Here is a 57671-nt window from a genome sequence, read left to right as displayed (position 1 = left end):
TGGAGATGATCGTCAGTCCGTGCTTGCGGGCGAAGGGGACCAGCTCGGGCAGGCGGAGCATGACGCCGTCCTCGCCGGCGATCTCCACGATGGCGCCCGCGGGGCGCAGTCCCGCGAGCCGGGCGAGATCGACCGCGGCCTCGGTGTGTCCGTTGCGGACCAGGACTCCGCCCGGCTTGGCGCGGAGCGGGAAGACATGGCCGGGGCGGACGAGGTCGGCGGGGGCGGCCTCGCCGCTCGCCAGCAGCCGCAGGGTGGTCGCGCGGTCGGCGGCGGAGATGCCGGTGGTGACGCCGTGGGCGGGGGCGGCGTCGACGGAGACGGTGAAGGCCGTCTGCATCGACTCGGTGTTGCGCTCGACCATCTGCGGGAGTTCGAGCCGGTTCAGCTCGTCGCTCTCCATGGGCGCGCAGATCAGTCCCCGGCACTCGCTCATCATGAAGGCGACGACCTCGGGGGTGGCCATCTCGGCGGCGATGACGAGATCGCCCTCGTTCTCCCGGTTCTCGTCGTCCACGACCACCACGGGGCGGCCCTCTTTGATGTCGCGAATGGCCTGCTCGACCGGGTCGAGGGCGAAGTCCTCACGATTGTCGGTGGAGTACCAGGTGGGGGCCGGCTCCGCGGTGCGCGGCGGACGGCCGGCGGGCGGGGCGGATTCCAGCGGGACGGAGGTCATGCCGGGGCTCCTTTCAGAACCGGGGTACGGGAGCGCAGCCACCAGTCGCGCAGGCCCCACAGGACGAGCGCGAAGTAGATCACGTAGACCAGACCGGAGAAGGCGAGGCCGCTGCTGAAGGCCAGGGGCACGCCGACGATGTCGACCAGCAGCCAGGCGAACCAGAACTCGACCAGTCCGCGCGCCTGGGCGACCATGGCGACGATGGTGCCGACGAAGATGTACGCGTCGGCCCACGGGCTCCACGACAGCGACGGGTAGAGGGTGAAGAGCCAGCCGACGGCGAGGGTGCCGGCGACGGCTCCGGCGGCGAGCAGCCCGCGCTCCTTCCAGGTGGCGAAGCGGACGGCGACGGAGCCGTCCTGGGCCTGCCGGCTGCCCCGGGTCCAGAGCCGCCAGCCCCAGAGCGCGACGAGGATGACGAGGAGCTGTTTGCCGACGCCGCCGCTGAGCTGGGCGGAGGCGTAGGCCCCGATCAGGACCACGCCGGAGAGCAGCTGGGCGGGCCAGGTCCACACCGAGCGCCGCCAGCCGAGCGCCAGGGCGATCAGACCGATCGTGTTGCCGATCATGTCGGACCATTTGATGTCCTGGCCGAAGGCGGTGAAGGCCACGGAGTTCAGCGTGGACAGGGCGCTCATGGCGCGATCTCCTGGGTTCGGGACCCGAGCAGCCGCTCGACGTACTTGGCGATGATGTCGACCTCGATGTTGACCGGGTCGCCGGTCCGCTTGAGGCCGAGGGTGGTCAGCGCGAGGGTGGTCGGGATGAGGCTCACGGTGAAGTGGTCGTCGCCCGCCTCCACGACGGTGAGGCTGACCCCGTCGACCGTGATCGAGCCCTTCTCCACCACATGGCGGGAGAGGGCGGCGGGGAGGGAGACCGTGACGATCTCCCAGTTCTCCGAGGGGGCGCGGTCGACGATGGTGCCGGTGGCGTCGACATGCCCCTGGACGATGTGTCCGCCGAGACGTCCGCCGACCGGTGTGGGCCGCTCCAGATTGACCCGGGAGCCGGGGGCGAGCGCGCCGAGGCTGGAGCGGGTGAGGGTCTCCGCCATCACATCGGCGGTGAACTGACCGTCGGCGGCCTCGACCACGGTCAGGCAGACGCCGTTGACCGCGATGGAGTCTCCGTGGCGCGCGCCGTCCGTGACCAGGGGGCCGCGCAGCCGGAAGCGGGAGGAGTCCCCCAGGTTCTCGACGGCGGTGACCTCGCCCAGCTCTTCGACGATTCCGGTGAACACTCAGCGCTCCTTGGGTGCGGTGACGGGGACGGCGGTGATCCGGAGATCGGGGCCGATGCGGACGGTGTCGGTCGTCTCGAGCCGGAACGCTTCGCCGATGGTGGAGATTCCGGCGTCGCCGAGGGCGGCGGGTCCGGCGCCGAGGAGTACGGGGGCGAGATAGGCCACGACCTGGTCGACGGCCCCGGCGGCGACGAAGGCTCCGGCGAGGGTGGGGCCGCCTTCGAGGAGGACGGAGCGGACGCCCCGTCCGTGCAGCTCGTCCAGCAGGGCGTGGACGGAGAGACCGCGCTCGCCGGCCGGGAGCCGGACGGTCTCGACGCCCGGCAGCCGGGCGGTGTCGGCGTGCTCGCCGACGGCGATCAGGGTGGGCGCGGCGTCGTCGAGGACGCGGGCGTCCGGCCGGATCACGGCGTGGGTGTCGAGGACCACGCGCAGGGGCTGGCTCGCGCCGTCGACGCCGCGCACGGCGAGGTGGGGATCGTCGGCGGCGAGGGTGCCGGAGCCGACCACGACCGCGTCGGCCTCGGCGCGCAGCCGGTGGACGTCGGCGCGGGCCTCGGGCGAGGTGATCCAGCGGCTGGTGCGGTCCCGGGCGGCGATCCGGCCGTCGAGGGTGGCGGCGTACTTCCAGCGGACGTGGGGGCGGCGCAGCCGTACGGAGGTGAGCCAGGCGATGTTGCCCGCCTCGGCCTCGGCGGCGAGCAGCCCGGACTCGACGCGGACGCCCGCGGCGCGCAGGGTGTCCGCGCCTCCGGACGCCTGCGGGGTGGGATCGGCGACGGCGTGGACGACGCGCTCCACCCCGGCCTCGATCAGCGCCCGGGAGCAGGGGCCGGTGCGTCCGGTGTGGTCGCAGGGTTCGAGGGTGACGTACGCGGTGCCGCCCCGGGCGCTCGCGCCCGCCTCGCGCAGGGCGTGCACCTCGGCGTGGGGTCCGCCGGCGCGCTGGTGCCAGCCGGTGCCGGCGATCTGTCCGAAGGCGTCGGTGACGACGCATCCCACGACCGGGTTGGGGCTGGTGAAGCCGAGTCCGCGGGCGGCGAGCGCGATCGCTCGGCGCATGGCGGCGGTGTCGGCTGCGGTGGCCACCGGGTCCTCCTGCCTCTTCGGGCACGGACTCCGGGGCCTGTCGATGACGACAGAGAGCGGGACGCCACGGCACATGGCCGCGCCGGGCCGAAGGGGCGCACCGATCGCCACAGAGGGCGATCAGCCGCCGCCGAGGGCCGGCATGCCGTGTGAAGGGCCGCCCGCCGCGCACTGCCTACCATCCGGACTTTAACCGTCGGTCCAGGAATTTCACCTGGTCAACCGGCCGCTGGCTGCGGACGGGTCGCGGACTGTAACCGCCGGTTCGGACTTTCACCGACCCCGGAGTGCGCTGCTGCTGATACAGGGCCAGTTTGCCACGGGTGGCTGTGGGCCATGCGGGTGATGGGTGTGGTCTGACTCACAAGGGGGGGCGGGCCGGGGGCCCGCGGGGGGCGTGGCGGGGGCTCACGGGGTCCCGTGCCGGGGGCTGCGGGGCGGGGGGGCGGGGCCGCCCGGGCGGCCGTGTCTCAGGCTCGGCCGGGGGCCAGGGGCCAGGGGCCAGGGCTTTCGCGCAGGCAGCCGGCCCCGGGGCGACGGAGGGCCGGGGCGGGCGCGCGGCGGGCGGCGGGCGGCGGGTCCCGCGGATCCGCGGGAGTTCGGTACCGGGTCGGGCCTCCGGGAGGCCGGGCTCGGGCACGGGAAGCCGGGAGGCCGGGCTCGGGCACGGGTACGGGAGGCCGGGCTCGGGCACGGGAGGCCGGGCCCCGGGCCCGCGGGAGACCCGGCACGGGGCCGAGGACAGCCGGGCCCGGAGGCTCAGGGAAGGGCTCTCATGAAGGATCGGGCGGCGCGGACGGCGCACGGAAGGTGTGGCTCAGACACACGGGAGGTCGATCCCCAGGTCTGCGGTGGCCCGGGGCCCGGGCTCACGGGAGCGACGGGGCGGGTGCCGGACGCGGGGGCGGACGCGGGGGCGGCGCGGGGCTGCGGACAGGGCGGGTCCGGGGGCGGACGCGGGGGCGGCGCGGGGCTGCGGACAGGGCGGGTGCCGGGCGCGGACGCGGGGGCGGCGCGGGGCTGCGGACAGGGCGGGCCCGGGGGCAGGCGCGGGGCTTGCGGGCAGGGCGGGCCCCGGCTGCGGGGCCGGGGGGCGTCCACCCCTTGACCCGTCTGGTCTAGTCCTTTTACGCTCGGCTGACCTCCGCACGCGCGCGGGGTGGCGGACGCCCGGCGGCGGAGTCCCGGCCCTTGCCGTCGTCGGGCTTCCCTCCGCCCGCGCCGGGAGCCCCGAGGCCCGACCTCACGCCCCCGGGCCGAAAAGCTCCTCCTGCGCCGCGTCCCGCGCCGTGAGCAGCGCCCCCCGCAGCACCGCCGCGCCGCCCAGCTCCCCCGCGCGCACCAGCGTGGGCAGCGGGGTCAGCGCCGCCAGCGCGGATTCCACCCGGGCCGCCAGCTCCGCGCCGCCCGCCAGCCCCACCTCGCCGCCGAGGACCACACACCCCGGGTCGAGGACGGAGACCACCGCCGCCGCGCCGACGGCCAGCCGCCCGGCGAGCGCGTCCAGAAAGGCGTCCTCGCCGGCCGCCACCGCCTCGGACACGAGCGCGGCCGCCGCCGGACCCGGCGCGTCCGGGGCCTTGACGCCGTGCTCCTCGGCGAGGACGGAGACGGCGCCCGAACCGGCCAGCGAGTGGAAGCCGCCGTCGCAGCCGTGGGCGGTCGGCAGCCCCCCGGTGCCCGGCACCGGAAGGAATCCGATCTCGCCCGCGCCGCCCGACGCGCCCCGGCGCAGCCGGCCGTCGAGGAAGAGCGCCGCGCCCACCCCGTGGCCGAGCCAGAGGAAGGCGAAGGTGTCACGGCCCCGGGCCGCGCCGGCCCGCTGCTCAGCGACGGCGGCCAGATTGGTCTCGTTCTCCGGCACCACCCGCGCGGGGAGTCGTTTCTGCAGCTCGGCGACGAGCAGCCGGTGCCAGGCGGGCAGGCCCGTGGCGTCGCGCAGCTCCCCGGTGGCCGGGTCGATCAGACCGGGCACGCCGATGCCGACGCTGTGCAGCCGGGCCGCGCCCGCGTCCCGCGCGGTCCGCTCCAGCAGCGCCACCGCCCGCTCCACCGCGGGCTCGGGTCGGGTGTCGCCGTCGATGGGCAGATACGCCTCGGCCAGGGTGTCGCCGAGAAGGTCGGCGACGACGAGCGAGACGCCCTGGGTGCGGACGTCGAGGGCCGCGAGATGGGCCCGGTCGGCGACGATTCCGTACACCCGGGCGTTGGGGCCGCGACGGCGGGCGCCCGTCTCCCCGACGACGCGGATGAGCCCCGACTCCTGGAGCCGCTCGACCAGATCGGCGACCGTGGGCCGGGAGAGTCCGGTCATGGATTTCAGCTGTCCGGCCGTCAACGGGCCCTCGCTCTGAAGCAGTTCGAGCGCGAGCCGATCGTTGATGGCCCGGGCGGTGCTCGGGGATGCGGGCATGCCGGAATCCTTTCAGATCGACTTCCCCCGTCGTGACCATTATCTATCAGGCAGGGTTCCTGATAGTTTACTCCTCACCAACGGACAGGGGAGGAACGCCGACATGGCGCACGAAGCGGTCGCGGAGCGGCAACGATGGAAACGGGCGCGGTTCGCCGTGGCGGCGGTGTTCTGCGTGCACGGGGCGGTGACCGGAAGCTTCGCCACCCGTATCCCGTGGATCCAGGACCACGCCGGCGTCAGCGCCGGACAGCTCGGGCTCGCGCTCGCCTTCCCCGCCATCGGCGCGTCGCTGACGATGCCGCTGGCCGGTGCGGTGAGCCACCGCTTCGGCGCGCGCAACGCCCTGCGCGGACTGCTCGCGCTGTGGACCCTGGCGCTGGTGCTCCCCGCCCTCGCCCCGAATCTGCTCGCCCTGTGCGGGGCGCTGTTCCTGTACGGGGCCGCCGCCGGGCTGTCGGACGTGGCGATGAACGCGCTCGGCGTGGAGACGGAGAACCGGCTCGGCCGCTCGATCATGTCCAGCCTGCACGGCATGTGGAGCGTGGGCACGCTGATCGGCTCGGCGGGCGGCACCCTCGCCGCGCATCTGGGCACCGACGCCCGGCTGCACCACGCGCTGGCGGCCGCGGTGCTGACGGTGCTCGGGCTGATCGCCTGCCAGGGAGTGCTGGACCTGCGGAGCACCCCCGACGAGGAGGCCCCGCCGAGGTTCGCGCTGCCGCCCAAGTCCGCGGTGATCATCGGCGCGGTCGGATTCTGCGCGGTCTTCGCGGAGGGCGCGAGCCTGGACTGGTCGGCGGTCTACCTCCGCGACGAGCTGGGGACCTCGGCCGGTCTCGCGGCCGCCTCCACCACGGCGTTCGCGCTCACGATGGCGGTGGCCCGGCTGGTCGGCGACCGGGTGGTGGACCGGTTCGGCGCGGTGCGCACGGTCCGGTGGGGCGGCGTCCTGGCGACCGGCGGCGGTCTGCTGGTCGTGCTGGCCCCCCATCCGGCCCTGGCGCTGGCCGGCTTCGGACTCATCGGCCTCGGCGTGGCCGTGGTCGTCCCGATCGCCTTCGCCGCGGCCGCCCGGAGCGGGCCGCGCCCCTCCCAGGCCATCGCGGGCGTCGCGACGATCACCTACACCTCGGGGCTGATCGCCCCGTCGGCGATCGGCGCGGTGGCGGACGCGACCAGCCTGATCGTCTCCTTCGGACTGGTGACGGCGCTGGCCTTCGGACTGATCCTGGGCGCGGGCGTGCTCCGCTCGGCCCGCGCGGAACAGCCGGCCGGCGCCTCGGGGGACCGCTCCGCGTCGGAGTCGACGGTCTGAGACCCGGGCCCGGAGCCCGGTCGGCGCCGGGTACGGACCCGGCGCGGTGCGGTGCGGCGGGGCCCGACTCCCCGCGCCCCGGGCCGCCGTTACCCACCTGGCCGCCCCCTCCCCCGCCCATCCGTGAGGGGAGGCGTTCCGGCCAACCGCCCGTCCCTCGGGCCGGGCCCGCGAGCCCGGCCCGGACGGAGACGCGCGGAAGGCGCCCGCCCGCCGTGTACCCCCGGCCAGGCCCCGGCGGCTCCGGGGGCCGGAACGCGGGCCCGGGCGGACCCGGCCAGGTCCGGCCCCGGCGTACGGCTCCGGCGTCTCGCGTACGGCTCCGGCCTCCGCCCCCTGCCCCGGCCGGGCCCGGCCCCAGGCCCCCGGGTGGTCCTCCCCCGCACGGCCGCGGCCGAGGGAACCCCTGGCCGAAACTCGCACTACCATTGCGCCGATCCTCGAACACCCCCCAAGGACACAGAAGGAGCGGCCCGTGAACCTCGGCGTGCGCTGGACCCTGCACGGCGACGGGCGGAACCCCGCTCCGGGAGCCGTCGTACGCCCCGACGAACGGCTCTCCTGGCCGCGGACGGCGGGCCTCGGCGCCCAGCACGTCGTGGCCATGTTCGGCGCGTCGTTCGTCGCGCCGGTGCTCATGGGGCTCGACCCCAACCTCGCGATCATGATGTCCGGCGTCGCGACGATGATCTTCCTGCTGGCCACCCGGGGCCGGGTGCCCAGCTATCTCGGCTGTTCGCTCTCCTTCGTCGGAGTGGCCGCCGCCATCCGGGCGGGCGGCGGCGACAGCGCGACCGTCACGGGCGCGGTCCTCGTCGTCGGCGCGGCGCTCTTCCTCGCCGGGCTGGCCGTCCAGCGCTTCGGCGCGCGGATCATCCACGCCGCGATGCCGCCGATCGTGACCGGCGCGGTCGTCATGCTGATCGGCTTCAATCTGGCCCCGGTCACCGCCAGCACCTACTGGCCGCAGGACCAGTGGACCGCGCTGCTGACGATGCTCTTCACCGGGCTCGCCGTGGTCTGTCTGCGCGGCTTCCTCTCCCGTATCGCGATCTTCCTCGGGCTGGTCTTCGGCTATCTGCTCTCCTGGGTCCTGGACCGGGTCTTCGGCAAGATCCACTCGCCGCTGGGCGGCGGCGAGGCCGTCGACCACTGGCGGCTCGACTTCTCCGCGGTGGGCCGGGCCGACTGGATCGGACTGCCCTCCTTCCACGGCCCCAGCTTCGAGTGGTCGGCGATCCTGGTCGCGCTCCCCGTGGTCATCGCGCTGATCGCGGAGAACGCCGGACACGTCAAGGCCGTCGGCGAGATGACCGGCGACCCTCTCGACGACAAGCTCGGCACCGCGATCGCCGCCGACGGCGCGGCGTCGGTGCTCTCCACCGCCGTGGGCGGCCCGCCCAACACCACGTACTCCGAGAACATCGGCGTGATGGCCGCCACCCGCGTCTACTCCACCGCCGCCTACTGGGCCGCCGCCGGATTCGCCCTGCTCTTCGGGCTCTGCCCGAAGTTCGGCGCGGTGGTGGCGGCCATCCCCGGCGGAGTCCTCGGCGGGATCACCGTGATCCTCTACGGGATGATCGGCCTGCTCGGCGCGCAGATCTGGATCAACGCCAAGGTCGATCTGAGCAATCCGCTGAATCTGGTCCCGGCCGCCGCGGGCATCGTCATCGGCGTCGGCGGCGTCAGCCTGAAGATCACCGACAGCTTCGAGCTGGGCGGCATCGCGCTCGGCACGATCGTGGTCATCACCGGCTACCACGTCCTGCGCGCCTTCGCCCCGGCGCATCTGAAGGAGCAGCGTCCGCTCCTGGACGAGGGCACCTCGGCGTACGACTCCGGCAGCGCGGGCTCCGGCCCCGCGACCCGCGGCGGCGGCAAGAGCGGCGGCGAGCGCTAGCCGTACGTCCCCCGTTCCGGGGAAGTCCGGGCCGCGCGCCCCGGGAACGGCGCGCCGGCTGGGACGCTGCACCCATGGCGTACAGGGAACGGACCACGACGGAGACGGCCGGCATGGCGGACGTCGTGGCGCGGATGCGGGATCTCGGCTCCCGTCGGCCGGCGGCCGACGGGGTGAGCGTCTTCAACCGGGTCTGTCTCGCGGTGAACGAGGAGATCGGCCGGCGGGTCGACGCGGGCGAGTTCGGCGACCGCCGGGCGGCGACCTCGCTGAGCGTGCTCTTCGCCGGGCGCTATCTCTCGGCGGTGGCGGCGGCGGAGCGCGGGGCCCGGCCGCCCGCCTGCTGGCGGCCGCTGTTCCAGTACCGCCACCACCCCGGGATCCGCGCGGTGCAGTTCGCCCTGGCCGGGATCAACGCGCACATCGGGCACGATCTGGCGCTCGCCGTGGTCGACTCCTGCCGGGCGCTGGGCTGCGAGCCCGCGGATCTGGAGAAGGACTTCGACCGCGTCGGCGACGTCCTCGCCCTCGTGGAGGAGCGGGTCCGCGAGGATCTGATGCCCGGCCCCGATGTGCTGGAGCTGGCCGATCCGCTCACCCATCTGGCGGGGGCCTGGAGCCTGGACCGGGCCCGCGACGGGGCCTGGTCGGCGGCCCGGCTGCTGTGGCGGATCCGGGATCTGCCCCAGCTCGCCGAGGAGTTCGCCGAGCGGCTGGACGCGGGGGCGGGGCTGGTGGGCCGCTGTCTGCTGACGCCGTGTCCCTGACCCGGACCGCCGGACGGGGCCGCCGTGCCCCTCCGGCCGGACCGTCACGCCGACAGCCCTGACCCGGCCCCGGCCCGGACCACGGGTCCGGCCGGTCCGGGCCCGGACCGTCAGTCCTCCGGCAGCTCCACCGGCGCGATCTCGTCGTACACATCGCCCGGACCGGGGTTCCCCGGGTCCGTCGCGCCGCCGAAGTGCGTCATCACGCCCCAGACCGCGTTCAGCGCGGTCTGGACGGCTCCCTCGGCCCAGCCCGCCGTCCAGGAGATGTCGTCGCCCGCCAGGAAGATGCCCCGCTTGTCCTCGGGCAGCCGGTCCTGCATGAAGTGGGTGAACAGCCGCCGCTGGTAGCGGTAGTGACCGGGCAGATTGGCCTTGAACGCGCCCATGAAGTACGGCTCGTTCTCCCAGGAGACCGTCACGGGGTCGCCGATGACGTGCCGCCGGATGTCGACCTTCGGATAGATCTCGCCCAGCGACTTCAGCATGACCTCCATCCGCTCGTGCGCCGAGAGCGGCAGCCACTTGAGGCTGTCGTCGCACCAGGTGTACGAGAGGCAGATGACGGCGGGCGCGTCGGGCCCGTTGTCCAGCAGATACGTGCCGCGGGTCATCCGGTCGGTGAGCGTCATCGACATCGCGTCCCGCCCGGTCTCCTCGTCCTTGTCCAGCCAGAACGGCCGGTCGACGGGGACGAAGAGCTTGGACGACTCCATGTAGTGGGTGCGCTCGATCGCCGTCCAGTGGTCGATCGGGAAGAGCGAGTCGTCACAGGCGATCTTGGACAGCAGCATCCAGGACTGCGCGGTGAAGACGGCCGCCTCATAGGTGCGGATGGAGCCCGAGGCGTCGGTGACCGTGATCCGGTTGCCCGCGGTGCGGTTCAGCCGGGTCACGGCGGGCTTCGGGTCGCCGCCGTGCAGGGAGGCGAGCGAGGTGCCGAGCGGCCAGTGGACGATCTTCGACGGCTCGCGGTCCCACAGCCGCAGCGGAAGCTGCTGGCTGCCCTCCACGATGCCCCGGTGGTGGTCGTCCGCCTCGGAGTACACCACCCGGAGGATCTCCAGGATCGAGTTGGGGAAGTCGGTGTCCCAGCCTCCGGTGCCGAAGCCGACCTGGCCGAAGATCTCGCGGTGGCGGAAGGAGGCGAACGACTCGGAGTCGCAGAGGAAGCCGTAGAAGGTCTGGTTGTCCAGCTTCTCCACCAGCCGCGCCCAGATCTCCCGGATCCGCGGCACGTCGCGCTCGCGCATCGCGCGGTTCATGTCCGAGAAGTCCGCGCCCTCCTCCAGACAGGCGTTCCAGGCGTCCATCACATCGCGGTAGACCTGCGGCAGGTCGTCGATGGTCTCGGCGTAGTGGGTCTCGCCCTTGAGATCGACCACGGTGGAGGGGGTGCCCGGGGCGAGCGGGTTCGGGAACGGGGTGGTGGTCAGCCCGACCAGGTCGATGTAGTGCTGGAGCGCCGTGGAGGACGGCGGGAAGCGCATCGCGCCCATCTCGGCGCTGAGCGAGGGATCGCAGCCCTCGAAACCGACCGTGCGCAGCCGTCCGCCGATCCGGTCCGCCTCGTAGACGACCGGCTTGAGCCCCATCTTCATCAGCTCGTACGCGGTGATCAGCCCGGAGAGACCGCCGCCGATCACCGCGACCTCGGTGCCGTGCTCGGTCGCGGGGATCTGGCCGAGCCCGGCGGGGTGGGCGAGGAAGTCGTCGTACGCGTACGGGAAGTCCGGGCCGAACATGGTGATCGGCGGCTGCGCGTCGGTGCGCTGGACGGCGGTGGGCACCGTGGACGTCATGGGGTACGGACTCCTTGCACGGGAAAAACGGAAGAGCGGGGGAAGCGGAGGGACCGCGGGGCGGGCGCGTCGCGGGAGGGTCAGGCCGGCGGCGCGTACAGATCGGGGCGGCGGTCGCGGAGATAGGGATTGGCCGCCCGGGAGGCGCGGAGGAGATCCGGGTCGACCTCGCCGAACACCAGCTCCTCGCCCCGCCCGGCCCGGGTCCTGGCCACTCCGTCCGGTCCGGCCAGACAGCTCAGACCGACGAACTCGAACGCGCCCTCGGAGCCGGTCCGGTTGACGTACGCGATGTACAGCTGGCTCTCGAAGGCCCGTACCGGAATCATCGACTCGGCGACGAACTGGAAGGGGTGCATCTGCGCCGTGGGCACCACCAGCAGATCCGTGCCCGCCAGCGCGTGCGCCCGGACGTTCTCCGGGAACTCCACGTCGTAGCAGATCAGCATCCCGATCCGGACGCCGTCCAGCTCCGCCTGGACGACCGGCCGGTCGCCGGGGGTGAACCAGCGCTGTTCGAAGGGGCCGAAGAGATGCGTCTTGCGGTAGCCCGCCAGCCGCTCGCCCGAGGAGTCGATGAGCTGTACGGAGTTGAAGATCCGCTCCCCGTCGCGCTCGGGGTATCCGTAGGCGATCGCGAGGCCGTGGCGGGCGGCGATCTCGGCGACGGTCCCGGCGGCGGGGCCGTCGGCGGTCTCGGCCAGCGCGGGCACCCGGTCGCGGATCGCGTACCCGGTCAGGAACATCTCCGAGGTGATCAGCAGCCGCGCCCCGCCCTCGGCGGCACGGGCCGCCGCGGCGTCGAGCGCCGTCAGATTCTCACCGGGCGAGCCCGGCCGTCCGGAGCTCTGGAGCAGTGCGGTGCGCAGCGGCGGCATGGCTGACCTCGGGCGATGTACGGGGTGGGAAGCACCGGGGAGTCCCGGGGCACAGAGAACCTTCAAAACCGTACGGTCCGGGCTCGGGTGCGGGCAAGGCGCGAGCGTTGCGCTCCGACAGGCGATTCGTTGCGCGATGCGAACCGCCGGCGGCGATTCATTGCGCGGAGTGCGGCTCCGGCGGCCGTATACGGCTCCGCCGCGCGGCCGGGGCCCCTCCGCCGGTGGTACGGGACGCCGCCCGCCGCGCGGCGGAGACGGGGGCGTCCTCGGGGACGATGCGCCGGGGGCGCGGCGGCGGAAGAGTGGGGCCTGCCCGGTTCGTCCGACGCCGCTGATCGAGAGGGCCGCCATGAGGTGCTCCGTACCGTCCCGTGAGAGACGTCACCGCCGTGAGAGACGCCGGGTGATCGCGTCGGTGAGGACCGGCGCGGGTGGGGCGCACGCGCCACCGAGGCGACCGAGGCGGGTGCGGCGCCGTGGCGGGCGGGGTTCCGCGGCGGGTCCGGCGGGCCGGGTGCGGCGGGGCGTCAGGCGGGCGAACCGGAGGAGTAGCGGCGCAGCAGCGGCGAGAGCACCAGCACGGACTTGGTGCGCTCGACGAAGGGCTCGCCCGCGATCCGCTCCAGGACGCGTTCGAAGTGGCGCATGTCGGAGGCGAAGACCTGGACGATGGCGTCGGCCTCCCCGGTGACGGTGGAGGCGGAGGCGACTTCCGGGTAGCGCTTCAGACCGCGTTCGATGGCCTCGGGGGAGGTGTTGCTGCGGCAGTACAGCTCGATGTACCCCTCGGTCTCCCAGCCCAGCGCGGCCGGGTCGACCCGTACGGTGAAACCGGTGATCGCGCCCACCGCGCGCAGCCGGTCCACCCGCCGCTTCACCGCGGGGGCCGAGAGTCCCACCATCGCGCCGATGTCGGCGTAGGAGCGGCGGGCGTCCTCCGCGAGGGCGTGGACGATGCGTGCGTCGAGGTCGTTGAGGAGCACTGCGGGCGGATCACTTCTCTGCCGGGCCGGTGGGTGGGGTGCGGCGCGAGGCCGTCACCGCAGTAGAACACGGCCGCGCGTCTGATCCGGAACGACGCCCGGCCGGGGCGGCGCCGCCGGCGGAGCGGGTACGCCCAGGCCCACGGGGGTGGACTGGGCGGGGCGGCGGCCCGGCGGGAGCGCCGGGGCGGGGGCCGGTCGCCGGGCGGCGCGCTCGTGTCGGGCGGTGGGCCGGCCCTGCGGGCCTCGGCCGGGTGTGCCGGGAACGAGCGCGCGCCCCGGCCGTGGGACGAGCCGGAGAGTTCCGGTTCGTCCCACGGCCGGGGCGCGCGTGCCCGGGGCCCGGGGGGGTGAGGCCGCCGCGGGCTACTCGGTCGCCAGCAGCCCCTCGCGGAGTCGCGTGGTGATCCGGGTCAGCAGCCGTGACACATGCATCTGCGAGACGCCCAGCTCCGCGCCGATCTCCGACTGGGTCAGCTCGTCGCCGAACCGCATCCGGAGGATCCTGCGGTCGCGCTCGTCCAGCTCCTCGATCAGCGGCTTGAGCGCCTGGACGTTCTCGGCGATCTCCAGATCGGCGTCGGGAGCGCCGAGCCGGTCGGAGAGCGGGGTCGAGGTGTGGTCGGAGGAGTCCTCCATGGGCATGTCGATCGAGCCCGCCGTGTAGCCGTTGCTCGCGACGACGCCCTCGATGACCTCGTTCTGGTCGATCCCGAGGTGCTCCGCCAGCTCGGCGGTGGTCGGGGACCGGTCCAGCCGCTGGGACAGCTCGTCGGTCGCCTTGGCGAGGTCGATCCGCAGCTCCTGGAGCCTGCGCGGCACATGGACGGCCCAGCTGGTGTCCCGGAAGAACCGCTTGATCTCACCGACGATGTAAGGGACGGCGAAGGTGGCGAATTCGACCTCACGGCTCAGCTCGAACCGGTCGATCGCCTTGATCAGGCCGATGGTGCCGACCTGGACGATGTCCTCCATCTGTTCGGCCCGGTTGCGGAACCGGCCGGCTGCGTACTTCACCAGCGCGAGGTTCAGCTCGATGAGCGTGTTCCGCACGTACTGGTGGTCGCGGGTGCCCTCCTCCAGCTCCGCGAGGCGCACGAAGAAGATCCGGGAGATCTCACGCGCGTCCTTGGGGGCCACAGCCCCGGGGTCGGGCACTTCCGGAAGGTGCAGCTCCGTGCTCGGCCCCCGTGTACCCGGCTGTGTGAGTTCGGTCGTGACCTGGCTCGCCGTGAACACTTAGTCCTCCCCTGCTCCGTGGTCAGTGCAAAGGCGCGCCTACCCCGGCGCACACCTTCCATGCCAAAAAACTTTCGGCGGTGTGCGGAAACCGCGGATCCGGCCCCCGAAGACCTCCCGGGGACCGGATCCGGAGCGTACGGCGATCAGCTCCAGCTGGCGTGCAGCGGCTTGCCCTCGGCGTATCCGGCGGCGCTCTGCACACCGACGACGGCCCGCTCGGCGAACTCCTCCAGGGAGCCCGCGCCGGCGTAGGTGCAGGAGGAGCGGACGCCCGCGACGATGGAGTCGATCAGGTCCTCCACACCGGGGCGCTCCGGGTCGAGGAACATCCGCGAGGTGGAGATGCCCTCCTCGAAGAGCGCCTTGCGGGCGCGGTCGTAGGCCGACTCCTCGCTGGTGCGGTTCCGCACGGCCCGCGCGGAGGCCATGCCGAAGGACTCCTTGTAGAGCCGTCCGTCGGCGCTCTGCTGGAGGTCGCCGGGCGACTCGTAGGTGCCGGCGAACCAGGAGCCGACCATGACGTTGGAGGCTCCGGCGGCGAGCGCCATGGCGACGTCGCGCGGGTGGCGCACCCCGCCGTCGGCCCAGACGTGCTTGCCGTACTTCTTCGCCTCGGCGGCGCACTCCAGGACGGCGGAGAACTGCGGCCGGCCGACGCCGGTCATCATGCGCGTGGTGCACATCGCGCCGGGTCCTACGCCGACCTTGATGATGTCCGCGCCGGCCTCGATCAGATCGCGGACGCCCTCGGCGGCGACGATGTTGCCCGCGACGATCGGGACGCGCGGGTCGAGTCCGCGGACCGCCTTGATCGCGGAGATCATCGACTCCTGGTGGCCGTGGGCGGTGTCCACCACGAGGGTGTCGACGCCCGCGTCCAGAAGCTGCTTGGCCTTGCCCGCCACATCGCCGTTGATGCCGACGGCGGCGGCGATGCGCAGCTTCCCGGCCTCGTCGACGGCGGGGGTGTAGAGGGTCGCCCGCAGGGCTCCCTTGCGGGTGAGGATGCCGGCCAGCCTGCCGTCGCCGTCCACCGCGGGGGCGTAGCGCCGGTTGGCGTGGTCGAGGCGGTGGAAGGCCTCGCGGGGGTCTATGTCCGCGTCCAGGAGCAGCAGGTCCGTGGACATGACCTCGCTGAGCTGGGTGAAGCGGTCCACTCCGGCGAGGTCCGCGTCGGTGACGACGCCGACCGGGCGGTGGTCGCCGTCCACGACGACGCCCGCGTCGTGCGCCCGCTTGGGCAGCAGGGAGAGCGCGTCGGCGACGGTCTGGTGGGGGGCGAGGACGATGGGGGTGTCGAGGACCAGATGACGGGTCTTGACCCAGGAGACGACGTCGGTGACGACCTCGATCGGAATGTCCTGGGGGATGACGACGAGGCCGCCCCTGCGGGCCAGCGTCTCGGCCATCCGGCGGCCCGCGATGGCGGTCATGTTGGCGACGACCAGCGGGATGGTGGTGCCGGTGCCGTCGGGCGACGAGAGGTCCACGGCCTGGCGGGAACCGACCGCCGAGCGGCGCGGGACCATGAACACGTCGTCATACGTGAGGTCGTACGGCGGCTTCAGATCATTGAGGAAACGCACGTGCTGAACATCCCAGTCGATCGGAGTTGGCCCCCGGGCAGATGAGCGGGGGAAAACGCACGTACTTCATTGTCCCACGGGGTGGGGCCCGGACCCCGTGGGAGGAAGCTCCAGCGCGCGGGGCCGGGGTCAAGCGGATCCTCCAAAGGGGGGTACGGGCAGGTCAGGGCGTCGCGCCCGGGTTCCCGGGGTCAGCCCTCGCGGGCGAGGGCCCGGCGGACGACGGCCCGGGCGAGGGCGCGCAGGGGGGCGGGCCGCCGTCCGATGCCGAGGATCCGCATCGACGGGTCCATCAGGCATTCGGCGATCAGCGGGCCGAGGGGGGCGAGCGGGCCGGGCAGCCGCTGCTCGAAGACGCTCCGCGCGGAGCGCCACAGGGCCCGGCCCTCGGGTGTGGGGCGGAAGGAGCGGGCCTCGTAGGCGTCCACGAACTCCGCCAGCCGGTCGTGGTCGGCGGGCACTCCGGTCAGACCGAGACGGCGGCCGAGTTCGGCGTGGAAGGCGTGGGAGGCGGCCCGCTCGGCGGCGGTGGGCGGCCGGGGTCCGTACAGCGCCATGAAGCGCAGCGGATGGACGCAGAACAGGCCGAGGACGTAGACGAACGCGTCGTCGTCGGCGGGCAGCCCGTGGTGCGCGGCGCGCAGACGGCGGACGGCGAGCCGGGCCTCCGGTGAGTCGAAGCCGGATTCGAGGAGCTGGAAGAGAGGGAGGCCGGTGGCCTTGGCCCGGGTGAGGGGCTGCCGGAGGATGCCGCCGGAGGCGGCCAGCGCGGTGGCGATCCCGGGGACCGCGAAACAGCGGTAGAAGGCCAGGTTGAGGCCGGTCTTCAGGGCCTTGGGGCTGGTCCGCGCGAGCCGCTGGTAGGCGGCCCAGTCCGGCTCGGCGGGGGCGTACGGATCGGGGGCGGGGGCCTCCGTCCGGGCGGGGGCGTACGGCTCGGAGGCGGCGGCGCCCGGCTCGGCGAGGGAGCCCGCCTCGGCGGCGGTGTCCGCCTCGGCTCGGACGTACGGCTGGGCTCGGACGTACGGCTGGGCGAAGGGGGCCTCCGGATCGGCGGCGGGCTCCGGTCGGGGCGGCGGCGGCCCGGGGGCGGCCGTCACGCCGACGCTCCGGCGGCCTCGCGGACGGCGGGGTGGCCGAGCAGCCGGGCGACGCGCACCAGCTGTTCGCGCTCGACGCGGGCGTCCGCGTCGGTGGCGAGCCGGCCCGGTCCCGCGGGGGCGGGCCGGACGTCGCGGTCCGCGCCCGCCGCGGCCCGGCGGACGGCGCCGAGGAGTCCGGCGGCCTCCTCGGCGGCCCGCAGCTCGGGCCCGCTGAGCCCGTGCTCCCCCGCCCGCCCCCGGATCGCCTCGGCGGGGCCGCCGGTGCGGTAGGGGTGCAGGGAGCGCTGGGCGTCGGTGATCTCGATGATCCGGCGGGTCAGCAGGAATCCGGTGCTGCCCAGGGAGAACCGCCCCAGCAGCGGGGCAGCCGAGGAGAGGACGTGGCGCGGGGCGTGGTCCCGTACCACCGCCTCCCACAGCGGGGCGAGCAGCCGGTAGTCCCGGCGGTCGGCGAGCCATTTGCACAGGACGGGGTAGGAGAAGCCGGTGACGATCAGCGCGGCGCCCAGGGCGGAGGCCATCGGGCCGACGACATTGCTGAGCACGTCGACGCGGTAGGCGCCGGAGGCCGCCCCGGCGATCGCGATGACCTTGGCGATGCCGTAGGCCCCGCAGACGAGGGTGCCGGCGGTGACCGCGAGCAGACCGCGCCGGAGCCGGGGCTCGTCGCGGCCGACCAGCCGGAGATGGCGGCGGCCGATGGCGGCGATGTAGAGGCAGGCGGCGAACCAGCCGGCCTGGTAGAGCAGGAGGAAGACCAGCAGCACCGGGTCGCCCGCCTGGTCGACGTCGAAGGTGAGCGGGGTCTCCGGGCCGGTGGGGGCGGCGCTGAGGAAGAGCACGGCGAGGAGCGCGGCCAGCGCGGTGTAGAGCGCGATCTGACGGCGGATCCGGGGGCGTGCGCCGGTGGTGTCGGAGCGCTCGGTCGGGGTCCACATCAGCGCCATGGCCTGGGCGAGCCCGCCGTAGACGATGACCGAGCCGTACACGAGCAGCGTGGCGAGCTGGGGGACCCCGGTGGTCTCCCCCACCGCGCGGTAGACGGTCGGCGCGGCGAAGAGGAAGGCGGTCGCGCCCCAGAAGAGGGCCGCGGTGGTGATCAGCAGGGGGCCCGAGGGCGCGACCCGCAGCCGCAGCAGTCTCAGCAGGAACATGGTGTACGCGGCACAGCTGACCGTTAGGTAGACGGCGTCGTAGGCGCTCTCAGACACCCGTGCTCCCGATCTCGAAGGAGGCGGTCAGGGCGGGATTGGACTGCCGGGACAGATCGATGCACTGGAGCAGGACGGTGCCGATGACCTCGGCCTCCAGTTCGGCGTCCTCGTCGTAGGCGTCCCGGCCCAGGACCAGTCGTACGACGTCGGGGCTGACCGTGTCGAAGAGGGCCCGGGCCACGTCGTCGTCGATCGCCCCGTGGTCGGCCGGCTCATGGCCGAGGTGGAGGTGGACGAGTTCGTGGCAGACGACCTGGTACTGGAGCAGCGGTCCGGCGTTGGCGTCCACATAGATGTAGTCGGCCTCGTCGGACTGGGCGCAGTAGCCGGAGACGCGCAGCTCCAGGGGTTCGACGAGCAGTCTGATCGGGCGGCCCCGCCGGGCCGCGACGGCGTCGATGACCTCCTGGAGGGAGGGGGCGTCGGGGAGGGCGAGTTCGGTACGGATCCGGCGTGCCCAGCGCCATCGCATCCACCACAGCGACAGGGCGCCCATGTCGTCACCTTCCGGTATGTGCCATCGGCACAGTGCGGGCCGCGAGGAGCACAGGGGCGCCGGCGGGCTCATCCGCCGCCTCCGGGGGGCGCTCCGCCCCAGGAGGTCCCGACCGGTCTCCCTCCCGGAGAACCGCCCGCGGTGTCGCCCGGGGCGCCGACGCCCGGCGAGTCGCCCGGCGCGTCGTGGTCCGGGGCGTCGTCGTCCGGGCTCTCCCCGGAGGCCGCCTCGTACCGGTCGACCAGCCGTCCGACCACATGACGGACGCGTTTGTCGGCCATGGCGCGCAGCAGCCGCAGATTGGCGGTGGCGTGGACGACATAGGGATCGTCGTCGTGGCGGACGAGGAAGTCCCTGGAGTGTCCGAAGCAGGCGGCGACGGCGCTGAGCGGGGCGGCGCTGAAGTAGCCGACGTCGACGTTGAAGTAGTCGGCGTACTTCTGGGCGAGCACGATCGAGGGATTGTTCTTTCCCGCGCGGAGATTGCCGACGTGCTGTTTGTTGCTCTTGAGCGCCTCGGCGACCTCGGTCTGGGTGACCCGTTTGCCCGTCCGGGGCGAGAGCCGGGTGCGGAAGAGGCATTCGAGGCGCTGGGCGAAGAGCCGTTCCCGCTGCTTCTCGCCGATCCCGGGGTCGATCTCGTCCGGGGAGAGGGTCGCGGCGCGCAGCCCGTCGACGTACGCGGTGTCGACTCCGGCGCGGTCGGCGACCTCCGCGCTGCTCCAGGGGCGTTGGAGCGCTGCGGGCTGGATCACGTCGAAGAGGAGGTTCAGCCGTGCGGCCACCCGCCGGGGCAGCTCCGCCGCACCGGACTCATCCGTCATGCGTTGGGGACCTCCCTGGTCACGCGTCCGCGGAGCGATTCACGGCACGAGTAGGCGCGGGGCACACGGGACGGTCAAGGAAAGTTGACTGACCGTCTGGCTCCGCTGATTGTACGGCTGTTGGGGAGGGTTGGAACCACCGCCGAGCGCCCCGGCCGGCCGTGAACGCCCTCTCGGGGCGCGCCTCCTCGCCGTGGGGCCTGTGCGATCCGGGCCGCACCGCGTAGGGTAAAGAATTATTGACCACACGGGCCGGTGCGACGGTCCGCGCCCGGTCGGGGCGGAGTCCGTCCGGCGGCCGTTCCACGGCCCGACACCGGCCGCGGCGGGGCCGTTCCGCCCGGGAGACGCCTGCCGCGCCGCCGCTCGCTCATGCTTCTCCGCGTTGTGAGGTCGCTGACGATGTTATTCCACCGGGCAGCCGTACTCGGATCGGATCCCGACGCCCGCCGGATCGCGAACGAGTTCTGCGCGGCGGGGGTGTCCGCGGCCTCCTGGATCCTGCCCGGCGGCTGCTCCGTCCGGGCGGCCGCCGCGTTCGCCGAGCTGATCGCCTCCCAGGGGGACTGGGTCCGGGGGCTCGCCCGGACGGAGATCACCGTCACGGTCTTCCGCGATCCGCGGATCCTGGACCAGGCGGTCGTCCCGCATGTGCTGCCCCATCTGCCCATCGGATCGGTGTGGCTCCAGCTGGGCCGGGCCGCCGACGACGAGACGCGCGGTCTGGCGCGGGCGGCGGCCGATCACGAGATCAGTTTTCTCTGCCCCGGCCGGACCCCGGGCCCGGACGCCGGGGGCCGTCCCTCCGCCGCCGCCGTGTCCGCCGCCGTACGGCAGCACCTCAGAGCGCTCTCGGGGTTCGGGGCGATCGACTCCGGGCCGCACGGACGAACGTCCCGTACCGCCGCGCTCACCACGGCGGGCGAGCGCCGCCGGCCGTGCCCCTGGGAGCCGGGACGGCCGGCTGCCCGCTGAAGCACGACCCCGACGGGCCGACCGCCCACAGCGCGACCCGGACGGGCGGCTCGTCCCTGAACACACGACCCGTACGGGTGGCTCGGAGCACGACCCGCGCGGCCCGCCCGCTGACACACGGCCCCGACCGGCCGCGAGAGCCGGGCCCGAGCCGCCGGGGCGGCGGAGATCGCGGGCGTCGACGGCGGAAGAGGAGCAGGGGGAGGAGCAGGAGGGCGTACGCCGGTCAGTCGTCGGGGTCGGCGCGCTCCAGGGCGGGCCTCGGCCCCGCGGGGACCGACAGCAGATGATCGGCGGCCGCGGTGTCCGTGACCAGGCTGGTGACCAGACCGGAGCGGAGCACCGCCGCGATCGCCTCCGCCTTGCGCGCCCCGCCGGCGATCGCCACCACCTCGGGGATTCCGCGCAGCCGGTCGGCCTCCACCGTGATGCACCGCTCGCCCAGATCGCGGCCGACCCGGCGGCCGTCGCGGTCGAAGAGATGCGCGGACATCTCGGCGGCGACCCCGTACGAGGCGTACCGCGCGCGCTCCTCGTCGCTGAGCATGTCGTACACCGTCGAGATGCCGGGCTCCCAGGAGCCGATGGAGACGGCCGCGACGGTGACCTTGTCGAAGTAGTCGAAGGCGCGGGCGATGCCCGTCTGGTTCCGCAGCGCGGCGGCGGTCGCCGCGTCGGGCAGCAGCATCGGCGCGTAGATGGGGTGGGCGTCGCCGCCGGAGACCTGGGCCGCGCGTCTGACGGCCTCCACCGAGCCGCGCTCGGCGGTCCCCGCGTCGTACACGCCCGTGAGCTGGACGACCGTGCACGGCGGCAGCCGGTCGAGCGCCGCGGCCATATGGATGGTGGAGCGGCCCCAGGCCAGCCCCAGCACATCGCCCTCGTCCACCAGCTCGCCGAGGAGATCGGCGGCCACCTCGCCCAGATTCTCCGGGTCCGGCGACTCCTCGGCCTCCGCCGGGGACTCCACGACCACCGCGTGCCGCAGCCCGAAGTGCGCCCGCAGCGCGTCCGAGCGCTCGGCGTCCAGTTCGGCGGGAACGCGGATCTCGATCCGTACGAGATCACGCTCCAGCGCCGTCTCCAGGACCCGCGCGACCTTGAAGCGGCTGACGCCGAACTCCTCCGCGATCTGGATCTTGGATTTGCCCTCTAGATAGAAGCGGCGGGCCATGGCCGCCGCCTGCACCAGCTCCGCGGGTCCCATCCGCGCAGCTGACCGGCCCGTCGACACCGCGATCTCCTCACTGCCGTTCACACTCCGGATCCGTCATCCTGTCAGATCCGATGGATGTTGATCAGCCCCGATGGGCCGAGTTCGTTCGTTGTGGCTCGGGGGCCGCGCGGGCCGTGGCGCCGTGTGCGCCCGCGCGAATCCCTCCGTGACGATCACCGGCCGATCGGCCGGTGATCGCTGCAGCGGTCGGTCAGTGGCGGCACGCCCGGCCCGCGCCGGCGCCGTCGGCCTTCGCCCGCAGGGCGCGCACCGCCTCGGCCGGGTCGCTCGCCCCGTAGACGGCGGACCCGGCGACGAAGACGTCCGCGCCGGCCTCGGCGCACCGCTCGATCGTGGCGTCCGAGACCCCGCCGTCGACCTGGAGCCACAGCTCCAGGCCGTGCTTGTCGATGAGCTGCCGGGTGCGGCGGATCTTCGGCAGCATGATGTCCAGGAAGGCCTGTCCGCCGAATCCGGGCTCCACGGTCATGATCAGGAGCATGTCCAGCTCGGGCAGGAGATCCTCGTACGGCTCGATCGGGGTGGCGGGCTTCAGCGCCATCGAGGCGCGGGCGCCCTTGGCCCGGATCTCCCGCGCCAGCCGCACCGGGGCCGCGGCCGCCTCCACGTGGAAGGTGACGGAACCGGCCCCCGCCTCGACGTACTGGGGAGCCCAGCGATCGGGGTCGGCGATCATCAGATGGCAGTCCAGCGGTGTCTCCGTCGCCCGGCTGAGGGACTCCACGACCGGCACGCCCAGGGTCAGATTGGGCACGAAGTGGTTGTCCATCACATCGACATGGAGCCAGTCCGCGCCCTCGACGGCTCTGGCCTCTTCCGCCAGGCGGGAGAAGTCGGCGGAGAGGATGCTCGGATTGATCTGTACGGCCATGGCCCAAGACTGCCATGCTCCGGGACGCTTCCCCGCCCCGGCCGGTGATCCGGTACAGACCAATCCGGCCGGGGAGCCGTCGAGTCCGCCCAAAACTCGCATTTCGGGCCGCGACCGGGGCTCTGGGGAGCGTTTCGGCGGGGACGCGGTCAGGCGGTGCGCCTCAGCAGGGCCAGATACATCGCGTCCGTCCCGTGCAGATGGGGCCAGAGCTGGACGTCCGGACCCTCGCCGAGCGCGGGCACGCCCGGCATCAGCGGTCTGGCGTCCACCCACTCGGCCTCGACGGGGGCGTTCCCGCCGCGGCCGCGCAGCACGTCCTCCACGACCACCCGGGTCTCGGCGAGATGCGGGGAGCAGGTGGCGTACCCGACCACTCCCCCGACCCGTACGGCCTTCAGGGCCTCCCGCAGCAGGGAGCGCTGGAGCGGCGCGAATCCGTCGAGATCCTCCGGACGGCGGCGCCAGCGGGCCTCGGGGCGGCGGCGCAGCGCGCCCAGACCCGAGCAGGGGACGTCCACGAGGACCCGGTCGAAGACGCCGGGCAGCCACGGCGGACGGGTGCCGTCGGCGGCGATGACCTGGTACGGACCCGGATTGCCGGTGAGCGACCGCTCCACCAGCCGGGCGCGGTGCGGCTGCTTCTCGGAGGCGAGCAGCGCGGCGCCGCGCTGGGCCGCGAGCGCCGCCAGCAGGGCGGCCTTGCCGCCGGGGCCCGCGCAGCCGTCGAGCCAGCGGGTGTCGGGGCCGTCGAGCGGGGCGTTGGCGAGGGCGGCGGCGACGAGCTGACTGCCCTCGTCCTGGACCCCGGCCCGGCCCTCGCGGACCGCTTCCACGGCGCCGGGCTCGCCGCCCTCGACCAGCCGTACGGCATAGGGCGACCAGCGGCCGGGCAGTCCGGCCTCCTCGTCGAGCGAGCCGAGCAGCTCGTCGGCGGTGGAGCGGCCGGGGCGGGCGACGAGGGTGACCTCGGGCCGTTCGTTGTCCGCCTCCAGCAGGTCCTCGATCCCGGCGCGGCCGCCGCCGAGCGCGTCCCAGAGCGCGGAGACGATCCAGCGCGGATGCGAGTGGACCACCGAGAGATGCTCCTCGGCGTCCGTGTCGTACGGCGGCGCGACCCGCTCCACCCAGGTGTCGAGGTCGTCCCGCGCGATCTTGCGCAGTACGGCGTTGACGAACTTGGCGCGGCCGTCGCCGAGCACCACCCGGGCCAGCTCCACGCTGGCGGAGACGGCGGCGTGGCTGGGGATGCGCGTGCCCAGCAGCTGATGGGCGCCGAGCGACAGCACGTCGAGCACCGGCGGGTCGACCTCGCGCAGCGGGCGGTCGACGCAGGAGGCGACGATCGCGTCGTAGGTGCCCTGGCGGCGCAGGGTGCCGTACACCAGCTCGGTGGCGAGCGCCGCGTCCCGCGCGTCGAAGTCGCCCTGCTCACGGGCCTTCTTCAGCAGCGGGGGCAGGACGAGGTTCGCGTACGCGTCGCGCTCGTCGACCGCCCGCAGCGCCTCGAAGGCGAGGATCCGCACGGGGTCCTTCTTCGGGCGGCGGTAGGGCTTGTGGGGTCGGCGAGGGCCGTGGGCGCGTGCCTGGTCGTTCAAAGGTGCTCCGCTGTGACAAGGGTCCGAACCCTGTAAGGGTAGTCCCCCGGCGCGGGGGGCGGCTCCGCGTGGTGAGCGGGGGCGTGCCGCGCCCGTAGTGGGGGGCGGCTCCGCGTCGCGAGCGAGGGCGTCCCGCGCCCGCAGTGGGGGGGCGGCTCCGCGTCGCGAGCGAGGGCGTCCCGCGCCCGTCCGGGGGGTGTGCGCGGGCGTGTGCGCCGGGGCCTGCCCGGACCCGGTTCACGACGGGCGCGCCCCGGGCTCCGGGATCCGCGCCGGGCCGCGCGCCGGTGCCCCGCGCCTCTACGCCGGGGCCCCGCCCAGGCACTCCCCGGGGGCGATACGGACGCCGCGCGCCCAGTCGGCCGCGCGCATCGGCTTCTTCCCCTGGGGCTGGACCCAGAGCAGTTCGACGGCGTGCGACCCGGTGCCGACGTGCACGTCGTTCTTGCCCGCGGCCAGCTCCCCGGGGGCGAGGCCGGCCCGGTCGGCGACCAGACCCACGGAGACCAGCTTCAGCCGTTCGCCGCGGAACTCGGTCCACGCGCCGGGGGCGGGCGTGCAGCCGCGGACGACGCGGTCGACGCGCAGGGCCGGGGCCCGCCAGTCCACCCGGGCGTCGTCGACGGTGAGCTTGGGCGCGAGCGACACTCCCTCGGCGGGCTGCGGCACCGCCGTGAGGGCGCCGTCCTCGATGCCGTCCATGGTGGCGGCGAGCAGTCCCGCGCCCGCGAAGGCGAGCCGGGTGAGCAGATCGCCGCTGGTGTCGGTGGGCCGGACCCGCTCGGTGATCACTCCGTAGACCGGGCCGGAGTCGAGCCCCTCCTCGATCAGGAAGGTCGCGGCCCCGGTCATCTCGTCCCCGGCGAGCACGGCGTGCTGCACGGGCGCCGCGCCGCGCCAGGCGGGCAGCAGCGAGAAGTGGAGATTGACCCAGCCCCGGGCGGGCACGTCGAGCGCGACCCTGGGCAGCAGCGCTCCGTAGGCGACCACCGGGCAGCAGTCCGGCGCGATCTCGCGCAGCCGGGCGAGGAAGTCCTCGTCACGGGGGCGGGCGGGCTTGAGCACCTCGATCCCGGCCTCCTCCGCGCGCTGGGCGACGGGGCTGGCGACCAGCTTGCGCCCCCGCCCGGCGGGTGCGTCCGGACGGGTGACGACGGCGGCCACCTCGTGCCGGTCGGAGGCGATCAGGGCGTCCAGTGCGGGGACGGCGACCTCGGGGGTGCCTGCGAAGACGAGCTTCATCGGTGCTGACTGCCTCTCAGGCGGACGGATGCGGTGAGCCGGTGACATGCGGGAACGGACCGGCGGCGGGTACGAGGACGAGCGGCGCACCAGTCTAGGGGGGATCACCGCAGGGGGCGTACGGACGCCCGCGCGCCCTGCGCGTACGCGCTTACGCCCCCGCACCGTGACCACATCGCCCGGTGGCGCGTTGGTCAAGAGAGATTGACCGAAGCGGGCCGCCCGTCGATGCGGTCCGACCCCCTTTCACCGCCGGTTCGAGAGGCTTCCCAATGGCCGACCACGCAACCCACGACGCCCAAGCCCGGGCAAGTCTGCACCTGTTGGTGCGGGACATCGAGCGGGTCCGCCGACAGGTGGACGCTCTGCGCACGCTCACCGCCCAGCTGGGCAATGTCTACCGCCCCCGCCGCTCCGGCCCGTCCGCCGGATTCGTCGTCTACGGCAGGGCCCCGGCCCCGACGGTGCGGCTCGCGCAGGAGCTGCGGGACAGCGTCGAGACGCTGGTCACGGCGGCCGTGGACTTCGACCGCTCGCTGGGCTTCTCGTGGGACGCGGTGGGCTCGGCGCTCGGGGTCACCAAGCAGGCGGTCCACCGCCGGTACGGCGCCCGCCGGGCCGGCCAGCCGTCGGTGACCGGGGAGGACCGGGCCATCGAGCCCGCCGCCACCCGGACCCTGCCGCCACCCGGCCTTCCGGCGACGGTGCCGGCCGCCCGCGCCATGCCGCCCCAGCACACGGCCGCCGCGCAGCCGCTCCACGACCCGGCCCGCCCGGGGGCCTTCCCCGGCCCGCGCAACGGCTGACCACCGCCCGCCCCCGGCCCCGCAACGGCTGACCACCGCCCGCCCCGGGCCCCGCGACGGCGGACCGCCGCCCCTCGCGGGGCGGCGGTCCGCTCAGCCGATGTCCAGGGGATCGACCCTGATCCGGACCTGGTCCGTGCCGCCGCGGGCGAGACGCGACGCCTGCGCCGACTTCAGGGCGGCGGCGAGCGCCGCCCCGCTGCCCGGGGGCACCCGCAGCAGAACCCGCTCCCACACCTCTCCCGGCGGCGGCTCCCCCGGCCGCCGGGGACGGCCGGGGGGCGCCGGTGGCAGCGGCACCGGCCCGAGGACCTCCACCTCGCCCGGCAGCTCCGCCGCGGTCATGAACGCCGCGACCACATCGGCGCGGCCGGTCACCGCCGCCATCCGGGAGACCGGGGGGAAGCCCAGCTCGGCCCGGTCCGCCAGCTCCCGCCGGGCGTGGCCGGTCGGATCCCAGCGGACCAGGGCCTGCACGGGCCGCAGGGTCGGCTCGGCGACGATCACCACCGTGCCCCCCTCGCCCTGGCCCCGGACCAGGGCCGCCGCGTCGATCCAGCGGCGCAGCGCGTCCTCGCCCGCCCGCAGATCGGGCCGGGTGAGCATCGCCCAGCCGTCCAGCAGCAGCGCCGCCGCATAGCCCCCCTCGGCGACGGGCTCCGCGCCGGGGGTGCTCACCACCAGCGCCGGCCGGGCGGGGACCGCGTCCAGCACATGATCACGCCCGGAGGTGCGGACGGGGACGGCGGGGAACGCCCGGCCCAGCTCCTCCGCCGTACGCCGCGCGCCCACGATCCGGGCCCGCAGCCGGGTGCTCCCGCACTCGGCGCAGTGCCAGTCCACCGCGCCGCGACCGCACCAGCGGCAGGTGAGATCCCGCTCGTCGGGGGCCTCCAGCGGTCCCGAGCAGTGCCGGCAGCGCGCGGGGGTGCGGCAGCGCTCGCAGGCCAGACGCGGCACATAGCCGCGCCGGGGCACCTGGACCAGCACCGGACCGGTGGTGAGCCCGTCCCGCACTACCTGCCAGGCGATGCTGGGGAGCCGGGCGGCGCGGGCCGCCTCGTCACGGGCGAGGTCGCCGTCGCCGACGGTGCGCACCAGGGGGGCGGCGCGGCGCACCTGCTCGCGGTCGGCGGTCAGGGGGCGGGCCCAGCCGCTCTCCACCAGCTGGGCCGCCTCCACCGTGCAACTGGCCGAGCCGAGCAGGAAAGCGCACCGCTCATGCGTCGCGCGCAGCTCCAGCACCTCGCGGACATGGGGGAAGGGCGCGTTCTCGTCGCTGTGGCTGGAGTCGCCGTCGTCCCAGACGGCGACCAGCCCGAGATCCCGTACGGGGGCGAACATCGCCGAGCGGGTGCCGACGACGGCCCGGACCGAGCCCCGGCTCACCGCGAGCCACTGCCGGTAGCGCTTCTCGGGGCCGGAGTCCGCCGTCAGCAGGGCGTGGCGGCCCGCGCCGAGGAGATCGGTCAGCGCGGCGTCGACCCGCACGGCCCGCCGGCCGTCGGGCACCACGACCAGCGCGCCGCGCCCCGACGCGAGCGTGGCGGCGACCGCGCGCGCCAGTTCGCCGGGCCACTCCGGGCCGGGCAGCGCGGTCCACACGGCCCTGGGCGCTCCCCCGGCCGCCAGGGCCTCCAGGAACGCCGCTCCCCGCCCGTACCGCTCCCAGCTCCCGGGCCCGGGCGGATCGGGCGGCGGCAGCGGCTCGGGCGACGGCCTGGACTCGGCGCGTCCGTTCCTCGGGGGGATGGCGAGCTGAAGGACGTCGGCGAGCGAGCCCGCGTACCGGTCGGCGACGGCGCGGGCGAGCGCCAGCATCTCCGGGCCGAGGACCGGCTCGGGCGAGACGACATAGGCGAGGGCGGCGAGGGCTCCCCCGTAGTCCGAATCGGCGCGGCGCTCGACGATGAAGCCGTCGATCAGACCGCCGCCCTCCCGCCGCCCCTCCCGCACCCGGTGCGCCCCGGCCCCGAACCGCACCCGCACCCGCACCCCGGGGCGCGCGTCGGCGTCCAGCTCCTCCGGCACCGCGTAGTCGAAGTACTGGTCGAGATGGAGCACCCCCTTGTTCACCACCACCCGCGCCACCGGCGACTCCTTCGCCAGCGCGGCCCCCCGCCACGTCCTCGGCTTCGCCTTCGGCACCTTCGCCCTGCGCACCGTCTCCCTGATCAGCGCAAGCTGCTCCGGCCCACCGGCGGTGGGCTCCTCAGACCGCTCATCCTCGCTGCTCACAGCCAAATTCCTACCAGACCCCACTGACAACGCCACCGGCCCGGGGGCCGCCGGGCACGGCCGAGGCCCCGGCGCCCCCCTCTGCGGGGGCGCCGGGGCCTCGTTCGTACGTCAGGGCTGAGGGCTAGAGGCCCACGGCCGTGCGGAGGGCGTCGACGCGGTCGGTGCGCTCCCAGGTGAAGTCGGGCAGTTCGCGGCCGAAGTGGCCGTAGGCGGCGGTCTGGGCGTAGATGGGGCGAAGGAGGTCGAGGTCGCGGATGATGGCCGCGGGGCGGAGGTCGAAGACCTCGGCGATGGCCTGTTCGATGCGCTCGGTGTCGACCGTGGCGGTGCCGAAGGTCTCGACGAAGAGGCCGACGGGCTCGGCCTTGCCGATGGCGTAGGCGACCTGGACCTCGCAGCGGGCCGCGAGGCCGGCGGCGACGACGTTCTTCGCGACCCAGCGCATGGCGTAGGCGGCGGAGCGGTCGACCTTGGACGGGTCCTTGCCGGAGAAGGCGCCGCCGCCGTGGCGGGCCATGCCGCCGTAGGTGTCGATGATGATCTTGCGGCCGGTGAGGCCGGCGTCGCCCATCGGGCCGCCGATCTCGAAGCGGCCGGTCGGGTTCACCAGGAGGCGGTAGCCCTCGGTGTCGAGCTTGATGCCGTCCTCGATCAGCTGGGCGAGGACGTGCTCGACGACGAACTCGCGGATGTCGGGAGCGAGCAGCGAGTCCAGGTCGATGTCCGAGGCGTGCTGCGAGGAGACCACGACCGTGTCGAGGCGGACGGCCTTGTCGCCGTCGTACTCGATGGTGACCTGGGTCTTTCCGTCGGGACGCAGATACGGGATGGTGCCGTTCTTGCGGACCTCGGAGAGCCGGCGGGAGAGCCGGTGGGCGAGGTGGATCGGCAGCGGCATCAGCTCGGGCGTCTCGTCGCAGGCGTAGCCGAACATCAGGCCCTGGTCGCCCGCGCCCTGCTTGTCCAGCTCGTCGCCCTCGTCGCCGGAGGCGGCGCCCGCGACGCGCTTCTCGTACGCCGTGTCCACGCCCTGGGCGATGTCGGGGGACTGCGCGCCGATGGAGACCGAGACGCCGCAGGAGGCGCCGTCGAATCCCTTCTTCGACGAGTCGTACCCGATGTCCAGGACCTTGTTGCGCACGAGGGTGGGGATGTCGGCGTAGGCCTTGGTGGTCACCTCGCCGGCCACATGGACCAGGCCGGTGGTGATCAAGGTCTCCACGGCGACCCGGGAGGTCGGGTCCTCCCGAAGGAGTGCGTCGAGGATGGTGTCGCTGATCTGGTCGGCGATCTTGTCGGGGTGACCCTCGGTCACGGACTCCGAAGTGAAGAGACGGCGGGACACATCGCTCCCTGGGGTTGCAGCGGCTGCTGGCTGATCATTGGCGGACCGGCAGGGGGCTGCGCCCCGCGACGTTCCATGACCAGTTTATCCGCCACCCCCCGGCTCCGAACCACCCGTCTCGCTTCGTGGAGGCGAATGGCCGTCGAGCGACGGTTGTAGCGAGAACCGGCCAGGACCCTCGCGGCCTGCGATCACGGGGCGTGGGGCCGGGCGACCGTCCGAAAACCCATGGGTGTGATGCCGCTCTCATCACTTTCGTCCGGATCGCCCGCCGACACACAGAATTCACGTGAGACGCGGCAGCACCAGGTCCCACACCGTGTCGGCGAGGGCCTCCTTGGGGCCGTACGGCACCGGGGTCTCCGCTCCGTCGGCGGCGAGCACGACCGCTTCGTTCTCCTCCGAGCCGAAGGTCTTGCGCTCCCCCACCTCATTGACCACCAGCAGGTCACAGCCCTTGCCGCGGAGTTTGCGGCGGCCGTTGGCGAGGACGTCGTCGGTCTCGGCGGCGAAGCCCACGATCACCTGACCGGCCCGGAGCCGTTCGGCGGACACCTCGGCGAGGATGTCGGGATTGCGGACCAGGGCGATGGGCGCCGGCTCCTCGCCGTCCTTCTTCTTGATCTTCCCGGTGGCGTATTCGAGAGGTCGGAAATCGGCCACGGCGGCGGCCATCACCACGGCGTCGGCCTCGGCGGCGGCCTTGATGACCGCCTCGCGCAGCTGGACCGCCGTGCCGACATGGATCACATCGACGCCGGCCGGGTCGGGCAGCTGGGTGTTGGCCTCGATCAGGGTGACCCTGGCGCCCCGGGCCGCCGCCGTGCGGGCGAGGGCGTACCCCTGCTTGCCGGAGGAGCGGTTGCCCAGATAGCGGACCGGGTCCAGCGGCTCGCGGGTGCCGCCCGCGCTGACCACGACATGGCGTCCGGCCAGGTCGGGGGCGAGATCGCCGCGGGCCAGCACCCGGCGGCAGACCTCGAAGATCTCGCCCGGGTCGGGCAGCCGCCCCTTGCCGGTGTCGACACCGGTGAGCCGGCCGACGGCGGGCTCGACGACGATCGCGCCGCGGCGGCGCAGCGTCGCCACATTCTCCTGGGTGGCGGGGTGCTCCCACATCTCGGTGTGCATGGCGGGGGCGAAGACGACCGGACAGCGGGCGGTCAGCAGCGTATTGGTGAGCAGATCGTCGGCGAGGCCGTGGGCCGCCTTGGCCAGCAGGTCGGCGGTGGCGGGGGCGACGACGACCAGATCCGCGCCCTGGCCGATCCGGACATGGGGCACCTCATGGACACCGGACCAGACCTCGGTGGCGGCGGGATGGCCGGATAGTGCCGCCCAGGTCGCCGCTCCGACGAAGTTCAGTGACGATTCGGTCGGTACGACCCGCACATCATGGCCGGATTCCGTCAGTCTGCGCAGCAGCTCGCACGCCTTGTAGGCGGCGATACCCCCGCTGACCCCCAGAACGATCTTCGGCTTGTCCACTGTGCCTCCCCGCACTCGCCCGGTCATGTCCCCATGAGACACCACAGGCCCGGCGGACATTCCGCCGGGCCTGTGGTCATTGAGCCGTACCGCGTACTTACTGGGCCGGGCCCTCGATGGCCTCGGAGGTCAGCAGACCCGCGTTGATCTCACGCAGGGCGATCGACAGCGGCTTCTCGTGGACATGGGTGTCGACGAGCGGACCGACGTACTCCAACAGGCCCTCGCCGAGCTGCGAGTAGTACGCGTTGATCTGACGCGCGCGCTTGGCCGCGTAGATCACGAGGCTGTACTTCGAGTCCGTGGCCTCGAGCAGCTCGTCGATCGGCGGGTTGATGATGCCCTCGGGCGCGGTGATGGAAGAGGACACGCTCTACCTTCCGAAGAATGGGAAAAGACCGAACGGTGTGAGGATCCTGGGGTCACTCCCCAGAAGACCCGGGAACGTCACTCCCCGGAAGACACCGTCATCAAGGCTAGCAGCTCACGCGCCACGTCCTCGACGGAGGTGTTGACCAGGGTGGTGTCGAATTCCGACTCGGCCGCCAGCTCCACCTTCGCGACGGTCAGCCGGCGCTCGATGACCTCGGGCGACTCGGTGCCCCGGCCGGTGAGCCGGCGCACCAGCTCGTCCCAGCTCGGCGGGGCGAGGAAGACCAGTCGCGAGTCCGGCATCGCCTGCTTGACCTGGCGGGCCCCCTGGAGGTCGATCTCCAGCAGTACGGGCTCACCCGACTCCAGGCGCTCCAGGACGGCGCGGCGCGGTGTGCCGTACCGATTGCCCGCGAACTCGGCCCACTCCAGCAGCTCGCCGTTAGCGATCAGCTTGTCGAATTCATCGTCGGAGACGAAGAAATACTGGACACCGTCGCGCTCGCCGGGGCGCGGCTTTCTCGTGGTGGCCGACACCGAGAGCCAGACCTCGGGGTGGACCTTGCGCATATGCGCGACGACCGTGCTCTTGCCGACCCCGGAGGGGCCGGAGAGCACGGTCAGCCGCGGACGTACCTCTACTGCCATGCAGCAGATTATCCAGGTTCCCGGGGGTGCCCGAGAACGTCAGGCGGGACCACCGCCGAACTCGCGCTCCAAGGACGCGATCTGATTGGAGCCGAGACCGCGCACCCGGCGGCTCTCGGAGATGCCGAGCCGCTCCATGATCTGCTTGGCGCGGACCTTGCCGACGCCCGGCAGGGACTCGAGCAGGGCGGAGACCTTCATCTTGCCGATGACGTCGTTCTCCTGGCCCTGCTTGATGACCTCGTGGAGCGAGGCGCCGGAGTGCTTGAGTCGATTTTTGACCTCGGCCCGCTCCCGGCGAGCCGCGGCGGCCTTTTCGAGCGCGGCTGCGCGCTGTTCAGGGGTAAGGGGCGGAAGAGCCACGCCTACGTCACCTCGGATGTCGAACTGTCGGATACGGACCGGTGAGGAACCTAGTCGCCCCACACCAGGGGAGCAACGAGCAACGCAGTGCACGTTCGCTCTTCGACGGAGACTAGCGGCCATCACCGCTCCAGTCAGCGAGAACAAGCGAAAAGTCCTGGTCAGCATCGACCGACCAGGACTTTTGCGACATTAGGGCTGTGATTTAAGCCAAGATTCTGTCAAGAGGGCGTGTACCTGCGGTGCTCCGGGGCCGCGGCGCGGCCCCGGAACGGCCCGGACTACCGGCCGGAGGCCGCCGAGACCGCCGTCCTGACCTCCTCGGCGAAGCGCTCCGCCGACTCCCTCAGCGCCGCCCGGTCCGGTCCGTGCCGCAGCACGCCCCGGCTCACGCTGGGCACCACATCGCCCACGGCCGCGCCGAAGACGCCCGGCAGATCGGCGGGCGTCGCGCCCTGGGCGCCGATGCCCGGGGCGAGCAGGGGACCGTTGATCGCCAGATCCACCCCGGCGTCGCCCAGCGTGGCGCCGACCACCGCGCCCACCGAGCCGAGCGGCCGGGCGCCCGCGTTCTCCGCGGCCATGTGGTCCAGCATCAGCTGGGCGAGCGAGCGCCCGTCGGCGGCGGTGGAGCGCTGGACCTCCGCGCCCTCCGGATTGGAGGTGAGAGCCAGCACGAAGACGCCCGAGCCGGACGCGGCGGCCGCGTCCAGCGCCGGGCGCAGCGAGCCGAAGCCGAGGTACGGGGAGACGGTCACCGCGTCGGAGAAGAGCGGGGAGGCGGGGTCCAGATAGGTCGCTGCGTAGGCGGCCATGGTGGAGCCGATGTCGCCGCGCTTGGCGTCCATGAGCACCAGCGCGCCCGCCGCCCGGGCCTCCTCGACGGCCTTCTCCAGGACGGCGACGCCCCGGGAGCCGAAGCGCTCGAAGAACGCGGACTGCGGCTTGAGGACGGCGACCCGGTCGGCCAGCGCCTCGACCGTCGTACGGGTGAACCGCTCCAGGCCGTTGACGTCGTCGCCGAGGCCCCAGTGGGTCAGCAGGGAGGGGTGCGGGTCGATGCCGACGCAGAGGGGGCCCCGGGTGTCCATGGCCTCCCGCAGCCGGGTACCGAAGGGGATCACGCGGCGGACTCCTTCGCGGCGGCGCCCTCGGCGGCCTCGGCGGCATCCCGGCGGACGCCGGCGCCGACGGCCTCGGCGAGGGTGGCGTACTCGCTGGCGGCCAGGCGCGCGGCCAGGCCCCGGTGGATGGAACGGCTCCAGAACGGGCCCTCGTAGATGAAGGCGCTGTAGCCCTGGACCAGGGTGGCCCCGGCGAGGATGCGCTGCCAGGCGTCCTCGGCGTTCTCCACGCCGCCGACGCCCACGAGGGTGATGCGGTCGCCCACCCGGGCGTACAGCCGCCGCAGGACCTCCAGGGAGCGCTCCTTGAGGGGTGCGCCGGAGAGGCCGCCGGTCTCGGCGGTCAGCGAGGACGGGGAGAGCAGTCCTTCGCGGCCGATGGTGGTGTTGGTGGCGATGATGCCGTCCAGGCCCAGTTCCAGGGCGAGGTCGGCGACGGCGTCGACGTCGTCGTCGGCGAGATCGGGCGCGATCTTGACCAGCAGCGGTACGCGCCGGGCGGTCACCGTGCGGTCGGCGGCCTCGCGGACGGCGGTGAGCAGCGGTCGCAGGGACTCGGTCGCCTGGAGGTCGCGCAGCCCGGGGGTGTTGGGCGAGGAGACATTCACCACAAGGTAGTCGGCGTGCGGGGCGAGCCGCTCGGTGGAGGTGACGTAGTCGGCGACGGCCTCGGCCTCGGGGACGACCTTGGTCTTGCCGATGTTGACGCCGACGACGCTCTTGAAGACGGGTCGCCGCTCGCCGAGGCGCTGGGCGACCGCGGCCGAGCCCTCGTTGTTGAAGCCCATTCGGTTGATCAGCGCCCGGTCGGGGATCAGCCGGAAGAGGCGCTTGGGGGGGTTGCCGGGCTGGGCGAGGGCGGTGACCGTGCCGATCTCGATGTGGTCGAAGCCGAGCATGGTCATGCCGTCGATGGCGACGGCGTTCTTGTCGAAGCCGGCGGCGAGGCCGAAGGGGCCGTGCATCCGCAGTCCGAGCGCCTCGGTCCGCAGCTCCTGGTGGCGGGGGGCGAGCAGGGCGGCGGCGAAGGTGCGCAGGACGGGGACGCGCGCGGTGAGGCGGATCCAGCGGACGGCCAGATGGTGGGCCCGCTCGGGGTCCATCCACCGGAAGACGAGGGCGAAGAAGAGTCGGTACATGGTGGGTGTCCTCATGAGGAGGGGGACACCGTTTCCGGTGTCCCCCGTGTGCCTCTGCTAGTCGCGGGCCTTGGTCAGGTGCTCGGCGTGTTCCTGGAGGGAGCGGACGCCGACGTCGCCCCGGCTGAGGGCGTCGATGCCCTGGACCGCCGCGGCGAGCGCCTGGACGGTGGTGAGGCAGGGGACGGAGCGGGCGACGGCCGCGGTGCGGATGTCGTAGCCGTCGAGCCGGCCGCCGGTGCCGTAGGGCGTGTTGACGATGAGGTCGACCGCGCCGTCGTGGATGAGCTGGACGATGGTCTTCTCGCCGTCGGGGCCCTCGCCCTCGCTGTGCTTGCGCACGACGGTGGCGCTGATCCCGTTGCGCTTGAGGACCTCGGCGGTGCCGGAGGTGGCCAGCAGCTCGAAGCCGTGGGCGACCAGCTCCCGGGCCGGGAAGATCATCGAGCGCTTGTCGCGGTTGGCGACGGAGATGAACGCGCGGCCCTTGGTGGGCAGGGGGCCGTAGGCGCCCGCCTGGGACTTGGCGTAGGCGGTGCCGAAGACGGAGTCGATGCCCATGACCTCGCCGGTGGAGCGCATCTCCGGGCCGAGGATGGTGTCGACGCCGCGGCCGTGGATGTCGCGGAACCGCGACCACGGCATGACGGCCTCCTTGACGGAGATCGGCGCGTCCATCGGCAGGGTGCCGCCGTCGCCCTCGCGCGGGAGCAGCCCCTCCGCCCGCAGCTCGGCGACGGTGGCGCCGAGCGAGATCCGGGCGGCGGCCTTGGCGAGGGGCACGGCGGTGGCCTTGGAGGTGAAGGGGACCGTGCGGGAGGCGCGGGGGTTGGCCTCCAGGACGTAGAGGATGTCCCCGGCCATCGCGAACTGGATGTTGATCAGTCCGCGGACGCCGACGCCGCGCGCGATGGCCTCGGTCGAGGCGCGCAGCCGCTTGATGTCGAAGCCGCCCAGGGTGATGGGGGGCAGGGCGCAGGCGGAGTCGCCGGAGTGGATGCCGGCTTCCTCGATGTGCTCCATGACGCCGCCGAGGTACAGCTCGTGGCCGTCGTAGAGGGCGTCGACGTCGATCTCGATGGCGTCGTCGAGGAAACGGTCCACCAGCACCGGGCGGGTGGGGCTGATCTCGGTGGACTCGGCGATGTACGAGGAGAGGCGGGCCTCCTCGTACACGATCTCCATGCCGCGGCCGCCGAGGACGTAGGAGGGGCGCACCAGGACGGGGTAGCCGATCTCGTCGGCGATGGCCTTGGCCTCGTCGAAGGTGGTGGCGGTGCCGTGCTTGGGGGCGGGCAGTCCGGCCTCGGCGAGGACGCGGCCGAAGGCGCCGCGGTCCTCGGCGGCGTGGATGGCCTCCGGCGGGGTGCCGACGACGGGGACGCCGTTGTCCTTGAGGGCCTGGGCCAGGCCGAGCGGGGTCTGGCCGCCGAGCTGGACGATCACTCCGGCGATGGGTCCGGCCAGCGACTCGGCGTGGACGATCTCCAGGACGTCCTCCAGGGTGAGCGGCTCGAAGTAGAGCCGGTCGGAGGTGTCGTAGTCGGTGGAGACGGTCTCGGGGTTGCAGTTGACCATGACGGTCTCGAACCCGGCGTCGGAGAGGGCGAAGGAGGCGTGGACGCAGGAGTAGTCGAACTCGATGCCCTGGCCGATGCGGTTCGGGCCGGAGCCCAGGATGATCACCGCGGGCTTCTCGCGCGGGGCGACCTCGCTCTCCTCGTCGTAGGAGGAGTAGAAGTACGGGGTCTTCGCGGCGAACTCGGCGGCGCAGGTGTCGACCGTCTTGTAGACGGGGCGGATGCCGAGCGCGTGGCGGACCTCGCGGACGACGTCCTCGCGCAGACCGCGGATGCCGGCGATCTGGGCGTCGGAGAAGCCGTGGCGCTTGGCGTCGGCGAGCAGCTCGGGGTGGAGCTTGTCGGCGGCGGCCAGCTCGTCGGCGTACTCCTTGATCAGGAAGAGCTGGTCGACGAACCACGGGTCGATCCGGGTCGACTCGAAGACCTCCTCGGGGGTGGCCCCGGCGCGGATGGCGGCCATGACGGTGTTGATCCGGCCGTCGGTGGGGCGCACCGCCTCGCGCAGGAGTTCGTCCTTGCTCCCGGCCCCGACGGGCGAGACGAAGTCGAACTGGCTGTCCTTCTTCTCCAGGGAGCGCAGGGCCTTCTGGAGGGCCTCGGTGAAGTTCCGGCCGATCGCCATGGCCTCGCCGACCGACTTCATGGTGGTGGTGAGGGTGGAGTCGGCGGAGGGGAACTTCTCGAAGGCGAACCGGGGGGCCTTGACGACGACGTAGTCGAGGGTGGGCTCGAAGGAGGCCGGGGTCTTCTCGGTGATGTCGTTGGGGATCTCGTCCAGGGTGTAGCCCACGGCGAGCTTCGCGGCGATCTTGGCGATGGGGAAGCCGGTGGCCTTGGAGGCGAGCGCGGAGGAGCGGGAGACCCGGGGGTTCATCTCGATGACGATGATCCGGCCGTCGTCCGGGTCGATCGCGAACTGGATGTTGCAGCCGCCGGTGTCGACGCCGACCTCGCGGATGATGGCGATGCCGATGTCGCGGAGCCGCTGGTACTCACGGTCGGTGAGGGTCATCGCGGGGGCGACGGTGATCGAGTCGCCGGTGTGGACGCCCATGGGGTCGAAGTTCTCGATGGAGCAGACGACCACGACGTTGTCGTGTTTGTCGCGCATCAGCTCCAGCTCGTACTCCTTCCAGCCGAGGATCGACTCCTCCAGGAGGACCTCGGTGGTCGGGGAGAGGGTGAGGCCCTGGCCGGCGATGCGGCGCAGCTCCTCCTCGTCGTGGGCGAAGCCGGAGCCGGCGCCGCCCATGGTGAAGGAGGGGCGGACGACGACGGGGTAGCCGCCGAGGGTGTCGACGCCGCGCAGGACGTCGTCCATGGTGTGGCAGATCACCGAGCGGGCGGACTCGCCGTGGCCGATCTTCTCCCGTACGGCGTCGACGACGCCCTTGAAGAGGTCGCGGTCCTCGCCCTTGTTGATCGCCTCGACGTTCGCGCCGATCAGCTCGACGCCGTACTTCTCCAGTACGCCCTGCTCGTGCATGGAGATGGCGGTGTTCAGCGCGGTCTGGCCGCCGAGGGTGGGCAGCAGGGCGTCGGGGCGCTCCTTGGCGATGATCTTCTCGACGAACTCGGGGGTGATCGGCTCGACGTAGGTGGCGTCGGCGATCTCCGGGTCGGTCATGATCGTGGCCGGGTTGGAGTTGACCAGGATGACCCGCAGGCCCTCGGCCTTGAGGACCCGGCAGGCCTGGGTTCCGGAGTAGTCGAACTCGGCGGCCTGACCGATCACGATCGGGCCGGATCCGATGACCAGGACGGACTGGATGTCGGTGCGCTTAGGCACGCTGGCCCTCCATCAGGGAGACGAAGCGGTCGAACAGGTACGCGGCGTCGTGCGGGCCCGCGGCTGCTTCGGGGTGGTACTGGACGCTGAAGGCCGGCTGGTCGAGCAGCTGGAGGCCTTCGACCACGTTGTCGTTGAGGCAGACGTGGGAGACCTCGGCGCGGCCGTAGGGGGTTTCGGAGACCTGGTCGAGCGGTGCGTCGACGGCGAATCCGTGGTTGTGGGCGGTGATCTCGACCTTGCCCGTGGTGCGGTCCTGGACGGGCTGGTTGATGCCCCGGTGGCCGTACTTCAGCTTGTAGGTGCCGAAGCCGAGGGCGCGGCCGAGGAGCTGGTTGCCGAAGCAGATGCCGAAGAGCGGGGTCCTGCGCTCCAGGACCGCCTTGACGACGGTGAGGTCGGCGGTGGCGGGGTCGCCGGGGCCGTTGGAGAGAAATACTCCGTCGGGGCCGTCGGGGCCGACGGCGTAGACCTCGTCGGCGGTGGCGGCGGCGGGCAGGACGTGCACCTCGATGCCGCGTTCGGCCATCCGGTGCGGGGTCATGCCCTTGATGCCGAGGTCTATGGCGGCGACGGTGAAGCGCTTGGTCCCGATCGCGGGCACCACATAGGACTCGGCGGTGGCGACCTGCGCGGAGAGGTCGGCGCCGGTCATCTCCGGGGCCCGGCGGACGCGGGCGAGCAGGCTCTCGTCGTCGGCGCCGGCCAGGGCCGGGCCGGAGAAGACGCCGACGCGCATCGCGCCGCGCTCGCGGAGGTGGCGGGTGAGGGCGCGGGTGTCGACGCCGCTGATGCCGACGACGCCCTGACCGGTCAGCTCGTCGTCGAGGGTGCGCCGGGAGCGCCAGTTGGAGGGGACGCGGGCGGGGTCGCGTACGACGTATCCCGCGACCCAGACGCGCCGGGACTCGTCGTCCTCGTCGTTGACGCCGGTGTTGCCGATGTGCGGCGCGGTCATCACGACGACCTGGCGGTGGTACGAGGGGTCGGTGAGCGTCTCCTGGTAGCCGGTCATGCCGGTGTTGAACACCGCCTCGCCGAAGGTCTCCCCCACGGCCCCGTAGGCACGGCCGCGGAAGATGCGGCCGTCCTCCAGGACGAGTACGGCGGGAGCCTGGCCGGCTCCCCGGGTGGAGGTCGTCATCGTGCGCCTTCCGTCGTGTTGATCAGGTGGTTCAGGGTGGTGACCCACTCGTTGTGGCCGGCCGCGGCGTCGGAGCGGAAGCCGGAGTCGAGGAGGGTGTCGCCGTGCTCCCAGGTGATGATCAGGAGCCCGCCCTCGGCGAGGACCTTGCCCGCGATGCCCTTGTCGAGGCGGGCCTCGCGCAGGGCGGCCGAGGGGATGAGGAAGTCGGTCGCGCCCGGGCGCAGGACGGTCAGTCCGGCGTCGGTGAGGGTCAGCTCGACCCGGCTGCGGACGCCGAGGCCGTGGGCGACGATCCGGTCGAGCCACTGCCCGGCCGTGGTGGAGCCGTGGTAGCGGCCGGTCAGGGTCAGCCGGGCCTCGCCGGGCGTCTCGGGCACGGCGGGCAGCTCGGGCAGTCCCGACTGGAGACTGCCGCGCCACTTCCAGCCCTGGCGCATCAGCCAGTAGACGAGGGCGATGAAGAGCAGCAGCCCGACGACCCAGCCGATACGGGCCGCCCAGTCCGTCACCTCCGCCGACTTCTTCTCGGCGGCGAGGTGTGCTGCGATGTGGGTGAGTGATGTCACGCGAGTTTCCCGTCGAGTACCGTTGCCCGGCCCCGCAGGAAGGTGTGGGTGACGCGTCCCGGCAGCTCACGGCCCTGGTAGGGGGTGTTGCGGCTGCGGGAGGCGAAGCCCGCGGGGTCCACCGCTCCACGGTATGCCGGATCGACGAGCGTCAGGTTGGCGGGCTCGCCGACCGCGACGGGGCGGCCGTGTCCGGCCAGCCGGCCGATGGCCGCGGGGCGGAAGGACATCCGGTCGGCGACACCGGCCCAGTCGAGGAGTCCGGTCTCCACCATCGTCTCCTGGACGACGGAGAGAGCGGTCTCGAGACCGACCATACCCATCGCGGCCGCGCCCCACTCGCAGTCCTTGTCCTCGTGCGGGTGCGGGGCGTGGTCGGTGGCGACGCAGTCGATGGTGCCGTCGGCGAGCGCCTCGCGCAGGGCGAGCACGTCGGCCTGGGTGCGCAGCGGCGGGTTCACCTTGTAGACCGGGTCGTAGGTGCGGACCAGCTCGTCGGTGAGGAGGAGGTGGTGCGGGGTGACCTCGGCGGTGACGTCCCAGCCCTTGGACTTGGCCCAGCGGACGATCTCGACGGAGCCGGCGGTGGAGAGGTGGCAGATGTGGACGCGGGAGCCGACGTGCGCGGCGAGCAGGACGTCGCGCGCGATGATCGACTCCTCGGCGACGGCGGGCCAGCCGCCGAGGCCCAGCTCGGCGGAGACGACGCCCTCGTTCATCTGGGCGCCCTCGGTGAGCCGGGGCTCCTGGGCGTGCTGGGCGACGACTCCGTCGAAGGCCTTCACGTACTCCAGCGCCCGGCGCATGATCACGGCGTCGTCCACGCACTTGCCGTCGTCGGAGAAGACCTTCACTCCGGCGGCGGAGTCGTGCATCGCGCCCAGCTCGGCGAGCTGCTTGCCCTCCAGGCCGACGGTGACGGCGCCGACCGGCTGGACGTCGCAGTAGCCGGACTCCCGGCCGAGCCGCCAGACCTGCTCGACCACGCCGGCGGTGTCGGCGACGGGGAAGGTGTTGGCCATGGCGTGGACGGCGGTGAAGCCGCCGACGGCGGCGGCGCGGGTGCCGGTGAGGACGGTCTCGGAGTCCTCGCGGCCGGGCTCGCGGAGGTGGGTGTGGAGGTCGACCAGGCCGGGGAGGAGGATCTGGCCCGTCGCGTCGACGACGTCGGCGCCCTCGGCGGAGAGTCCGGCGCCGACCGCGGCGACGGTCTCGCCGTCGATCAGGACGTCCTGCGCCTCGCCGCCGAGCACCTGCGCGCCACGGATAAGGATCTTGCTCATGGTTACTTGGTCTCCTCGGTACGGGCGGAAGCGGTGGTGACGGCGGGCTCGGCGCCGCCGAGCAGCAGATAGAGGACGGCCATCCGGATCGACACGCCGTTGGCGACCTGCTCGACGACCGTGCAGCGGTCGGAGTCGGCGACCTCGGCGGTGATCTCCATGCCCCGGTTCATCGGTCCGGGGTGCATGACGACGGCGTGCGCGGGCATCCGGGCCATCCGGTCGGCGTCGAGGCCGTAGCGGCGGGAGTACTCACGCTCGGTGGGGAAGAAGGCCGCGTTCATCCGCTCGCTCTGGACCCGGAGCATCATCACGGCGTCGGAGTCGGGGAGCACCGCGTCCAGGTCGTAGGAGACGTCGCAGGGCCAGCTCTCGACGCCGACGGGGACCAGCGTGGGCGGAGCGACGAGGGTGACGTGCGCGCCGAGGGTGTTCAGCAGCAGGACGTTGGAGCGGGCGACCCGGCTGTGCAGGATGTCGCCGACGACGGTGATCCGGCGGCCGTCGAGGTCGCGGCCGAGGCCGGTGTCGCGGCCGACGAGCCTGCGGCGCACGGTGAAGGCGTCCAGCAGGGCCTGGGTGGGGTGTTCGTGGGTGCCGTCGCCCGCGTTGACGACCGCGCCGTCGATCCAGCCGGAGTTCGCCAGCCGGTAGGGCGCGCCGGAGGCGTGGTGGCGGATGACGACGGCGTCGGCGCCCATGGCCTCCAGGGTGAGCGCGGTGTCCTTGAGGGACTCGCCCTTGGAGACCGAGGAGCCCTTGGCGGAGAAGTTGATGACGTCGGCGGAGAGGCGCTTGGCGGCGGCCTCGAAGGAGATCCGGGTCCGGGTCGAGTCCTCGAAGAAGAGGTTGACGACGGTGCGGCCGCGGAGGGTGGGCAGCTTCTTGATCGGCCGGTCGGCGACGCGGGCCATCTCCTCGGCGGTGTCGAGGATGAGGACGGCGTCGTCACGGGTGAGGTCGGCGGCCGAGATGAGGTGGCGCTTCATCGAGGGGCTCCGATGTGTCGGGGAGAGGGCTCGCGGGGGCGGCCGCCGGGGTCCCTGCGCGGGGCGCTGGGGCATGCGGGCGCGCGGGACCCGCCGGGCGGCGGGGCCGGAGGGTCGGGGGGTGCTACTGCTCGCCGGCGGGGGCGGGGGCCGGCTCGCGGATCCCGAGCAGCACGGTGTCGCGGCCGTCCTCCTCGGCGAGCTGGACCTTGACGGCCTCCCGCAGCGAGGTGGGGAGGTTCTTGCCCACGTAGTCGGCGCGGATGGGGAGTTCGCGGTGGCCCCGGTCGACCAGGACGGCGAGCTGTACGGCGCGGGGGCGGCCGATGTCGCCGAGCGCGTCGAGGGCGGCGCGGATGGTGCGGCCGGAGAAGAGGACGTCGTCGACGAGGACGACGAGCCGTCCGTCGACGCCTTCGCCGGGGATCTCGGTGCGGGCGAGCGCGCGGGCGGGCCGCAGACGGAGGTCGTCCCGGTACATCGTGATGTCGAGGGAGCCGACCGGCGTCGGACGGCCGGTGATCTCCTCCAGCTTGGCGGCGAGCCGGCGGGCGAGATAGACGCCGCGGGTCGGGATGCCGAGCAGGACCACGTCGTCGGCGCCCTTGGCGCGCTCGACGATCTCGTGGGCGATACGGGTCAGTACCCGCGCGATGTCGGGGGCCTCGAGAACGGGCCGGGCCACATCGGAGCTGTGCGTGTCCATATGAAACGGACCTCCTTCTCCGCCTCACGGGACGGACCTTAAAGGACGTCTAATTTGCGTCGCCACCGTACCAGGGCCCGAGAGGCCGCCCGGCCGCCCCCCTGGCAGAATCCCGGAGCGGGAGCACCGCCCGGAAGCCGTCCCGATCATGACAAGAGACCGGTCCGGACCATTCGGCTTGACGCATCCAAGTAACGCTGCGTAACCTCACAGTGAGTTACCAGACTTCGTCCGGGGAGCTATATGTCCAGCGAATACGCAAAACAGCTCGGGGCCAAGCTCCGCGCGATCCGCACCCAGCAGGGGCTGTCCCTCCACGGCGTGGAAGAGAAGTCCCAGGGCCGCTGGAAGGCCGTGGTGGTCGGTTCGTACGAGCGCGGCGACCGTGCCGTGACCGTGCAGCGTCTGGCCGAGCTGGCGGACTTCTACGGCGTTCCGGTCCAGGAGCTGCTTCCCGGCACCACGCCGGGCGGGGCCGCCGAGCCGCCGCCGAAGCTCGTTCTGGACCTGGAGCGGCTGGCCCATGTGCCGGCCGAGAAGGCGGGCCCGCTCCAGCGCTACGCCGCCACGATCCAGTCCCAGCGCGGTGACTACAACGGCAAGGTGCTGTCGATCCGCCAGGACGACCTGCGCACCCTGGCCGTCATCTACGACCAGTCCCCGTCGGTCCTGACCGAGCAGCTGATCAGCTGGGGCGTGCTGGACGCGGACGCGCGGCGCGCGGTCTCCCACGAGGAGAGCTGAGTCCACTCCCGAGGCTGAATTCCGTCTCCGCCAGGATTGCGGAGAAACGTCACATCAGAAGGGCGGACCCGCCTGTAGCGGGTTCGCCCTTCCGTGCGTCCGGGGCCGGGACGCGGCGGCGGGGCCGTGGCGCGGTCTCGCGCGTGCGCGCGCCCGCGAGGGGGCTGACCGCCGTTCTGCGCGCTCCGCGTCACCGTCGGGGCACCGGGCTCGCACAGCCGTCCGACAGGGCGCGAGCGGGGCGTATGGGGCCCCTGAGGGAGCCGGGGCGGCAGGCGCTCCCGGCGGCGGACCGGACGCGGACCCGGTCGCGGGCACAGCTCGGCGGCCCGGACGGACGGGGAGACGGGCGAGGAGACGGACGGCGGCGGCGGGCGGGGAGACGGACGGCGGCGGGCCCGGAGCGGGCGACTCTCGTCACCGCTCCGGGCCCGCCGAGGCCACTCGCCCGCCGTCCGCTACTCGCGGCGCAGGTTGGGCTTGAGCTCCTTGAAGCGGCCGAGCATGCCGTTCACGAAGGAGGGCGACTCGTCGGTGGAGAACTCCTTGGCGAGCTGCACCGCTTCGTCGATCACCACCGCGTCCGGCGTCTCGTCCACCCACACCAGCTCATAGGCTCCGAGGCGGATGATGTTCCGGTCCACGACGGGCATCCGGTCGAGCTCCCAGTCGACCGCGTACGTGGAGATCAGGTCGTCGATCCGGGCCGCGTACCGCGCGTACCCCTCGACCAGCTCCATCGTGTACTCGGTCACCGGGGGCTGCCGGGTGTCGGTCCGTGAGTGGCGGATCCAGTCGGCGAGGACCGTCTGCACGGTCGCACCGCGCTGGTCGGCCTCGAAGAGGATCTGGAAGGCGCGCTTACGGGCCTTGTTGCGGGCGGCCACGGTTAGCTGTTCACCCGGCTGAGGTAGTCGCCGGAACGCGTGTCGACCTTGATCTTCTCACCGGTGGTGATGAAGAGCGGGACCTGCACGGTGAAGCCCGTCTCCAGCGTCGCGGGCTTGGTGCCCCCGGTGGAGCGGTCGCCCTGGACACCGGGCTCGGTCTCCTGGATGACCAGCTCGACGGCGGCCGGCAGCTCGACGTAGAGCACCTCGCCCTCGTGCGTGGCGACGGTGGCCGTGAAGCCCTCAATCAGGAAGTTCGCGGAGTCGCCGACGGCGGGGCGCGCGACATGCAGCTGGTCGTACGTCTGCATGTCCATGAAGACGAAGTAGTCGCCGTCCATGTACGAGAACTGCATGTCGCGGCGGTCGACGGTGGCCGTCTCGACCTTCACGCCGGCGTTGAACGTCTTGTCGACGATCTTGCCGGAGAGCACGTTCTTGAGCTTGGTGCGCACAAAGGCCGGGCCCTTGCCGGGCTTGACGTGCTGGAACTCGACGACGGACCAGAGCTGGTCGTTGTCGAGCTTGAGCACCATGCCGTTCTTGAGGTCGTTCGTGGAAGCCACGGTTGCGGAATCTCCTGGACTGACGCTGGTGGACGACCGGGGGCTACGACGGTGCGCGCTAGAGCGCGAGCAGCTCCTTGGTCGTGATGGTGAGTAGCTCGGGTCCGCCGTCCGCCTCCTGGCGCACGACGAGCGTGTCATCGATCCGGACCCCGCCCCGGCCCGGGAGGTGGACCCCCGGTTCGACGGTGACCGGCACGCAAGCGTCCAGTTTACCCATGGCGGCCGGGGCCAACTGCGGGTCCTCGTCGATTTCGAGGCCCACACCGTGCCCGGTGAGGGGTGCGAGGCCCTCTCCGTGGCCCGCGGCGCTCAGGATCTGGCGGGCCGCGTGGTCCACGTCGCGGTACGCCGCCCCGGGCGCCAGGGCCTCCCGGGCGGCCCGCTGCGCGGCGAAGACCAGGTCGTACAGCTCGATCTGCCAGTCCGCCGGGGAGGTGCCGATCACAAAGGTACGACCGATCTCACAGCGGTAGCCGCGGTAGTCCGCGCCGACGCAGACGGAGAGGAAATCGCCCTCCTCGACCCGGCGGTCGGTGGGGTGGTGGCCCCGGCGGCCGGAATTGGGTCCGGTGGCGACGGAGGTGGGGAAGGCCGGGCCGTCGGCCCCGTGGTCGATCAGCCGCCGCTCCAGCTCCAGGGCGAGATGGCGCTCGGTGCGGCCGACGAGGATCGACTCCAGCAGTTCGCCCAGCGCCTGGTCGGTGATCTCGGCGGCGATCCGCAGACAGGCGATCTCCTCCTCGTCCTTGACGATGCGCAGCTGCTCCACGGCGAGGCCCAGGTCCGCGAGGCGCAGCCGGGGCGCGACGGAGCGCACCGCCCGGTGGCGGGCGACGGTGAGGTGGTGCTCCTCGACGGCGAGCGACGACTCCCCCGCCGTACGGGCCAGCTCGGCGGCGGCGACGGCGGGATCGCCCCCGGAGGCGGGCAGCACCGTCAGCCGCAGCCCCTCGTCGGGGCGGCCGCCCGCCGTGTCGCCTGCGGAGGTGCGGGGGCACAGCAGAACGTCCTCGGCGGGACCGAGCAGCAGGACCGCCCCGGGGGGCGCGCCGCCGGCGAGATAGCGCACATTGGCGGGCCGGGAGACGAGGGCCCCGGCGCCGCCGGTGGCGGCACACCGGTCGCGCAGCCGGTCACGGCGGACCCCATACACCTCAGACATGCCCCGATCGTACGAGCGGGCGGGCCGCTCGGCCCGGTCAGCGCGTCCGACCGGGGGTGTGCCCGGCCGGGCCGGGCGCGCGGGCTACCAGGCCGGGGGGCTCGCGACGGCGCGGGAGAGGACGTCGTCGAGGACGCGGGCGGTGGTCTCGACGTCGTACGCCGAGTTGTCGATGATCGGCAGGCCCGATCCGTACCAGCCCGCCATGCGGCCGTGGATGGACGCCACCTCCTCGTCGGAGAGTCTGCGATTGCCGCTGCGCTCCGCGTTCCGCTCCAGGACGATCTCCAGTCCGGGCAGCAGGACGACGGGCAGCAGTCCGGGGCCCACATGGCGCTTCCAGCCGCCGAGGCCGACGACGGGGCGGTCGGGGAAGACCGCGTCGTCGAGGATGCAGGAGATTCCGTTGGCCAGGAAATTGCGCGCGGCGAAGCCGCAGGTGCGGCGGGCGAGGCGGTACTGGGCCTCGGAGTGGTCGTTCCAGCCGGACTGGGGGTCGGCGAAGCCGGAGCAGACCCATTCGCGGACGTCGTCGAGGCTGATGTGGGCGGTGGGGACGCGGCGGCGGGTCGCCCAGTGCCGGGCCACGGTCGTCTTGCCCGCGCCGGCCGGGCCGATCAGCAGGACGGCGAGCGGGGCGGTGCCGGAGCCGTTGTCCGCGCGGGGGGCGGGGAGCGGGACCGGGCCGCCCGGGGGCAGCCGTACCTGGCCCGTGCCGTCGCCCGGGGGCGGTCCGGCGGGCGGGGTCCAGCCGGGGGGCGCTCCGGCGGCCGGAGGGGACTGAGGCTGCGGGGGCGGTGGCTGTGGGGGGCCCGGGGGCGGGCCGGGCGGGCCGCCGCCGTGCGTCCATCCGGCCGATCCGTGCCCCGGTCCGTGGGGCGGCGGCAGCGGGGCCCCCACTGCGTGCTGCATCCGGTGCCACTCCGTCTCGTACGGCTGACGCTGGTCAGGCGGAAACTCGGCTGTCATTGCCCTCGAACGGTACCCTCCGGGCGCGCCGTGAATCTCCGCCGATCCCGGCCCCCGCCCGGAGAACGCACGGCCCCGCCCCGAAGTGCCCGCGGGATCCGGCCCCGGCGGACCGCCTCGCGGGACGATCCGCCGGGAGGACGCCCCGGTGCCCGGCCGCCCGGACCGGGAGGCCGCCCCGGCGCCCGGACCGGAGCGGAGGCGACGCCCGGACCGGGAGCCGAGGCGGCGCCCGGACCGGGAGCCGAGGCGGCGCTCAGGCCGAGAGTTCCTCGGCGAGGGCGCGCAGGGCCAGCCGGTAGGAGCCGATGCCGAAGCCCGCGACGGTGCCGCTGGCGACGGCGGCGACCACCGAGGTGTGGCGGAAGGTCTCCCGGGTGTACGGGTTGGAGATGTGCACCTCGATCAGGGGCGCGGTGCGCTGGGCCGCCGCGTCCCGCATCCCGTACGAGTAGTGCGTGAAGGCCCCGGGGTTGAGCACCACCGGAATCGAGCCGTCCGCCGCCTCGTGGAGCCAGCGGATCAGCTCGCCCTCGTCATTGGTCTCGCGGACGTCCACGTCCAGACCCAGCTCCCGGCCGAGCGCCTGGCAGCTCTCCACCAGACCGGCGTAGGAGGTCGCGCCGTAGACGTCGGGCTCCCGGGAGCCGAGCCGGCCCAGATTGGGGCCGTTGAGGACCAGTACCCGGCGGGTCACGCCGAGACCTCCCCGTACGCGGCGAGCAGGACGGCCGGGTCGGGGCCCTCCAGCACGGTGGGCCTGGCCACGCCGTCCAGGACGATGAAGCGCAGCAGGTTCCCGCGCGACTTCTTGTCGACCTTCATGGTCTCCAGCAGCTTGGGCCACTGGTCGCCCCGGTAGGTCAGCGGCAGTCCGACCGACTCCAGGACGGCGCGGTGCCGGTCGGCGGTCGCGTCGTCCAGCCGTCCGGCCAGCCGGCCCAGCTCCGCCGCGAAGACCATGCCGACGGAGACGGCCGCGCCGTGCCGCCACTTGTAGCGCTCGTTCTTCTCGATGGCGTGGGCGAGGGTGTGCCCGTAGTTGAGGATCTCGCGCCGGCCGGACTCCTTGAGATCGCCCGAGACGACCTCGGCCTTCACCCGGATGGAGCGGACCATCAGCTCGGTGGTGTGCTGCCCGGCCGGGGAGCGGGCTCCCTCGGGGTCGGCCTCGATCAGGTCCAGGATCACCGGGTCGGCGATGAAACCGGACTTGATGATCTCGGCGAGACCGCTGACGTAGTCGTTGACCGGCAGCGAGTCGAGGGCGGCGAGGTCGCAGAGGACTCCGGCGGGCGGGTGGAAGGCGCCCACGAGGTTCTTGCCCTCGGCGGTGTTGATGCCGGTCTTGCCGCCGACGGCCGCGTCGACCATGCCGAGCACCGTGGTCGGGACCGCGATCCAGCGCACCCCGCGCAGCCAGGTGGCCGCGACGAAGCCCGCGAGGTCGGTGGTGGCCCCGCCGCCGACGCCGACGATGACGTCGGTCCGGGTGAAGCCCGTCTGGCCGAGCGCCTTCCAGCAGTACGCGGCGACCTCGGCGGTCTTGGACTCCTCCGCGTTCGGCAGCTGGATCGCGATGGCCTCGTATCCCTGGGACGCCAGATCCTCGCGGATCGCCTCCCCGGTGTCGGCCAGCGCCTCCGGGTGGAGCACGGCCACCCGCTGGGCCCGGCCGATCAGCCCCGGAAGCTCGCCGAGGAGCTGCCGGCCCACCAGCACCTCGTACGGGTCGGTGCCTTCCGTGCCCGCGACCTGGACTCGGGTCACTGACTGCTCGGTCATGCGTCGTTCAGCTCCAAAGCGTCGAGGACCGCCTGGGCGACCTCTTCGGGGGTGCGTTCATCGGTGGCCACGGTCACCCGGGCCACCTCGGTGTACAGCGGGCGGCGGGCGTCCATCAGCTCCCGCCACTGGCGGCGCGGATTGACGGCGAGCAGCGGACGGGCCTGGTTGAGACCGGTGCGCCGGACCGCCTCCTCCACCTCCAGGGAGAGATAGACCACGGTCAGCCCCTTCAGCAGGGCGCGGGTCGACTCGTCCAGGATCGCGCCGCCGCCGAGGGCGAGCACGCCGGTGTGCCCGGCGACCGCCTCCCGTACGGCGTCGCGCTCCAGCTCACGGAAGCGGGCCTCGCCCTCGTCCACGAAGAGGTCCGCGATCTCGCGGCCCTGGGCGGCGACGATGTCCCCGTCGGTGTCCCGGTAGGGCACCCCCAGCCGCTGGGCGAGCAGCTCGCCCACGGTCGACTTGCCGGATCCCATGGGCCCGACCAGGACGATCACCGGAACGCTCACCGGATGTTCAGATTCTCGAGGTACGAGGTGACATTGCGGCGGGTCTCGGTGACGCTGTCGCCGCCGAACTTCTCGGCGACGGCGTCGGCGAGCACCAGGGCGACCATGGCCTCGGCGACGATGCCGGCGGCGGGCACGGCGGCGACGTCGGAGCGCTGGTGGTGGGCGGCCGCGGCCTCGCCGGTGGTGATGTCGACGGTGGCCAGCGCCTTGGGCACGGTCGCGATGGGCTTCATCGCGGCGCGCACGCGGAGCAGCTCGCCGGTGGACATGCCGCCCTCGGTGCCGCCGGAGCGGCCGGAGGTGCGGCGCAGTCCGTCGTCGGTGGCGACGATCTCGTCGTGCGCCCGGGAGCCGGGGACGCGGGCCAGCTCGAAGCCGTCGCCGAGTTCGACGCCCTTGATGGCCTGGATGCCCATGAGGGCGGCGGCGAGGCGGGCGTCGAGCCTGCGGTCCCAGTGGACGTGCGAGCCGAGGCCGACCGGGACGCCGTAGGCGAGGACCTCGACCACTCCGCCGAGGGTGTCGCCGTCCTTGTGGGCCTGGTCGATCTCCGCGACCATCGCCCGGCTCGCGTCCTCGTCGAGGCAGCGGACCGGGTCGGCGTCGAGCTTCTCCACGTCGGCGGGGGTGGGCAGGACGCCGTAGGGGGCCTTGGCGCCGGCCAGCTCGACCACGTGGGAGACGATCTCGATGCCGGCCGTCTCCTTGAGGTAGGAGCGGGCGACCGCGCCGAGCGCGACCCGGGCCGCGGTCTCCCGGGCGCTGGCGCGCTCCAGGATCGGACGGGCCTCGTCCAGGTGGTACTTCTGCATCCCGGCGAGGTCGGCGTGGCCGGGCCGGGGCCGGGTGAGCGGGGCGTTACGGGCGAGCGCCGCCAGCTCGTCGGGGTCGACGGGGTCGGCCGCCATGACCTTCTCCCACTTCGGCCACTCGGTGTTGCCGACCATGACCGCCACCGGGGACCCCATGGTCAGGCCGTGGCGTACGCCGCCGATGAAGGTCACCTCGTCGCGCTCGAACTTCATCCGCGCGCCCCGCCCGTAGCCGAGCCGACGCCGCGCGAGGTGGTCCGCCACCATCTCGGTGGTGATGGGCACACCGGCGGGAAGACCCTCCAGCGTCGCCACCAGTGCGGGTCCGTGGGACTCCCCCGCCGTCAGCCAACGCAACCTGCTCAACGGTGCTCCTCTGCTCGCGCCTCCACATGCAATGGCGCGACCGGGTGCGCGGCCCTGGCCCGCCTGGGTCGATCCTCCCATGTCCGGCGGGGTGCGCGGCTCTGAGGTCCAGCTGCCGGACGGCGGCGCGGCGGCCCGTGCCGTCAGCTCCCGCCCGGTCGCGGGGCGCGGGCACCGGGGGAATCCGCGCCTCCGGGGGCGCGGGGCGAGGGCGTCGCGGGCCGGGGGAACGGCCGGGGCGCGTAGGCGCCGAGGTAGTCCGCGCCGCTCAGGCCGTCGGTGCCGGGGGCCGGGCGGACGGACCGGTCCGCGCGCCGGGCGGCGAGCCGGCTCCGCAGCGCGCGCACCCCCACGACCGCGACGACCAGGGCCGTCAGGGCGAGCGCGGGGATCTCCAGCCAGTCGGGCAGAAAGGCGGTGATCACCTCGACGACGTCGAGAATCCTGCTCACCGCCGCCGCCCGCGGCTGCCCGGTGTCCATTCCCGCCCCCGTCACCCCGTGGTCAACACCGGTAATTCTACCGGGATTCGAGCGCCCGTTCGCCTGCCGCCCGCATCACGGCGAGCGGCGCCGGGGAGCGCCCGGTGACTTGCTCGACCTGGAGCACCGCCTGGTGGACCAGGAGGTCCAGCCCGCTGACGACGGCTCCGCCGCGCGCCGACCAGGCCCCGGCGAGGGCGGTGGGCCAGGGGTGGTAGAGCACGTCGAAGAGGGTGCCGGGCCGCTCGGGGACCCGCGCCGCCAGGGCGTCGGTGGATCCGGCCGGGGTGGTGGCGACGACCAGGGGCGCGTTCAGGGCCTCGGCCGCGTCGGCCCAGTCGGCGGTACGCACCCGGACGCCGAGCCGCTCGCCCCAGCCGCGCATCTCGGCCGCCCGGGCCTCGCTGCGGACATAGGCGGTGACCGGTCCCTCGCAGATCCGGGAGAGCGCGGCGAGCGCGGAGGACGCGGTGGCCCCGGCGCCGAGCACGGCGGCGCTCTCGACCGTGCCGACGCCGCGCTCGCGCAGGGCGGCGAGCATCCCGGGGATGTCGGTGTTGTCGCCGAGCCGGCGGCCGTCCGGGGTGAGGACGACGCTGTTCACGGCCTCCACCGAGGCCGCGATCCCGGTGACCTGGTCGAGGAGCGGGATGACGGCACGCTTCAGGGGCATGGTCAGCGACAGCCCGGCCCAGGAGGAGTCCAGCTTGTCGAGGAAGGCGGGCAGCTCCTCCTCGGTCACCTCGTGCCGGTCGTACGTCCATCCGTCGAGGCCCAGCGCCGCGTAGGCGGCGCGGTGGAGCACCGGGGAGAGCGAGTGCGCGATGGGCGATCCGAGTACCGCGGCGCGGTGTGCCGCCTTCGGCCCGGTGTGCTCATCCGACGCCCGATTCATTGAACTTTTCCTTCAGCTCCAGGAATTCGTCATGCGTTTTGGCGAATTCCGTCTTGTTCATTCCGTCCGTGGCCACGAAATACATCCAGCCGTCGGACGTCGGGCTGAGCGCTGCTTCCAGCGCTTCGATTCCGGGGTTTCCGATGGGTCCGGGGGTGAGACCCTCGTGGTAATAGGTGTTGTACAGGTCCGGATTGCTCTTGATCTCGGACTCGCTGATCTTGATCTCGCTCTGGCCCTGCAAGTAGTTGAAGGCGGAGTCGAATTGGATCTTCCGGTTGGTCTCGGTGTTGTCCGGCTTGAGGCGGTTGTAGATGACCTCGGCCATCTTCCGGAAGTCGTCGTCCGTCTTGCCCTCGGCCTGCACCAGACTCGCCGCCGTGATGAGCTGCCACGGTCCGTCGAGTTTGAGTTTCCTGGCCTCGGCCTCCAGATCGATACGGCCGTATTCCTGGTTGGCGCGGGCGACCATCTTACGGAGGACCTTCTCCGGCTTGGTGCCCTTGGCGACCGGATAGCTGGCCGGGAAGAGGAATCCCTCCAGCGGGTCCTTGAGGTTGGGGCGGCCCTTCGCCCAGTCGGGCAGCCCGAGGTCCTTGGCCTGCTCCTGGGCGACCTTCTTGGTCGAGCCCGACTCCAGCCCGAGCCTGGTGTCGATCTGCTCGTACACCCAGGCGTTCCGCTTGCCCTCGGGGATGATCAGGGCGCTGCGGCTGGCCGGGCTGAGCATCAGCTTCACCGCGCTCGCCGCCGACATCTCCTTCTTCAGGGTGTACACGCCCGCCTGGATCGACTTGCCCTGGGGGTTGTTGCCCTGCGCGGAGACGAAGGCGTCGACGCTCTTGACGACGCCCGCCTTCTTGAGCACCTGGCCGATGGCGAAGCCGGCGGAGTGCGGGGGGATCTCGACCTGGACGGTGCCGCTGCCCGCGCCGGAGTAGTCGGGGGCCTCGCCGAACTTGCCCTGCCAGAACTGGTAGCCGAAGTAGGAGACGCCGCCGAGGCCGCCCACCAGGACCACGGCGACGACGAGACAGGCGATGCCGTTGCGGCCCTTCTTCTGCTTCTTGGTCCGGCCGCCGCGACCGTCCCGGCCGTCGCCGCCGGACCGCCGGGAGCCGCCCGGCTCGGGGTCCGCGTCGCCGGAGCCGTCGTCACCGGTGAAGAAGGGGTGCTTCTCGGCCTCCGGCTCCGCCTCCCAGTCGTGCTCGCCCTCGGCGGCGGGCTCGGGCTCGGCGGGCCGGCGGGCGGGGGGCTCGGGCGGCGGATAGGCGTCGGGCGTCCCGTAGAGATCGGGCGTCTCGGCCTGGTACGGGGCGCTCTGGGCGGGGTCGTAGGCCAGCCCGGTCTGCTGCGCGGCGTCCCACCCGCCGGCGGCGTACTGGTGCTCGGTGTACTGCTGCTGGTACGGGTCCTGCTGCGAGCCGTCGCCGTACTGCTGCTGAGGCTGCTGGGCGTGCTGCCGGCCCTGCGCCTGCTGGTGGCCCTGCTGCGGCTGCTGGGCCTGGTGGCCCTGGGCCTGCTGCTGGTGCTGGACCTGCTGCTGCTCGTGTTGCTGCTGGTACTGCTGCTGCTCGTGCTGCGGGACGGCTCCGTACTGCTGTTCGCCGTAGGAGTGGCCGTCGTGGGGCTGACCGGCGGCGTACTGCTGGTTCGCGTAACCCTGCTGGTACGGGTCCCCCTGCACGGCTTCGTACCCCTGCTGCGGCTGCTGGGCCTGCTGCGTGCCGTGGGCGGTGTTCCGGCCGTCCGGGGCCTGGTGACCTGTCCACCCCTGGTCCCCGTACAACGGGTCCTCCGGATGCCACGGTGCGGAGCCTGGGCCCCGTCCATATTCAGTCATCGTTCCCCAAACAGCCGCGAGGGGGCCGGACGGTCCGCCTCTACGTTGTGCGGCGGCTGTTCGAACACCGCCGCATCGCGCGGAACGTTACCGTATCGCGATCAGACAACCACTTCGACGGACTCGCCGGGCGGCGCCCCAGACGCCCGCTCGGACTCCAGAGCGTTCTGAAGGATCACCACAGCGGCAGCCTGGTCGATCACAGAGCGGCCCTTTTTGGACTTCACGCCCGAGGCGCGGAGCCCCTGGGCCGCCGTTACTGTGGTCATCCTCTCGTCCATGAGCCGGACCGGCACCGGGGCGATGCCCCGGGCCAGCTCCTGGGTGAACGCACGGATCTTGAGGGCCGCCGGGCCCTCCCCGCCGCTGAGCGAGCGGGGCAGCCCGACCACGACCTCCAGCGGCTCGTACTCCTCGACGAGCTGCCGCAGCCGCCGGTGGGCGGCCGGGACATCGCGCCCCGGCACGGTCTCCACCGGGGTGGCGAGGACCCCGTCGGGGTCGCACGAGGCGACCCCGATCCGGGCGTCCCCGACGTCGAGCGCGAGACGGCGTCCTCGTCTCACGAGTGATCGGCCACCAGTCGCTCCACGGCGGCGATGGCGTCGCCGACGGCCTCCGCGTTCTGACCGCCGCCCTGGGCGACGTCCGGCTTGCCGCCACCGCCGCCGCCGAGGGTCTTGGCGGCGGCGCGCACCAGGTCACCGGCCTTGAGACCGCGCTCGCGCCCGGCCTCGTTGGTGGCGATGACGGTCAGCGGACGGCCGCCCGCCACGGTGAACAGGGCGACGACGGCCGGCCGGCCGGCGGGGATGCGGCCGCGGACGTCGAGGACCAGCTTGCGCAGATCGTCGGCCGAGGTGCCGTCCGGCACCTGCCCGGTGACCAGGGCGACCCCGCGGACGTCCCGGGCGCCCTCGGCGAGCCCGGCGGCGGCCTGGAGGACCTTCTCCGCGCGGAACCGCTCGATCTCCTTCTCGGCGTCCTTCAGCTTGGCGAGCATGCCGGAGATCTTCTCGGGCAGCTCCTCCGGACGGCCCTTGACCAGCTCCTGGAGCTGGGCGACGACCGTGTGCTCCTTGGCGAGGAAGTTGTACGCGTCGACGCCCACCAGGGCCTCGATCCGGCGCACGCCGGAGCCGATCGACGACTCGCCGAGCAGCTTCACCAGGCCCAGCTGGGCGGTGTTGCCGACATGGGTGCCGCCGCACAGCTCCTTGGAGAAGTCGCCGATGGTGACGACCCGGACCCGCTCGCCGTACTTCTCGCCGAACTCGGCGATGGCGCCCTGCTTCTTGGCGTCGTCGATGGACATGACCTCGGCCTGGACGTCCAGCTCCCGGGAGAGGACCTCGTTGATCCGCTGCTCGACATCGGTGAGGACCGTGCCGGGCACGGCCGAGGGCGCGCCGAAGTCGAAGCGGAAGCGGCCGGGCGAGTTCTCCGAACCGGCCTGGGCGGCGGTGGGGCCGAGCGCGTCGCGCAGCGCCTGGTGGGTCAGATGGGTGGCGCTGTGGGCGCGGGCGATGGCCCGGCGGCGCTTGTCGTCGATGGCCGCGTAGGCGGAGGCGCCGACGGTGACCTCGCCGACCTGCACCGATCCCTTGTGCACGGAGACGCCGGGCACCGGCTGCTGGACGTCGCGCACCTGGATGACGGCGCCCGAGTCGAGCTTGATACGGCCCTGGTCGGCGAGCTGGCCGCCGCCCTCGGCGTAGAAGGGGGTGCGGTCGAGGACGACCTCGATCTCGTCGCCCTCGGAGGCGGCGGGCGAGGGCACTCCGTCGACCAGCAGGCCCACGATGGTGGTCTCGCCCTCGAGGGAGGTGTAGCCGGTGAACTCGGTGGCGCCGGAGGCGTCGGCGACCTCGCGGTAGGCGGAGAGGTCGGCGTGGCCGGTCTTCTTGGCCCGGGCGTCGGCCTTGGCCTTGTCGCGCTGCTCGGTCATCAGCCGGCGGAAGCCGTCCTCGTCGACGCTCAGGCCCTGCTCGGAGGCGATCTCCAGGGTGAGGTCGATCGGGAAGCCCCAGGTGTCGTGGAGCAGGAAGGCCTTGTCGCCGGCGAGCACCTTGCCGCCGCCGGCCTTGGTGTCGGTGATGGCGGTGTCGAGCACATTGGTGCCGGCGTTGAGGGTCTTGAGGAAGCGGGCCTCCTCGGCCAGCGCCACGCCCTCGATCCGCTTCCGGTCGGTGATCAGTTCGGGGTACTGGACGCCCATGGTCGAGATGACGGCGTCGGCCAGCTCGGCGACGACCGGCCCGGTGGCCCCGAGGAGGCGCATGTTGCGGATGGCGCGGCGCATGATGCGGCGCAGCACATAGCCGCGGCCCTCGTTGCCGGGGGTGACTCCGTCGCCGATGAGCATCACGGAGGTGCGGATGTGGTCCGCCACCACGCGCAGGGAGACGTCGGTGCCGTGCTCGGCGCCGTAGCGCACGCCGGTCAGCTCGGTGGCCCGGTCCATGACGACCCGCAGGGTGTCGGTCTCGTACATGTTCTGTACGCCCTGGAGGATCATGGCGAGGCGTTCGAGGCCGAGGCCGGTGTCGATGTTCTTCGACGGCAGCTCGCCGAGGATGGGGAAGTCCTCCTTGCCCTCGCCCGGACCGCGCTCGTACTGCATGAAGACCAGGTTCCAGATCTCCACATAGCGCTCGTCGTTGACGGCGGGGCCGCCCTCTTCGCCGAACTCGGGGCCCCGGTCGTAGTTGATCTCGGAGCAGGGGCCGCAGGGGCCGGGGACGCCCATGGACCAGAAGTTGGGGCCCATGCCCAGGCGCTGGATGCGCTCGGCGGGGACGCCGATGACGTCGCGCCAGATCTGCTCGGCCTCGTCGTCCTCCTTGTAGACCGTGATCCACAGGCGCTCGGGGTCGAGGCCGTAGCCGCCGTCGGCCTGGGAGCCGGTGAGCAGCTCCCAGGCGAGCTTGATGGCGCCTTCCTTGAAGTAGTCGCCGAAGGAGAAGTTGCCGCACATCTGGAAGAAGGTGCCGTGGCGGGTGGTCTTGCCGACCTCTTCGATGTCCGGGGTGCGGACGCACTTCTGCACGCTGGTGGCGCGCGGGGCGGGCGGCTTGGCCTCGCCGAGGAAGTAGGGCTTGAAGGGGACCATGCCCGCGGGGACCAGCAGCAGAGTCGGGTCGTCCGCGATGAGCGACGCCGAAGGCACGACGGCGTGCCCGCGCTCCTCGAAGAAGCTCAGCCAGCGGCGGCGGATTTCAGCCGACTCCATCAGTGGTCCTCATTCCGGTTGTACGAGTGGTAGGAGCGCGTGTCGATCACGCGTGCGGGGCGTTCGATCGCGGGGCGGTGGCGCTGCGCGGGCAGTCCGGGGTCGGGCGGGGTGTTCGTACCGAGCACTTCGCCCAACTCCTCCTCGCGCTGGATCATTCCGGCCCGGACGTCGAGCGCGAAGTCCTTGAGGCGGTGACCCGCGTCGAGGGCCTTGTTCGCGGCGGTCGCCGCGAGGCTCTCGGGGGTCAGTTGCTGAAGCTTGCGGTTGACCTTGGTGGTGGCCCAGACCCCGGCGGCGGCGCCCGCGGTGAACCAGAAGGTGCGGCGGAACATGGTGTGTCAGC

At 73.0% G+C, this 57671-nt stretch carries 53 protein-coding genes and 1 riboswitch (2 of these 54 cut by a window edge); of the genes, 6 read left to right on the top strand and 47 right to left on the bottom strand.

What is annotated here, in order from left to right:
* The 5 genes from ACF089_RS04050 to ACF089_RS04030 all read right to left on the bottom strand — a co-directional run.
* A protein-coding gene (locus ACF089_RS04050; RefSeq protein WP_392021412.1) for a bifunctional 3,4-dihydroxy-2-butanone-4-phosphate synthase/GTP cyclohydrolase II crosses the window boundary here: on the bottom strand, positions 1–679 show its 5' portion. 674 nt of this gene lie to the left of the window's left edge; only the first 679 of its 1353 coding nucleotides appear in the window; the start codon lies at positions 677–679; its stop codon lies beyond the left edge, outside the window.
* Positions 676–1320, bottom strand: a complete 645-nt coding sequence (locus tag ACF089_RS04045; protein WP_392021409.1) for a nicotinamide riboside transporter PnuC — start codon at positions 1318–1320, stop codon at positions 676–678. Before ACF089_RS04045 ends, ACF089_RS04050 begins: the two co-directional genes overlap by 4 nt.
* Positions 1317–1925, bottom strand: coding sequence for a riboflavin synthase (locus ACF089_RS04040; protein ID WP_392021406.1), 609 nt, complete (start codon positions 1923–1925; stop codon positions 1317–1319). Before ACF089_RS04040 ends, ACF089_RS04045 begins: the two co-directional genes overlap by 4 nt.
* The gene (ribD, locus tag ACF089_RS04035) at positions 1926–3017 is read right to left on the bottom strand and encodes a bifunctional diaminohydroxyphosphoribosylaminopyrimidine deaminase/5-amino-6-(5-phosphoribosylamino)uracil reductase RibD (protein ID WP_392021404.1); all 1092 of its coding nucleotides are present in this window, start codon (positions 3015–3017) and stop codon (positions 1926–1928) included.
* A 164-nt stretch (positions 3018–3181) separates the two neighbouring features.
* Positions 3182–3312, bottom strand: a riboswitch (FMN riboswitch).
* A gap of 948 nt (positions 3313–4260) precedes the next feature.
* Positions 4261–5430: an ROK family transcriptional regulator gene (locus tag ACF089_RS04030; protein WP_392021401.1), complete on the bottom strand. Its 1170-nt coding sequence runs from the start codon at positions 5428–5430 to the stop codon at positions 4261–4263.
* A 103-nt stretch (positions 5431–5533) separates the two neighbouring features.
* Between ACF089_RS04030 and ACF089_RS04025 the strand changes: the two genes are divergently transcribed.
* From ACF089_RS04025 to ACF089_RS04015, 3 genes are all read left to right on the top strand, one after another.
* Positions 5534–6748 (top strand): MFS transporter, encoded by a 1215-nt coding sequence (locus tag ACF089_RS04025; protein ID WP_392021398.1) that lies wholly within the window; start codon positions 5534–5536, stop codon positions 6746–6748.
* Between the two features lie 475 nt (positions 6749–7223).
* Positions 7224–8651, top strand: coding sequence for a uracil-xanthine permease family protein (locus ACF089_RS04020; protein ID WP_392021396.1), 1428 nt, complete (start codon positions 7224–7226; stop codon positions 8649–8651).
* A 74-nt stretch (positions 8652–8725) separates the two neighbouring features.
* Positions 8726–9418: a DUF5995 family protein gene (locus ACF089_RS04015; RefSeq protein ID WP_392021393.1), complete on the top strand. Its 693-nt coding sequence runs from the start codon at positions 8726–8728 to the stop codon at positions 9416–9418.
* Positions 9419–9528: 110 nt separating this feature from the next.
* Here the strand turns inward: ACF089_RS04015 and ACF089_RS04010 are convergent, their stop codons facing one another.
* From ACF089_RS04010 to ACF089_RS03970, 9 genes are all read right to left on the bottom strand, one after another.
* On the bottom strand, positions 9529–11220 hold the full coding sequence (locus tag ACF089_RS04010) for a flavin monoamine oxidase family protein (protein WP_392021390.1): 1692 nt from the start codon (positions 11218–11220) through the stop codon (positions 9529–9531).
* 80 nt (positions 11221–11300) lie between these two features.
* Positions 11301–12098, bottom strand: coding sequence for a carbon-nitrogen hydrolase family protein (locus ACF089_RS04005; protein WP_392021388.1), 798 nt, complete (start codon positions 12096–12098; stop codon positions 11301–11303).
* Between the two features lie 530 nt (positions 12099–12628).
* Positions 12629–13084 (bottom strand): Lrp/AsnC family transcriptional regulator, encoded by a 456-nt coding sequence (locus ACF089_RS04000; protein ID WP_392021385.1) that lies wholly within the window; start codon positions 13082–13084, stop codon positions 12629–12631.
* A 366-nt stretch (positions 13085–13450) separates the two neighbouring features.
* Positions 13451–14323, bottom strand: a complete 873-nt coding sequence (locus ACF089_RS03995; protein WP_392021383.1) for an RNA polymerase sigma factor SigF — start codon at positions 14321–14323, stop codon at positions 13451–13453.
* 146 nt (positions 14324–14469) lie between these two features.
* Positions 14470–15912 carry a GuaB1 family IMP dehydrogenase-related protein gene (locus ACF089_RS03990; RefSeq protein WP_392021381.1) on the bottom strand — a complete coding sequence of 481 codons (1443 nt, stop codon included), beginning with the start codon at positions 15910–15912 and terminating at the stop codon, positions 14470–14472.
* 191 nt (positions 15913–16103) lie between these two features.
* Complete coding sequence (locus ACF089_RS03985) at positions 16104–17012, bottom strand: oxygenase MpaB family protein (RefSeq protein ID WP_392021379.1); 909 nt, start codon at positions 17010–17012, stop codon at positions 16104–16106.
* Complete coding sequence (locus tag ACF089_RS03980) at positions 17009–18226, bottom strand: MAB_1171c family putative transporter (protein ID WP_392021377.1); 1218 nt, start codon at positions 18224–18226, stop codon at positions 17009–17011. Before ACF089_RS03980 ends, ACF089_RS03985 begins: the two co-directional genes overlap by 4 nt.
* Positions 18219–18725 (bottom strand): hypothetical protein, encoded by a 507-nt coding sequence (locus tag ACF089_RS03975; RefSeq protein WP_392021374.1) that lies wholly within the window; start codon positions 18723–18725, stop codon positions 18219–18221. The genes ACF089_RS03980 and ACF089_RS03975 overlap by 8 nt, the downstream gene beginning before the upstream one ends.
* Before the next feature lie 68 nt (positions 18726–18793).
* Positions 18794–19549 (bottom strand): helix-turn-helix transcriptional regulator, encoded by a 756-nt coding sequence (locus ACF089_RS03970; protein ID WP_392021371.1) that lies wholly within the window; start codon positions 19547–19549, stop codon positions 18794–18796.
* A 402-nt stretch (positions 19550–19951) separates the two neighbouring features.
* Between ACF089_RS03970 and ACF089_RS03965 the strand changes: the two genes are divergently transcribed.
* Positions 19952–20524, top strand: a complete 573-nt coding sequence (locus tag ACF089_RS03965; RefSeq protein WP_392021368.1) for a hypothetical protein — start codon at positions 19952–19954, stop codon at positions 20522–20524.
* Between the two features lie 226 nt (positions 20525–20750).
* On the opposite strand, the gene ACF089_RS03960 is transcribed toward ACF089_RS03965, so the two are convergent.
* From ACF089_RS03960 to fmt, 4 genes are all read right to left on the bottom strand, one after another.
* Positions 20751–21782, bottom strand: coding sequence for a sugar-binding transcriptional regulator (locus tag ACF089_RS03960; protein WP_392021366.1), 1032 nt, complete (start codon positions 21780–21782; stop codon positions 20751–20753).
* A 169-nt stretch (positions 21783–21951) separates the two neighbouring features.
* The gene (rpe, locus tag ACF089_RS03955; protein ID WP_392021363.1) at positions 21952–22632 is read right to left on the bottom strand and encodes a ribulose-phosphate 3-epimerase; all 681 of its coding nucleotides are present in this window, start codon (positions 22630–22632) and stop codon (positions 21952–21954) included.
* 149 nt (positions 22633–22781) lie between these two features.
* A complete protein-coding gene (locus ACF089_RS03950) occupies positions 22782–24230 on the bottom strand; it encodes an RsmB/NOP family class I SAM-dependent RNA methyltransferase (RefSeq protein ID WP_392021360.1) in 1449 nt (482 codons plus the stop codon).
* A gap of 300 nt (positions 24231–24530) precedes the next feature.
* Entirely contained in the window at positions 24531–25472 is a 942-nt protein-coding gene (gene fmt / locus ACF089_RS03945; protein WP_392021357.1) for a methionyl-tRNA formyltransferase, read from the bottom strand.
* A 272-nt stretch (positions 25473–25744) separates the two neighbouring features.
* Between fmt and ACF089_RS03940 the strand changes: the two genes are divergently transcribed.
* Positions 25745–26278 (top strand): hypothetical protein, encoded by a 534-nt coding sequence (locus ACF089_RS03940; protein ID WP_392021355.1) that lies wholly within the window; start codon positions 25745–25747, stop codon positions 26276–26278.
* Positions 26279–26371: 93 nt separating this feature from the next.
* Here ACF089_RS03940 and ACF089_RS03935 read toward each other — a convergent pair whose 3' ends face one another.
* The 14 genes from ACF089_RS03935 to pyrR all read right to left on the bottom strand — a co-directional run bounded on the left by ACF089_RS03935 (position 26372) and on the right by pyrR (position 43061).
* A complete protein-coding gene (locus ACF089_RS03935) occupies positions 26372–28516 on the bottom strand; it encodes a primosomal protein N' (RefSeq protein ID WP_392021352.1) in 2145 nt (714 codons plus the stop codon).
* Between the two features lie 124 nt (positions 28517–28640).
* Positions 28641–29864: a methionine adenosyltransferase gene (metK, locus tag ACF089_RS03930; RefSeq protein ID WP_392021351.1), complete on the bottom strand. Its 1224-nt coding sequence runs from the start codon at positions 29862–29864 to the stop codon at positions 28641–28643.
* 285 nt (positions 29865–30149) lie between these two features.
* Entirely contained in the window at positions 30150–31352 is a 1203-nt protein-coding gene (coaBC, locus tag ACF089_RS03925) for a bifunctional phosphopantothenoylcysteine decarboxylase/phosphopantothenate--cysteine ligase CoaBC (protein WP_392021349.1), read from the bottom strand.
* 97 nt (positions 31353–31449) lie between these two features.
* Positions 31450–31722: a DNA-directed RNA polymerase subunit omega gene (rpoZ, locus tag ACF089_RS03920; protein WP_005319902.1), complete on the bottom strand. Its 273-nt coding sequence runs from the start codon at positions 31720–31722 to the stop codon at positions 31450–31452.
* A gap of 77 nt (positions 31723–31799) precedes the next feature.
* The gene (gmk, locus tag ACF089_RS03915; RefSeq protein WP_392021346.1) at positions 31800–32372 is read right to left on the bottom strand and encodes a guanylate kinase; all 573 of its coding nucleotides are present in this window, start codon (positions 32370–32372) and stop codon (positions 31800–31802) included.
* Between the two features lie 39 nt (positions 32373–32411).
* Positions 32412–32735: an integration host factor gene (locus tag ACF089_RS03910; RefSeq protein ID WP_003956414.1), complete on the bottom strand. Its 324-nt coding sequence runs from the start codon at positions 32733–32735 to the stop codon at positions 32412–32414.
* 281 nt (positions 32736–33016) lie between these two features.
* Positions 33017–33859, bottom strand: coding sequence for an orotidine-5'-phosphate decarboxylase (gene pyrF, locus ACF089_RS03905; protein ID WP_392021343.1), 843 nt, complete (start codon positions 33857–33859; stop codon positions 33017–33019).
* On the bottom strand, positions 33856–34998 hold the full coding sequence (locus ACF089_RS03900) for a quinone-dependent dihydroorotate dehydrogenase (RefSeq protein WP_392021341.1): 1143 nt from the start codon (positions 34996–34998) through the stop codon (positions 33856–33858). Before ACF089_RS03900 ends, pyrF begins: the two co-directional genes overlap by 4 nt.
* A 57-nt stretch (positions 34999–35055) precedes the next feature.
* Positions 35056–38370, bottom strand: coding sequence for a carbamoyl-phosphate synthase large subunit (gene carB, locus ACF089_RS03895; RefSeq protein WP_392021337.1), 3315 nt, complete (start codon positions 38368–38370; stop codon positions 35056–35058).
* Positions 38363–39514: a glutamine-hydrolyzing carbamoyl-phosphate synthase small subunit gene (gene carA, locus ACF089_RS03890; protein WP_392021333.1), complete on the bottom strand. Its 1152-nt coding sequence runs from the start codon at positions 39512–39514 to the stop codon at positions 38363–38365. The genes carB and carA overlap by 8 nt, the downstream gene beginning before the upstream one ends.
* Positions 39511–40083, bottom strand: coding sequence for a hypothetical protein (locus ACF089_RS03885; protein WP_392021331.1), 573 nt, complete (start codon positions 40081–40083; stop codon positions 39511–39513). Before ACF089_RS03885 ends, carA begins: the two co-directional genes overlap by 4 nt.
* Positions 40080–41366: a dihydroorotase gene (locus tag ACF089_RS03880; RefSeq protein ID WP_392021329.1), complete on the bottom strand. Its 1287-nt coding sequence runs from the start codon at positions 41364–41366 to the stop codon at positions 40080–40082. Before ACF089_RS03880 ends, ACF089_RS03885 begins: the two co-directional genes overlap by 4 nt.
* A gap of 2 nt (positions 41367–41368) precedes the next feature.
* Entirely contained in the window at positions 41369–42355 is a 987-nt protein-coding gene (locus tag ACF089_RS03875; protein ID WP_392021327.1) for an aspartate carbamoyltransferase catalytic subunit, read from the bottom strand.
* A gap of 124 nt (positions 42356–42479) precedes the next feature.
* Positions 42480–43061 (bottom strand): bifunctional pyr operon transcriptional regulator/uracil phosphoribosyltransferase PyrR, encoded by a 582-nt coding sequence (gene pyrR, locus ACF089_RS03870; protein WP_392021324.1) that lies wholly within the window; start codon positions 43059–43061, stop codon positions 42480–42482.
* A 243-nt stretch (positions 43062–43304) separates the two neighbouring features.
* Here pyrR and bldD point away from each other — a divergent pair, with 243 nt between their 5' ends.
* Positions 43305–43805 (top strand): transcriptional regulator BldD, encoded by a 501-nt coding sequence (bldD, locus tag ACF089_RS03865; protein ID WP_003956405.1) that lies wholly within the window; start codon positions 43305–43307, stop codon positions 43803–43805.
* Positions 43806–44263: 458 nt separating this feature from the next.
* On the opposite strand, the gene nusB is transcribed toward bldD, so the two are convergent.
* The 15 genes from nusB to ACF089_RS03790 form a co-directional block, all read right to left on the bottom strand.
* On the bottom strand, positions 44264–44692 hold the full coding sequence (gene nusB, locus ACF089_RS03860; protein WP_392021321.1) for a transcription antitermination factor NusB: 429 nt from the start codon (positions 44690–44692) through the stop codon (positions 44264–44266).
* Positions 44693–44694: 2 nt separating this feature from the next.
* Positions 44695–45261 (bottom strand): elongation factor P, encoded by a 567-nt coding sequence (efp, locus tag ACF089_RS03855; protein WP_392021319.1) that lies wholly within the window; start codon positions 45259–45261, stop codon positions 44695–44697.
* Between the two features lie 58 nt (positions 45262–45319).
* Positions 45320–46426: an aminopeptidase P family protein gene (locus tag ACF089_RS03850; protein ID WP_392021316.1), complete on the bottom strand. Its 1107-nt coding sequence runs from the start codon at positions 46424–46426 to the stop codon at positions 45320–45322.
* Between the two features lie 84 nt (positions 46427–46510).
* Positions 46511–47338 (bottom strand): Pro-rich N-terminal domain-containing protein, encoded by an 828-nt coding sequence (locus ACF089_RS03845; RefSeq protein WP_392021313.1) that lies wholly within the window; start codon positions 47336–47338, stop codon positions 46511–46513.
* Between the two features lie 313 nt (positions 47339–47651).
* Positions 47652–48092 carry a type II 3-dehydroquinate dehydratase gene (gene aroQ, locus ACF089_RS03840; protein WP_392021310.1) on the bottom strand — a complete coding sequence of 147 codons (441 nt, stop codon included), beginning with the start codon at positions 48090–48092 and terminating at the stop codon, positions 47652–47654.
* Positions 48089–49180, bottom strand: coding sequence for a 3-dehydroquinate synthase (aroB, locus tag ACF089_RS03835; RefSeq protein ID WP_392021307.1), 1092 nt, complete (start codon positions 49178–49180; stop codon positions 48089–48091). The genes aroQ and aroB overlap by 4 nt, the downstream gene beginning before the upstream one ends.
* Entirely contained in the window at positions 49177–49692 is a 516-nt protein-coding gene (locus tag ACF089_RS03830; protein ID WP_392021304.1) for a shikimate kinase, read from the bottom strand. Before ACF089_RS03830 ends, aroB begins: the two co-directional genes overlap by 4 nt.
* Entirely contained in the window at positions 49689–50873 is a 1185-nt protein-coding gene (aroC, locus tag ACF089_RS03825) for a chorismate synthase (RefSeq protein ID WP_392021301.1), read from the bottom strand. Before aroC ends, ACF089_RS03830 begins: the two co-directional genes overlap by 4 nt.
* Positions 50874–51016: 143 nt before the next feature.
* On the bottom strand, positions 51017–51355 hold the full coding sequence (locus ACF089_RS03820) for a hypothetical protein (RefSeq protein WP_392021298.1): 339 nt from the start codon (positions 51353–51355) through the stop codon (positions 51017–51019).
* A gap of 37 nt (positions 51356–51392) precedes the next feature.
* A complete protein-coding gene (locus ACF089_RS03815; RefSeq protein ID WP_392021295.1) occupies positions 51393–52250 on the bottom strand; it encodes a shikimate dehydrogenase in 858 nt (285 codons plus the stop codon).
* Positions 52231–54093, bottom strand: a complete 1863-nt coding sequence (mltG, locus tag ACF089_RS03810) for an endolytic transglycosylase MltG (protein ID WP_392021292.1) — start codon at positions 54091–54093, stop codon at positions 52231–52233. Before mltG ends, ACF089_RS03815 begins: the two co-directional genes overlap by 20 nt.
* A gap of 101 nt (positions 54094–54194) precedes the next feature.
* A complete protein-coding gene (ruvX, locus tag ACF089_RS03805; protein WP_392021289.1) occupies positions 54195–54659 on the bottom strand; it encodes a Holliday junction resolvase RuvX in 465 nt (154 codons plus the stop codon).
* Positions 54656–57325: an alanine--tRNA ligase gene (alaS, locus tag ACF089_RS03800; protein ID WP_392021287.1), complete on the bottom strand. Its 2670-nt coding sequence runs from the start codon at positions 57323–57325 to the stop codon at positions 54656–54658. Before alaS ends, ruvX begins: the two co-directional genes overlap by 4 nt.
* Positions 57325–57660 carry a hypothetical protein gene (locus tag ACF089_RS03795; RefSeq protein WP_392021284.1) on the bottom strand — a complete coding sequence of 112 codons (336 nt, stop codon included), beginning with the start codon at positions 57658–57660 and terminating at the stop codon, positions 57325–57327. Before ACF089_RS03795 ends, alaS begins: the two co-directional genes overlap by 1 nt.
* A 6-nt stretch (positions 57661–57666) precedes the next feature.
* Positions 57667–57671, bottom strand: the 3' portion of a protein-coding gene (locus ACF089_RS03790) for a DUF948 domain-containing protein (protein ID WP_392021281.1). 445 nt of this gene lie beyond the right edge of the window; 5 of the gene's 450 nt are visible here — the last part of the coding sequence; the start codon falls outside the window, past its right edge — the gene reads right to left on this strand; the stop codon is at positions 57667–57669.

Source organism: Streptomyces sp. NPDC014894 (assembly GCF_043080985.1).
Lineage (GTDB): Bacteria > Actinomycetota > Actinomycetes > Streptomycetales > Streptomycetaceae > Streptomyces.
The sequence above is the reverse complement of the archived record's forward strand: the minus strand, read 5'-3'. Positions and strand labels throughout refer to the sequence as shown.

Bases quoted from the DNA above. Each gene is read 5' to 3' on its own strand.
- ACF089_RS04045 (WP_392021409.1), bottom strand. From the start codon at position 1,320: ATGAGCGCCCTGTCCACGCTGAACTCCGTGGCCTTCACCGCCTTCGGC.
- ACF089_RS04030 (WP_392021401.1), bottom strand. From the start codon at position 5,430: ATGCCCGCATCCCCGAGCACCGCCCGGGCCATCAACGATCGGCTCGCG.
- ACF089_RS04025 (WP_392021398.1), top strand. From the start codon at position 5,534: ATGGCGCACGAAGCGGTCGCGGAGCGGCAACGATGGAAACGGGCGCGG.
- ACF089_RS04015 (WP_392021393.1), top strand. From the start codon at position 8,726: ATGGCGTACAGGGAACGGACCACGACGGAGACGGCCGGCATGGCGGAC.
- ACF089_RS04010 (WP_392021390.1), bottom strand. From the start codon at position 11,220: ATGACGTCCACGGTGCCCACCGCCGTCCAGCGCACCGACGCGCAGCCG.
- ACF089_RS04005 (WP_392021388.1), bottom strand. From the start codon at position 12,098: ATGCCGCCGCTGCGCACCGCACTGCTCCAGAGCTCCGGACGGCCGGGC.
- ACF089_RS03975 (WP_392021374.1), bottom strand. From the start codon at position 18,725: ATGGGCGCCCTGTCGCTGTGGTGGATGCGATGGCGCTGGGCACGCCGG.
- ACF089_RS03970 (WP_392021371.1), bottom strand. From the start codon at position 19,549: ATGACGGATGAGTCCGGTGCGGCGGAGCTGCCCCGGCGGGTGGCCGCA.
- ACF089_RS03965 (WP_392021368.1), top strand. From the start codon at position 19,952: ATGTTATTCCACCGGGCAGCCGTACTCGGATCGGATCCCGACGCCCGC.
- rpe (WP_392021363.1), bottom strand. From the start codon at position 22,632: ATGGCCGTACAGATCAATCCGAGCATCCTCTCCGCCGACTTCTCCCGC.
- fmt (WP_392021357.1), bottom strand. From the start codon at position 25,472: ATGAAGCTCGTCTTCGCAGGCACCCCCGAGGTCGCCGTCCCCGCACTG.
- ACF089_RS03940 (WP_392021355.1), top strand. From the start codon at position 25,745: ATGGCCGACCACGCAACCCACGACGCCCAAGCCCGGGCAAGTCTGCAC.
- gmk (WP_392021346.1), bottom strand. From the start codon at position 32,372: ATGGCAGTAGAGGTACGTCCGCGGCTGACCGTGCTCTCCGGCCCCTCC.
- ACF089_RS03900 (WP_392021341.1), bottom strand. From the start codon at position 34,998: ATGTACCGACTCTTCTTCGCCCTCGTCTTCCGGTGGATGGACCCCGAG.
- carA (WP_392021333.1), bottom strand. From the start codon at position 39,514: ATGACGACCTCCACCCGGGGAGCCGGCCAGGCTCCCGCCGTACTCGTC.
- ACF089_RS03880 (WP_392021329.1), bottom strand. From the start codon at position 41,366: ATGAGCAAGATCCTTATCCGTGGCGCGCAGGTGCTCGGCGGCGAGGCG.
- ACF089_RS03875 (WP_392021327.1), bottom strand. From the start codon at position 42,355: ATGAAGCGCCACCTCATCTCGGCCGCCGACCTCACCCGTGACGACGCC.
- pyrR (WP_392021324.1), bottom strand. From the start codon at position 43,061: ATGGACACGCACAGCTCCGATGTGGCCCGGCCCGTTCTCGAGGCCCCC.
- bldD (WP_003956405.1), top strand. From the start codon at position 43,305: ATGTCCAGCGAATACGCAAAACAGCTCGGGGCCAAGCTCCGCGCGATC.
- ACF089_RS03850 (WP_392021316.1), bottom strand. From the start codon at position 46,426: ATGTCTGAGGTGTATGGGGTCCGCCGTGACCGGCTGCGCGACCGGTGT.
- ACF089_RS03845 (WP_392021313.1), bottom strand. From the start codon at position 47,338: ATGCAGCACGCAGTGGGGGCCCCGCTGCCGCCGCCCCACGGACCGGGG.
- aroB (WP_392021307.1), bottom strand. From the start codon at position 49,180: ATGACCGAGCAGTCAGTGACCCGAGTCCAGGTCGCGGGCACGGAAGGC.
- ACF089_RS03820 (WP_392021298.1), bottom strand. From the start codon at position 51,355: ATGGACACCGGGCAGCCGCGGGCGGCGGCGGTGAGCAGGATTCTCGAC.
- ACF089_RS03815 (WP_392021295.1), bottom strand. From the start codon at position 52,250: ATGAATCGGGCGTCGGATGAGCACACCGGGCCGAAGGCGGCACACCGC.
- mltG (WP_392021292.1), bottom strand. From the start codon at position 54,093: ATGACTGAATATGGACGGGGCCCAGGCTCCGCACCGTGGCATCCGGAG.
- alaS (WP_392021287.1), bottom strand. From the start codon at position 57,325: ATGGAGTCGGCTGAAATCCGCCGCCGCTGGCTGAGCTTCTTCGAGGAG.
- ACF089_RS03795 (WP_392021284.1), bottom strand. From the start codon at position 57,660: ATGTTCCGCCGCACCTTCTGGTTCACCGCGGGCGCCGCCGCCGGGGTC.